This is a genomic window from Aeromonas sp. 2MA4 (genome assembly GCF_029237305.1).
Lineage (GTDB): Bacteria > Pseudomonadota > Gammaproteobacteria > Enterobacterales > Aeromonadaceae > Aeromonas > Aeromonas salmonicida.
Genome location: NZ_JAACFY010000024.1, coordinates 1 through 56088, shown reverse-complemented (window position 1 = coordinate 56088; position 56088 = coordinate 1). Strand labels below are relative to the sequence as shown.

At 57.3% G+C, this 56088-nt stretch carries 58 protein-coding genes and 1 pseudogene (1 of these 59 only partly in view); 17 read left to right on the top strand and 42 right to left on the bottom strand.

Translation table 11 applies throughout. The annotated features are described in order from the left end of the window. A protein-coding gene (locus GWQ31_RS19640) for an amidase (RefSeq protein ID WP_275910068.1) crosses the window boundary here: on the bottom strand, window positions 1-93 show its beginning. Its footprint begins 1611 nt before the window's first position; the window shows 93 of its 1704 coding nt (coding positions 1-93); it begins with the start codon at window positions 91-93; its stop codon lies off the left edge, out of view. 127 nt (window positions 94-220) lie between these two features. Beyond that, on the bottom strand, window positions 221-1318 hold the full coding sequence (gene aguA, locus GWQ31_RS19635) for an agmatine deiminase (RefSeq protein WP_275910067.1): 1098 nt from the start codon (window positions 1316-1318) through the stop codon (window positions 221-223). A gap of 217 nt (window positions 1319-1535) precedes the next feature. Here aguA and GWQ31_RS19630 point away from each other — a divergent pair, with 217 nt between their 5' ends. Next, a complete protein-coding gene (locus tag GWQ31_RS19630; RefSeq protein WP_059112455.1) occupies window positions 1536-2447 on the top strand; it encodes a LysR family transcriptional regulator in 912 nt (303 codons plus the stop codon). Between the two features lie 225 nt (window positions 2448-2672). Here GWQ31_RS19630 and GWQ31_RS19625 read toward each other — a convergent pair whose 3' ends face one another. The 3 genes from GWQ31_RS19625 to GWQ31_RS19615 form a co-directional block, all read right to left on the bottom strand. Then, window positions 2673-3350 carry an SDR family oxidoreductase gene (locus GWQ31_RS19625; RefSeq protein WP_005320501.1) on the bottom strand — a complete coding sequence of 226 codons (678 nt, stop codon included), beginning with the start codon at window positions 3348-3350 and terminating at the stop codon, window positions 2673-2675. A gap of 21 nt (window positions 3351-3371) precedes the next feature. Next, on the bottom strand, window positions 3372-4001 hold the full coding sequence (locus GWQ31_RS19620; RefSeq protein WP_034283590.1) for a TIGR04219 family outer membrane beta-barrel protein: 630 nt from the start codon (window positions 3999-4001) through the stop codon (window positions 3372-3374). A gap of 92 nt (window positions 4002-4093) precedes the next feature. Further along, entirely contained in the window at window positions 4094-4534 is a 441-nt protein-coding gene (locus GWQ31_RS19615; protein ID WP_021140449.1) for a copper chaperone PCu(A)C, read from the bottom strand. An 89-nt stretch (window positions 4535-4623) separates the two neighbouring features. On the opposite strand from GWQ31_RS19615, the gene GWQ31_RS19610 reads away from it, so the two are divergent. After that, window positions 4624-5373, top strand: a complete 750-nt coding sequence (locus GWQ31_RS19610; RefSeq protein WP_275907609.1) for an enoyl-CoA hydratase-related protein — start codon at window positions 4624-4626, stop codon at window positions 5371-5373. A gap of 3 nt (window positions 5374-5376) precedes the next feature. On the opposite strand, the gene GWQ31_RS19605 is transcribed toward GWQ31_RS19610, so the two are convergent. Beyond that, complete coding sequence (locus GWQ31_RS19605; RefSeq protein WP_005320494.1) at window positions 5377-5805, bottom strand: DUF2753 family protein; 429 nt, start codon at window positions 5803-5805, stop codon at window positions 5377-5379. A 305-nt stretch (window positions 5806-6110) separates the two neighbouring features. Here GWQ31_RS19605 and GWQ31_RS19600 point away from each other — a divergent pair, with 305 nt between their 5' ends. Next, window positions 6111-6773, top strand: coding sequence for a CatB-related O-acetyltransferase (locus GWQ31_RS19600; RefSeq protein ID WP_275910066.1), 663 nt, complete (start codon window positions 6111-6113; stop codon window positions 6771-6773). A gap of 55 nt (window positions 6774-6828) precedes the next feature. Here the strand turns inward: GWQ31_RS19600 and GWQ31_RS19595 are convergent, their stop codons facing one another. Continuing rightward, window positions 6829-7536: a ParB-like protein gene (locus GWQ31_RS19595; RefSeq protein WP_265420626.1), complete on the bottom strand. Its 708-nt coding sequence runs from the start codon at window positions 7534-7536 to the stop codon at window positions 6829-6831. Between the two features lie 181 nt (window positions 7537-7717). Here GWQ31_RS19595 and GWQ31_RS19590 point away from each other — a divergent pair, with 181 nt between their 5' ends. Both GWQ31_RS19590 and GWQ31_RS19585 read left to right on the top strand, forming a co-directional pair. After that, on the top strand, window positions 7718-9322 hold the full coding sequence (locus GWQ31_RS19590) for an ABC transporter substrate-binding protein (RefSeq protein WP_058395313.1): 1605 nt from the start codon (window positions 7718-7720) through the stop codon (window positions 9320-9322). 109 nt (window positions 9323-9431) lie between these two features. After that, window positions 9432-9731, top strand: a complete 300-nt coding sequence (locus GWQ31_RS19585) for a hypothetical protein (protein ID WP_011899099.1) — start codon at window positions 9432-9434, stop codon at window positions 9729-9731. Window positions 9732-9799: 68 nt separating this feature from the next. On the opposite strand, the gene GWQ31_RS19580 is transcribed toward GWQ31_RS19585, so the two are convergent. The 5 genes from GWQ31_RS19580 to GWQ31_RS19560 all read right to left on the bottom strand — a co-directional run bounded on the left by GWQ31_RS19580 (window position 9800) and on the right by GWQ31_RS19560 (window position 12733). Further along, entirely contained in the window at window positions 9800-10219 is a 420-nt protein-coding gene (locus tag GWQ31_RS19580; protein ID WP_005320482.1) for a DUF4426 domain-containing protein, read from the bottom strand. Window positions 10220-10237: 18 nt separating this feature from the next. Then, a complete protein-coding gene (gene yggU, locus GWQ31_RS19575; protein WP_005320479.1) occupies window positions 10238-10537 on the bottom strand; it encodes a DUF167 family protein YggU in 300 nt (99 codons plus the stop codon). Continuing rightward, a complete protein-coding gene (locus GWQ31_RS19570; RefSeq protein ID WP_265420628.1) occupies window positions 10537-11088 on the bottom strand; it encodes a YggT family protein in 552 nt (183 codons plus the stop codon). The genes yggU and GWQ31_RS19570 overlap by 1 nt, the downstream gene beginning before the upstream one ends. 28 nt (window positions 11089-11116) lie before the next feature. Next, complete coding sequence (gene proC, locus GWQ31_RS19565; RefSeq protein ID WP_219591317.1) at window positions 11117-11941, bottom strand: pyrroline-5-carboxylate reductase; 825 nt, start codon at window positions 11939-11941, stop codon at window positions 11117-11119. 90 nt (window positions 11942-12031) lie between these two features. Next, complete coding sequence (locus GWQ31_RS19560) at window positions 12032-12733, bottom strand: YggS family pyridoxal phosphate-dependent enzyme (RefSeq protein WP_265463162.1); 702 nt, start codon at window positions 12731-12733, stop codon at window positions 12032-12034. 39 nt (window positions 12734-12772) lie between these two features. On the opposite strand from GWQ31_RS19560, the gene tapT reads away from it, so the two are divergent. The 3 genes from tapT to yaaA are packed head-to-tail and all read left to right on the top strand — an operon-like array spanning window position 12773 to window position 15758. Further along, window positions 12773-13807, top strand: coding sequence for a type IVa pilus ATPase TapT (tapT, locus tag GWQ31_RS19555; RefSeq protein ID WP_005320466.1), 1035 nt, complete (start codon window positions 12773-12775; stop codon window positions 13805-13807). Window positions 13808-13842: 35 nt separating this feature from the next. Then, complete coding sequence (gene tapU, locus GWQ31_RS19550) at window positions 13843-14952, top strand: type IVa pilus ATPase TapU (protein ID WP_021140458.1); 1110 nt, start codon at window positions 13843-13845, stop codon at window positions 14950-14952. A 32-nt stretch (window positions 14953-14984) separates the two neighbouring features. Continuing rightward, complete coding sequence (gene yaaA / locus GWQ31_RS19545; RefSeq protein WP_265463163.1) at window positions 14985-15758, top strand: peroxide stress protein YaaA; 774 nt, start codon at window positions 14985-14987, stop codon at window positions 15756-15758. Window positions 15759-15946: 188 nt separating this feature from the next. Here yaaA and srmB read toward each other — a convergent pair whose 3' ends face one another. Next, window positions 15947-17170: an ATP-dependent RNA helicase SrmB gene (gene srmB, locus GWQ31_RS19540; protein ID WP_005320462.1), complete on the bottom strand. Its 1224-nt coding sequence runs from the start codon at window positions 17168-17170 to the stop codon at window positions 15947-15949. A gap of 128 nt (window positions 17171-17298) precedes the next feature. On the opposite strand from srmB, the gene GWQ31_RS19535 reads away from it, so the two are divergent. Then, window positions 17299-18009, top strand: coding sequence for a methyltransferase (locus GWQ31_RS19535; RefSeq protein WP_275910065.1), 711 nt, complete (start codon window positions 17299-17301; stop codon window positions 18007-18009). A 185-nt stretch (window positions 18010-18194) separates the two neighbouring features. After that, complete coding sequence (gene brnQ / locus GWQ31_RS19530) at window positions 18195-19508, top strand: branched-chain amino acid transport system II carrier protein (RefSeq protein ID WP_275910064.1); 1314 nt, start codon at window positions 18195-18197, stop codon at window positions 19506-19508. Between the two features lie 75 nt (window positions 19509-19583). Here the strand turns inward: brnQ and GWQ31_RS19525 are convergent, their stop codons facing one another. Genes GWQ31_RS19525 through zur form a run of 3 tightly spaced genes read right to left on the bottom strand, consistent with a single transcriptional unit; the run spans window position 19584 to window position 20728 of the window. Continuing rightward, on the bottom strand, window positions 19584-19814 hold the full coding sequence (locus GWQ31_RS19525; RefSeq protein WP_265463166.1) for a hypothetical protein: 231 nt from the start codon (window positions 19812-19814) through the stop codon (window positions 19584-19586). A gap of 4 nt (window positions 19815-19818) precedes the next feature. After that, the gene (locus GWQ31_RS19520; protein ID WP_005320452.1) at window positions 19819-20280 is read right to left on the bottom strand and encodes a chemotaxis protein CheX; all 462 of its coding nucleotides are present in this window, start codon (window positions 20278-20280) and stop codon (window positions 19819-19821) included. After that, complete coding sequence (gene zur / locus GWQ31_RS19515; protein ID WP_021140463.1) at window positions 20270-20728, bottom strand: zinc uptake transcriptional repressor Zur; 459 nt, start codon at window positions 20726-20728, stop codon at window positions 20270-20272. The genes GWQ31_RS19520 and zur overlap by 11 nt, the downstream gene beginning before the upstream one ends. A 138-nt stretch (window positions 20729-20866) precedes the next feature. Between zur and dusA the strand changes: the two genes are divergently transcribed. Together dusA and GWQ31_RS19505 are read left to right on the top strand one after the other, a co-directional pair. Next, window positions 20867-21853 carry a tRNA dihydrouridine(20/20a) synthase DusA gene (gene dusA, locus GWQ31_RS19510; protein WP_275910063.1) on the top strand — a complete coding sequence of 329 codons (987 nt, stop codon included), beginning with the start codon at window positions 20867-20869 and terminating at the stop codon, window positions 21851-21853. Between the two features lie 2 nt (window positions 21854-21855). Further along, a complete protein-coding gene (locus GWQ31_RS19505; protein ID WP_021140465.1) occupies window positions 21856-22005 on the top strand; it encodes a hypothetical protein in 150 nt (49 codons plus the stop codon). 85 nt (window positions 22006-22090) lie between these two features. Here the strand turns inward: GWQ31_RS19505 and GWQ31_RS19500 are convergent, their stop codons facing one another. Further along, entirely contained in the window at window positions 22091-22516 is a 426-nt protein-coding gene (locus tag GWQ31_RS19500) for a hypothetical protein (protein ID WP_005320448.1), read from the bottom strand. Between the two features lie 101 nt (window positions 22517-22617). Continuing rightward, window positions 22618-22890: a nucleoid-associated protein HU-alpha gene (gene hupA, locus GWQ31_RS19495; protein ID WP_005305063.1), complete on the bottom strand. Its 273-nt coding sequence runs from the start codon at window positions 22888-22890 to the stop codon at window positions 22618-22620. A gap of 341 nt (window positions 22891-23231) precedes the next feature. On the opposite strand from hupA, the gene GWQ31_RS19490 reads away from it, so the two are divergent. Together GWQ31_RS19490 and GWQ31_RS19485 are read left to right on the top strand one after the other, a co-directional pair. Then, window positions 23232-23714 carry an Rsd/AlgQ family anti-sigma factor gene (locus GWQ31_RS19490; protein ID WP_005320446.1) on the top strand — a complete coding sequence of 161 codons (483 nt, stop codon included), beginning with the start codon at window positions 23232-23234 and terminating at the stop codon, window positions 23712-23714. A gap of 102 nt (window positions 23715-23816) precedes the next feature. After that, window positions 23817-24197, top strand: a complete 381-nt coding sequence (locus GWQ31_RS19485) for a PilZ domain-containing protein (RefSeq protein WP_005320440.1) — start codon at window positions 23817-23819, stop codon at window positions 24195-24197. 92 nt (window positions 24198-24289) lie between these two features. Here the strand turns inward: GWQ31_RS19485 and radA are convergent, their stop codons facing one another. Next, window positions 24290-25654: a DNA repair protein RadA gene (radA, locus tag GWQ31_RS19480; protein WP_005320438.1), complete on the bottom strand. Its 1365-nt coding sequence runs from the start codon at window positions 25652-25654 to the stop codon at window positions 24290-24292. A gap of 100 nt (window positions 25655-25754) precedes the next feature. On the opposite strand from radA, the gene GWQ31_RS19475 reads away from it, so the two are divergent. Continuing rightward, the gene (locus GWQ31_RS19475) at window positions 25755-28130 is read left to right on the top strand and encodes a PilZ domain-containing protein (protein ID WP_275910062.1); all 2376 of its coding nucleotides are present in this window, start codon (window positions 25755-25757) and stop codon (window positions 28128-28130) included. A gap of 46 nt (window positions 28131-28176) precedes the next feature. On the opposite strand, the gene GWQ31_RS19470 is transcribed toward GWQ31_RS19475, so the two are convergent. Together GWQ31_RS19470 and serB are read right to left on the bottom strand one after the other, a co-directional pair. Then, entirely contained in the window at window positions 28177-29082 is a 906-nt protein-coding gene (locus GWQ31_RS19470) for an alpha/beta fold hydrolase (protein ID WP_265463200.1), read from the bottom strand. A gap of 54 nt (window positions 29083-29136) precedes the next feature. After that, entirely contained in the window at window positions 29137-30147 is a 1011-nt protein-coding gene (gene serB, locus GWQ31_RS19465; RefSeq protein ID WP_275910061.1) for a phosphoserine phosphatase SerB, read from the bottom strand. A 119-nt stretch (window positions 30148-30266) separates the two neighbouring features. Here serB and GWQ31_RS19460 point away from each other — a divergent pair, with 119 nt between their 5' ends. After that, the gene (locus tag GWQ31_RS19460; RefSeq protein WP_021140887.1) at window positions 30267-30884 is read left to right on the top strand and encodes an AhpA/YtjB family protein; all 618 of its coding nucleotides are present in this window, start codon (window positions 30267-30269) and stop codon (window positions 30882-30884) included. Window positions 30885-30957: 73 nt separating this feature from the next. Here the strand turns inward: GWQ31_RS19460 and deoD are convergent, their stop codons facing one another. The 7 genes from deoD to GWQ31_RS19425 form a co-directional block, all read right to left on the bottom strand. Further along, entirely contained in the window at window positions 30958-31674 is a 717-nt protein-coding gene (deoD, locus tag GWQ31_RS19455; protein ID WP_005320418.1) for a purine-nucleoside phosphorylase, read from the bottom strand. A gap of 77 nt (window positions 31675-31751) precedes the next feature. Further along, window positions 31752-32960 (bottom strand): phosphopentomutase, encoded by a 1209-nt coding sequence (locus tag GWQ31_RS19450; RefSeq protein ID WP_021140886.1) that lies wholly within the window; start codon window positions 32958-32960, stop codon window positions 31752-31754. 14 nt (window positions 32961-32974) lie between these two features. Then, window positions 32975-34306, bottom strand: a complete 1332-nt coding sequence (gene deoA, locus GWQ31_RS19445; protein ID WP_059112475.1) for a thymidine phosphorylase — start codon at window positions 34304-34306, stop codon at window positions 32975-32977. 106 nt (window positions 34307-34412) lie between these two features. Beyond that, the gene (deoC, locus tag GWQ31_RS19440) at window positions 34413-35186 is read right to left on the bottom strand and encodes a deoxyribose-phosphate aldolase (RefSeq protein ID WP_275910060.1); all 774 of its coding nucleotides are present in this window, start codon (window positions 35184-35186) and stop codon (window positions 34413-34415) included. A gap of 403 nt (window positions 35187-35589) precedes the next feature. Continuing rightward, window positions 35590-35760: a DUF1427 family protein gene (locus GWQ31_RS19435; protein WP_005320410.1), complete on the bottom strand. Its 171-nt coding sequence runs from the start codon at window positions 35758-35760 to the stop codon at window positions 35590-35592. 123 nt (window positions 35761-35883) lie between these two features. Further along, on the bottom strand, window positions 35884-37158 hold the full coding sequence (locus tag GWQ31_RS19430; protein ID WP_021140884.1) for a NupC/NupG family nucleoside CNT transporter: 1275 nt from the start codon (window positions 37156-37158) through the stop codon (window positions 35884-35886). A gap of 213 nt (window positions 37159-37371) precedes the next feature. Continuing rightward, a complete protein-coding gene (locus GWQ31_RS19425) occupies window positions 37372-38160 on the bottom strand; it encodes a TatD family hydrolase (RefSeq protein WP_275910059.1) in 789 nt (262 codons plus the stop codon). Window positions 38161-38203: 43 nt separating this feature from the next. On the opposite strand from GWQ31_RS19425, the gene tppF reads away from it, so the two are divergent. Further along, window positions 38204-38818 carry a type IVa pilus pseudopilin TppF gene (gene tppF / locus GWQ31_RS19420; protein ID WP_275910080.1) on the top strand — a complete coding sequence of 205 codons (615 nt, stop codon included), beginning with the start codon at window positions 38204-38206 and terminating at the stop codon, window positions 38816-38818. Here tppF and GWQ31_RS19415 read toward each other — a convergent pair. From GWQ31_RS19415 to GWQ31_RS19350, 14 genes and pseudogenes are all read right to left on the bottom strand, one after another. Then, complete coding sequence (locus GWQ31_RS19415) at window positions 38787-38969, bottom strand: DUF5363 family protein (protein WP_275910058.1); 183 nt, start codon at window positions 38967-38969, stop codon at window positions 38787-38789. The genes tppF and GWQ31_RS19415 overlap by 32 nt on opposite strands. 87 nt (window positions 38970-39056) lie before the next feature. Beyond that, the gene (locus GWQ31_RS19410) at window positions 39057-39611 is read right to left on the bottom strand and encodes a GNAT family N-acetyltransferase (RefSeq protein ID WP_275910057.1); all 555 of its coding nucleotides are present in this window, start codon (window positions 39609-39611) and stop codon (window positions 39057-39059) included. A gap of 74 nt (window positions 39612-39685) precedes the next feature. After that, entirely contained in the window at window positions 39686-41038 is a 1353-nt protein-coding gene (gene rlmD, locus GWQ31_RS19405; protein WP_275910056.1) for a 23S rRNA (uracil(1939)-C(5))-methyltransferase RlmD, read from the bottom strand. A gap of 191 nt (window positions 41039-41229) precedes the next feature. Next, entirely contained in the window at window positions 41230-42672 is a 1443-nt protein-coding gene (gene amt, locus GWQ31_RS19400; protein ID WP_275910055.1) for an ammonium transporter, read from the bottom strand. Between the two features lie 1245 nt (window positions 42673-43917). Beyond that, the gene (locus GWQ31_RS19395) at window positions 43918-44523 is read right to left on the bottom strand and encodes a hypothetical protein (RefSeq protein ID WP_275910054.1); all 606 of its coding nucleotides are present in this window, start codon (window positions 44521-44523) and stop codon (window positions 43918-43920) included. 8 nt (window positions 44524-44531) lie between these two features. Further along, entirely contained in the window at window positions 44532-44966 is a 435-nt protein-coding gene (locus GWQ31_RS19390; RefSeq protein WP_275910053.1) for a type II toxin-antitoxin system antitoxin SocA domain-containing protein, read from the bottom strand. 1295 nt (window positions 44967-46261) lie between these two features. Next, window positions 46262-46882, bottom strand: coding sequence for a hypothetical protein (locus GWQ31_RS19385; protein WP_275910052.1), 621 nt, complete (start codon window positions 46880-46882; stop codon window positions 46262-46264). 2 nt (window positions 46883-46884) lie between these two features. Then, window positions 46885-48336, bottom strand: a complete 1452-nt coding sequence (locus tag GWQ31_RS19380; protein ID WP_275910051.1) for an AAA family ATPase — start codon at window positions 48334-48336, stop codon at window positions 46885-46887. A 41-nt stretch (window positions 48337-48377) separates the two neighbouring features. Further along, a complete protein-coding gene (locus GWQ31_RS19375) occupies window positions 48378-49541 on the bottom strand; it encodes a restriction endonuclease subunit S (protein ID WP_275910050.1) in 1164 nt (387 codons plus the stop codon). An 8-nt stretch (window positions 49542-49549) separates the two neighbouring features. Next, window positions 49550-51190: a class I SAM-dependent DNA methyltransferase gene (locus GWQ31_RS19370; RefSeq protein WP_275910049.1), complete on the bottom strand. Its 1641-nt coding sequence runs from the start codon at window positions 51188-51190 to the stop codon at window positions 49550-49552. 131 nt (window positions 51191-51321) lie between these two features. Continuing rightward, window positions 51322-54726: a DEAD/DEAH box helicase family protein gene (locus GWQ31_RS19365; protein ID WP_275910048.1), complete on the bottom strand. Its 3405-nt coding sequence runs from the start codon at window positions 54724-54726 to the stop codon at window positions 51322-51324. A gap of 5 nt (window positions 54727-54731) precedes the next feature. Next, the gene (locus GWQ31_RS19360) at window positions 54732-55265 is read right to left on the bottom strand and encodes a restriction endonuclease (RefSeq protein WP_275910079.1); all 534 of its coding nucleotides are present in this window, start codon (window positions 55263-55265) and stop codon (window positions 54732-54734) included. A gap of 126 nt (window positions 55266-55391) precedes the next feature. After that, a pseudogene (locus GWQ31_RS19355) lies at window positions 55392-55625 on the bottom strand (winged helix-turn-helix domain-containing protein); the annotation flags it as partial. A gap of 224 nt (window positions 55626-55849) precedes the next feature. Then, the coding region (locus GWQ31_RS19350; RefSeq protein ID WP_275910047.1) for an integrase core domain-containing protein at window positions 55850-56088 on the bottom strand (239 nt) is incomplete at its 5' end.

Here is a 56088-nt window from a genome sequence, read left to right as displayed (position 1 = left end):
CAGATAGGCCTTGACCAGTTCGACCGCTGTGGTGCGGCCTGATTCGAGCGCACCGCGCAGCTCGGCAATGGAAACCTCTGTCACTTCGATCATTTGGATCTCCTGTAAAAGGGTGACTGTTTGTAATGATGATCGCCGCATCAGCGTCTTCGACCATCACGCAAGCAAGCGATAAAACCCCACGGCGTGGGGTTTTGAATGTCTACACTCTTCGGCCAGCTTACTGACCAGAAGGGATCTGCTGGGTAATGCAGTGGATATTGCCACCGCCCAGCAGGATCTCCCGAGCCGGTACGCCGACCACTTTATGCTGCGGGAAAATCTCTTCCAGAATGCGCTGGGCTTCGCCATCGGTGGCGGCATCCAGCAGCGGGTAGACGATGCGATCGTTGGTGATAAGGAAGTTCACATAGGAGCCGGCCAGACGACCTTCGGCCTCGCGCGGCACACCGGTACCGCTCTCGACACCGGCGGACTCCTCTTCAGTACAGAACAGCGGGCCCGGCTGGGGCAGCTTCCACACTTTCAGCTTGCGGCCCTTGGCATCGACCGCCGCTTCCAGCACCTTGAGGGCGGCCAGGGAGCGGGCGTACTGGGGATCGTTCTGATCGTCAGTCCAGTGCAGGGCCACTTCCCCCGGGCGCACGAAGCAGCAGACGTTATCGATGTGGCCGTCGGTTTCGTCCATGTAGACGCCTTCGTTCAGCCAGATAAAGCTCTTCACGCCCAGATAGTCACGCAAGTGCGCTTCGATCTGATCCTTGGTCAGGTGCGGGTTGCGGTTTTCGTTGAGCAGGCACTCGGCTGTGGTCATGCAAGTGCCTTCGCCATCGACGTGGATGGAGCCCCCTTCCAGAATGAGCGGCGCGTCGTAGCGATCCATGCCGTGCTGTTCCAGCATCTGGGCCGCCACTTTTTCATCCTGATCCCAGGGATAGTAGAGCCCGCCCTTGTGGCCGCCCCAGGCGTTGAAGCCCCAATCCACACCACGGCACTCGCCAGCGGCGTTGGTGACCACTGTCGGGCCAGTGTCGCGGGCCCAGCAGTCATCGCTGGCCATTTCGACCAGGGTCACGTGAGCGGGCATGATGCCGCGGGCCTGCTCCATAAACTGGGCCGGTACCCCCATAAAGACAGGGGTGGCCTGCCCTATGGCATCCGCCACCTTGGCGAAGGTGGCTTGCGCGAAGCGACCGGCCTCACGCCAGTTGTCCGGGCGAAACGGCCAGATCATCCAGACGGCCTGCTGGTGCGCCCACTCGGCGGGCATGGTGAAACCGTCAGCAGCAGGGGTGGAATCAATAGTCTTGATGCTCATCGCAATATCCTTGCGGGCCTCACAGGGCCGGTAAGAGGGGAAACGGGCGGTCGCTCGCCCCGGCAGCGTGCCGGACGGCCCACCAGTTGGTCATCGGCTGCGCAACCGCCTGGCGCACCCGGGAAAAAATGAGTGTGGCCGCAGTGTAAGAAGTTGCGCTCACATCCATCAAATGAATAGGATTGATTGTCCCATAAACAAGGCAAATAATCCCTCCATGAAACTGCACCAGCTCGACCTCAATCTGCTGCTCGCCTTTGACGCCCTGATGACACAGGGCAGCGTCACCCGCGCCGCCGAAGCGCTGTTTATCAGCCAGCCTGCCATGAGCCACGCCCTCGGCCGGCTGCGCACCTTCTTTGGCGACCCGCTGCTTGTCCGAACCCCGCAAGGCATGCTGCCCACCCCCCGCGCCCAGCGACTGCATCTGGGGGTACAGCAGGCGCTGCGGCTGCTGGAGCAGCAACTGAGCGACGAGGAGGTGTTCGAACCGAGCCAGTCCAAACGGCGCTTCGTGCTCTGCACCACTGACTATGTGGAGTGCGTGCTGATCCCGCCGCTTATGCAGCGCCTCAAGAAGCTGGCACCCGGCGTCACCATAGAGATCCGCATACTGCGCGACACCCTGCCGGAAGCCGAGCTGGCGAGCGGCGAGATCGATCTGGTGCTGGGGTTTGACGAATACATGCAGGTGCCGAGGTATCTGGGCAAGGAGACCTGGCTCACCGAGCCCCTGGCCGGTCTGGTGCGCGCCACCCTGGAGCTGGAGGAGGAGCGGATCACCTTGCAGCAACTTATCGAGATGCCCCATGTGTTCCACTCGCCGCTGGGCACCTCGGAGGCGAGTCTGGATCGCTACCTCAGCACCCTGGGCCACAGCCGCACCATCTCGGTCAACAGCCAGAGCTATATGTCGGCAGCGACCATTGTCAGCCAGAGCGACCACCTGCTGGTGCTGCCCAGCATGGTGGCCGAACTGCTCGCCAACCACTGGCCGCTGAAAAGCCTGCCCCTGCCTGCGGATGTACCGGATTACCACCTCAACTGCGTCTGGCACCCGGTGCATGCGCAGCAACCCGCACTGATATGGCTGAAAGACTTGATGAAGGAACTGGTGAGCCAGCCATAAACAGCAGGCGTGCAAATGATGTTGGGGAGATTGGCGTAGCGGGAAGGAGTTGAACGGGCGCCTGGCAGGCAGTGGGAAGCAAGGCATTCGAGGAGAAGCAGCCCGTGTTTGACGTGAGGCAACTCGATGCGCCATCTGGGCGCTTGTGATAAGGCCCGCTGCCCAGAGGTGGGCAGCGGGCCTTGAAGTGCATCACAGCAGTGGCGTACTGGCTGACGACGGGGCCTAGTTGCGACCGATAAAGAGGTCTGTCACATGACAGCTGCTTCTGGCTTCCAGCGCATCCAGCATGTAGGCGGCCGCATCTTCCGGTGTCATGAAACCGCTCGGGTCGACGTGATCCGTGTTGTCCCAGAATTCGCTGCGGATCCCGCTCGGATAGAGGTTCACCAGTCGCAATGGAGAATCCTTGAGCTCGGCACGCAAGGACTCCAGAAAGCCGCGCATGCCCCACTTGGAAGCACAGTAGAGACTCTCGTTGGCCTTGCCTACCTGAGCAGCGGAGGAGAGCACATTGGCCAGCACGCCGCCCCTCTCGCCGATGAGACGTACCGTCTGCTGGGCCACCAGTATGGTGGAGACCAGATTGCTCTCCATCACCCGGCGGATCTGCTCGGCGGTGTAGACACCAACCGGGCCGAACTCGCCGGTGCCGGCACAGTGCAGCACCAGCTCCGGCAGACCACCCCACTCCACGGCAGCGGCAAACGCCACATCCACGTCTTCGTGGTGCGCCAGATCGGCGACTATGCCGATCACGGCACTCCCGAGCAGTAGTTCCTGCTGCTGCAGTCGCTGATAACGACGCCCCATCATGGAGACTTGATGGCCCCGTTCAACCAGTCCTATGGTCAGGGCTCGGCCCAGACCGGACCCGGCCCCCGTCACTATGATGTGACCCATTATCAGCTCCTGTCAGTCAGATCAGAATGTGAATTCGCCGCCGATGAACCAGCCATCTACACGCTGATCAACGCGATCGAAGTCAATGCTCGCATCACGCCAGCCGGCACGGACCTTGAGAGGTACGGCAGCAAACTTGTAGGAGCCACCCAGACGGTAGTCATAGTTGTCGGCATCCTGCACACGGGCATCGCCAAAGGCCGCAAAGCCGGTACCCGGAATGCGCACTTCGGCACCGGTGTAAGCCATCAGCACATCCTTGTCATAGGAGTAGTGCTGGGTGTTGAAATCGCCATCGTAACGACGACCGGTCAGGCCCAGATCGATCTGGAACAGGTCGTTGTTGAACAGGCGATAGTAGAGGCTCAGGTCGTAGGCCATCAGATCGTTGTTGAGGGCACCACCGCTGGTACCGAAATCGGAGATCTCGAACTTGGCGTTGGGCAGCAGAATGATACCGTGCTCCAGTTGCAGGTAGCCGCTCCAGTTGTAGTTCTCGTCATAGCTGCCGTTGGCCCCGATACCGTCAATCTGGCCGCTGCCCTGAGCGTTCCATACATCGGCACCGGCAGCGATACGCCAGTCATCAGCGGCCATGGCAGCCTGGCTGAACAGGGCCAGCACACAACCGGCAATCAAGGTCTTCTTCATCATTTCACTCTCTTATGGACTGGAAAGGCCATCATTTTACCCAGTGTGGCGGGAATACACAGTGCAAAAAGCTGAACAAGCGTCCATTAATGTCAGTGCTGCATCCCTGCCATGGGTTCAATCGGCTTCACTGGCAGGTTCAATTCCAGCGTCTGGCCATCATCCATGGTCAGGGTCAGCGGGAAAGGAGTGCCTTGTGACAACTCGCGCACCTCGAACAACATCACATGAAAGCTGCCGGGTTTCAGTGCCACTTCCCCCTTGGCCGGGATCGCTATGCTCTCGACCTGGCGCATCCTCATGACGCCATTCTCATGCAGATGGGTGTGCAGCTCGGCGCGCCCCACCTCGGGCGAGGCCGCGGCCACCAGCTTCACCGGCTTGTCGGCGTCATTTTTCAGCACCAGAAAAGCCGCGGTATTGGGGGATCCCGGAGGCAACAGGCGCACATAACCATCGACGGCTTCGACCTTGGCCAGGGCCGGTGCGGCCAGACCGAGCGCCAGCAGGGAGTAAAACGCACGTTTAAACATGGTTGAAATCCTTTTATGATGTTGTTAAACGCCGTGAAGCTTACCGCAGCAGTAATCTTTTGGCAGCCTGTGATAACAAGGATTTAGACATGGACCCCATTATCGTTGCCGAGCAGCAGGATGGCTTGCTCACCCTGACCTTCAATCGCCCCGACAAGCGCAATGCCCTCAATACCGACATGTATCGTGCGCTCACTCAGGCACTGCGGCAAGCGACACAAGATGACGCCGTACACGTGTTGCTGATACAGGGACAAAGCAATTGTTTCACCGCCGGCAACGATCTGGCGGACTTCATGGGCAAATCGAGTCTGGATGCCGATGACCCCATACTGCAGTTCCTGCACACACTGGCGGATTTTCCCAAGCCCGTCATCGCCGCCGTCGGTGGCCCTGCCGTCGGGATCGGCACCACCTTGCTGCTGCACTGCGATCTTGTCTATCTGGGGGATAATGCCCGGCTGCAACTGCCGTTCGTCGAACTGGGGGTGGTGCCGGAGTTTGCCTCCAGCCTGCTGCTGCCCCGCGCCGTGGGTCATCTGAAGGCGGCGGAACTCTTGCTGCTGGCCGAGGCCATCGATGCTGATGAAGCACTGCGCCTGGGTCTGGCCAACCGGGTAGTTGCCGCCGACGAGCTGCTGGCACTGGCTCGGGATCAGGGATTGAAGCTGGCGGCCAAGCCGCCCAAGGCGCTGCAAAAGAGCAAGGCACTGCTCAAACAGGAGCTGAAACAGGCGGTGCACTTCGTCATCGATCTGGAGGCGCGCGCCTTCTCCCTCGCCTTGCAGGGGGAAGAGGCGCAACACAGGATAGCGCAAAGGCTCAAACCCAGGGCCTGATCCTCAGTTGAGACGAAAACGACCTATCAGCTCGCAGCCCTGTACCTTGTCCTGCAGCTGGATCAGTCGGGCGATCTCGGGATTGGGGTGGCGCTTGAGGAAGGAGATGAGCGCCGCCTGGCAGCAACCCAGCTCGCTGACAAGGGACTCGCACTCCCGGTTCGGGCACTGGGGCACCAGCGCCGTCACCAGCTCGGAGGCAAGCTTGAGGTAGCGCAGCTCATAGGCTGGCTCTTCCATGGCGCGCCAGAAATCCGCCAGTCGATGGCAGGTGGCCACCCGCATGCTGGCCAGCTCATCCAGATCATCGCTGGCCAGTTCGTACACTTCGGCAAGGGCTTGCTGATAGAGGCAAATAGCCGCACCCAGCGCCCCCGCGCCCAGTGCGTTTTCCGCCTCCAGCATGTAACGCTGCCAGATATGATGGGTCATGCTGATCTCCCGAGTCTATGGGTGGGATCCTTATCATGCCCAGTTGAGAATGAATATCAACCTGACCTTTTGTGCAGGATTTGACCAGCAAGGCGTTCAACCGGTTGGCATCGCCCTTCTCATGTCTTACCATCCGGTCCCATCATCTGGCCTCCACTGTCAGGATCCCCTTTTCATGTTGCGACCCCGTTTACCCCAGGCGCTCGGCTGCTCGACACTGTGCGTGCCCCGCCTGCTGGTCTGGATCTATTAGCTGCGCTCCTCGCGCCATTTATCCCTTTATCCATTGAACGAGGAACATAGCCATGAAGCACTGCCAACACTGGTCGCAGGTCGAGTACCTGCATCTGACGGTGACCAATCCCAACATCAGCCTCAAGGGGCAGCACAGCTACTACTCGGGGGCCTGGGACGGTCCTTTTGAAGAGGAGGCCGTGCGCTATCTGCACGGTGACAACTGGAGCCGATCACCCGACACCGGCTGGGAGCCGCTCTGGCACATAGACAGGCTCCATATCGGAGACTATGTGCAAATCGCCGCGGGCGTGAAGATCATCATGGGAGGCAACCACACCCACAACCCGGCGTTTATCAGCACCTATCCGTTTGCCGATCTGGATGCCCTCAAGCGCAGCTACCGCCCCGCCGGCGATACCCGTATCGGCAACGATGTCTGGATCGGGATGGACGCCATGATAATGCCGGGGGTCACTATCGGGGATGGCGCCATTATCGCCGCCCGCAGCCTGGTGACACAGGACGTGCCACCTTACTGCATGGTGGCGGGTACGCCCGCCAGGGTGATCCGCCAGCGCTTTGCTGTGCAAGAAACAACACGGCTGCAAACGCTGGCCTGGTGGGACTGGCCGGATGAGCAGGTGCAAGCCCTGCTGCCGCTGATCCAGCAAGGAGAGGTGGCGCTGCTGGAACAGGCCGCCGCTCGCTGGCGCTCAGCCGAACAGGAGTAAAAACACGAGTAAGGGGCGCCCGGGCGCCCCTTACTCGACCTGCTGTTCCCCTGATTCAGCTGCCGCTGCGTGACTGGTTGACCCGACACTGCTTGCCGGGATAACCGGGCAGATCACTGGCCTTGCTGCTGCACGCCAACCGTTTGGCCTGATTGAGACGTTCCATCAAGCTGGCGCCATCGACCGGTAGCCAGTTCAGCTGCTGGCCGAGCCAGCTGGTCCAGGCAAACTCGACAAAATAGACCTGATCCCGCTTCTCGAAATAACCCGCATCCTGCAGCATGCCCGCCACAGTCCGGTAGGGGTAATCGGGCAAGTCGCCAATATGGGCAGGCAACTGCTCCGGTGTCAGAGGGGCGCCCTTCTCATCCTTGAGCCAGGCCCAGTGATTACCCTGCATCTGGCTCCAGAAGCTGGACTTGTCCTGCAGCCGCGCTATCACCTTGACCCTGGCCTGCTTCACCCCCAGTTGCCACAGCGCCTTGGTGAGGTGATGCCTGTCCACCAGCCAGTAGCCGCCATCCGGTGCTATGACGATGGGGATCTCTTTCTTTTTCATCACTTTATCAAGCTGCTTGGCACTTTTCCCCAGCAGCTTTGCTTGCGTGTTGTCGACCTGGATCTGGCCAACACCGCCCTGGGTCGGATGCAACTGATCTATGTTCACCTCGCACCAGCTGCCGACCTGCGTCTCGCGCTCACAAGGCGCCAGCGCCCAGGCGCCCTGACTGATGGCCAAGGCCAGCAGGATCCATGCTCTCATCCTTCACTCCTCTTCCCCTGACCGCAGATCAGCGGGTCAAGTTAGGTTCCATACCGTCCCTGAATTCCAGGGACTCACACTGGCGGTCTGACCAGCAAAGGGGATATCATGATTTCCCGTCTGCCGGCGATCATTTCTCGCCGAGTTTTCTCCCCGCTTCACACTATTTGAAGGATTAACCATGAAAGGATGGAGTCCCTTGCTGGCCCTGCTGGGTTGTGCCTGTGTCCAGGCCGCCGATGTTCCGCCCGGCACCCAACTCGCCGCCGAACAGGCCGTCGTGCGTCACCTGAAAGACGAACCGGCAAGCCTGAGCCCGCTCAAGCTGGTCGGCCTGCCCGAACTGCAGGTATTGCGAGACCTCTACGAGGGGCTGCTGACCCAGGGGCCGGATGGCAAGGTGCTGCCCGGCGTCGCGACGCGGTGGGACAACAAGGACAATCAGCAGTTTACCTTCCATTTGCGACCGGATGCACGCTGGTCCAACGGTGACAAGGTCAAGGCTGCCGACTTCGTCTACGGCTGGCGCAAGCTGGTTGATCCAAAGGAGGCCGCCACCTTCGCCTGGTTTGCCCAGCTGGCTCACTTCACCAAGGTGGACGAGATAGTGGCTGGCAAGCTGCCGCCCGAGGCGCTCGGGGTAAAAGCCCTCGACGAGCACACGCTGCAGGTGACCCTCTCCCAGCCTGTGCCCTATTTTCTGAGCCTGCTGACCCACCCCAGCCTGTCACCCCTGCATCAGGCAAGCATGGAACAGTACGGCAACCAGTGGACCCAGCCGGGCAAGCTGGTCGGCAACGGCGCCTTCGTGCTGAGCCAACGGGTGGTGAACGAGAAGCTGGAGTTGGCCCCCAATCCCCATTACTGGGACAGGGCTCATACAGTGCTGACCAAGGTCACCTTCGTCCCCATCAACCAGGAAACCGCTGCCACCAATCGCTACCTGGCAGGGGATCTGCACATCACGGAATCCTTCCCCAAGGAGCAGTATCACAAGCTGATGCAGCAGATCCCGGGTGAGGTCCATACCCCGGATCAACTCGGCACCTACTACTACGCCTTCAATACCCAGCTGCCACCGCTGAACGATGTGCGGGTGCGCAAGGCGCTCTCCTACACCATCGACCGCGGCCTCATTGCCGCCAAGGTACTGGGCACTGGCGAGAAACCGGCTTATCGCTTCACGCCGGATGTGACGGCCGATTTTGAACCCAAGGCCAACCTGCTCTCCAGCACCAGCCAGCAAGATCTCGATGCCAGGGCCAGAGCATTGCTGCAAGAGGCGGGCTATGGCCCGGCCAAGCCGCTCAAGCTGACCCTGCTTTACAACACCGCCGAAATCCACAAGAAAATGGCGCTGGCCATCGCCAACCTGTGGAAGCAGAAACTGGGGGCGCAAGTCGAGCTCACCAATCAGGAGTGGAAAACCTATCTCGACAGCCGCCAGAGCGGTCAGTTCGAGGTGATCCGTTCCTCCTGGGTGGCCGATTACAACGATCCTTCCGCCTTCCTCGGCCTGTGGGGCTCCCGGCACAGTGGCAACATGGCACGCTTCGCCAACGCACGCTATGACGAGATCCTGACTCAAGCAGCCAAGAGCCGGGATCCCGGTGAGCGAGCCCGCCTGTTCGACGAAGCCGAGTCCATCTTGCAAGATGAGGCGCCGATCGCCCCCATCTATCAGTACACCAATGCACGGCTGATCAAACCCTGGCTCAAGGGGTATCCCATCAACAACCCGGAAGACGTGGCCTATAGCCGCCAGCTCTACCTCATCAAGCACTGATCATGCGGGGGCCAGCCTGACTGGCCCCTATTCAGGGCTGTTCATGCTCACGTTTTAGGCATAAAATGCCGCCCTTTCCATCAACCCTCACTCTCTTATCCGGTTTGTTATGCGTTTCTTATTGATGATCCCCCTGCTGGTCACACTGCCTGCCCACGCTGCAAGCGAGTCACAATGCCGTCAGGCGTTCACGGACTGGATGCTGACCCAGCACCAGCAATTCAGCGATCGCAATGCCAGCAAGATGAAGCGACGCCTGGCCGAGCGGGCCATCGATCAGATGCGCGACGAATTTGCCAAGCAGGAGAGCTTCTGTCAGGCCATGGAGTGGGCGACGCATCACCAGGATCAGGATCCACGCTTCAACCCGAGACCGGGGGAGATCCACGACTTCACGCCCGCCAGCTGAATCAGCCAAATGAAAAAGCCCCGAACCTGAGTTCGGGGCTTTTTCATTTATCGAACGAGACACTTGCCTCAGTCGACGTAGAAGGTCTGCTGGAAGGTGAGCGTCTGTTGCTGCCCCTCCCCCATGATCTTCAAGGTGAACTGGTAGGTATCCTGGTTGCGATAGGGCAGCACAGCCAGATAGTAGATGGCGTCCCCCTCCTTGACCTCCTGGAAGGTCAGGGTGCGCAGGGTGCCGGTGAGGTTCTTGGCCTCGCCCGTGATCCCCACCGCCTGTGCCACCCCTTGCTTGTTCTGCACAGCGATATTGATGATGCCGTTGTAGCGACTGCGCTCCAGACCGTAGGCCTTGGCCACGTCCGGAGTAAGGAAGCTGGAGTTGAAGGCGCTGTAGTGCACCTGCCAGGGCCCTAGCTCCTTCATTTGTTCCGCCCGCAGCGGTAACGTCATCAGCAGTGCCAGCAGGCAGCTTATCCAGGCTGTTTTCATGGTGTCATCCTTCTCGTGTTATCCCTGAGTCTCCAGCAGGGCATGGATCTCGGCGGGGATCTGCCTGGGCGACTCGATGGCAACCGTCTTGTGCCGTCCCAGCTCCCCGCGCACTATGCGAACCTGTCCCTTGGCCACCTTGAACTGCTTGGCCAGGTACTTGATCAAGTGGCTGTTGGCCTGGCCATCCACCGGCGGCGCCGTGATGGCCACTTTCAACTCGTCTCCGTGCAATCCGACGATCTGATCCCGGCTCGCCTTGGGCTGGATCATCAGATGCAATATCAGCTCATCCCCTTCCCGCAGGACGGCTGGCATCAAATCATCCACCACAGCTGGCCGAACAGATCACCCAGCAGATAGTTGATGGCCTGCAGTCCGATAAAGGCGACCAGCACGGAAAGATCCAGCCCGCCCAGTGCCGGCAGGATGCGGCGGATAGGGGCCAGGAAGGGCTCGGTCAGCTGGTGCATCACGTGTTCGATGGGGTTGCGACCCTGGCTGACCCAGCTCAGAATGGCGCGGATCAGCAGTACCCAGAAGATCATGGAACCCGCTTTTTTCAGCACTGTCAGGGCGGCAAACAAGCTGATGGTGAGCCAGTCGGCCAGCAGCACGTTCATGCTCTTGAGCAGTGCCAGTTTGGCGAAGGCAATGATAATCGCCAGCAGCACCGAGGCCATGTCCACCCCACCGAAGCCAGGAATGACCCGGCGTAGCGGTATCACCAGCGGATTGGTCACCTTGACCACCATCTGGCTCATGGGGTTGTAGAAGTCGGCGCGGGCCCACTGCAACCAGACGCGCAGCAGCACCACCATGAGGTAGAGATCAAAAATCGTGTTAATCAGAAAGTAAGCGGTGTTCATCTGAGCTCCAGCAGTAAGAGAAGAGTGTTCAGAAAAGAGTTTCCATCTCGGCAGCCCGTGCAACGGCTGCCTGCATGGCGTGAGCGGTCAGCGGCATCAGCCCCTGTTCCTGGAATGTCTTGATGGCCTCGGCTGTGGTACCCCCCTTGCTGGTCACCTGCTCGCGCAGGGCTTGCAGCGACAAATCGGGATTCTGCTCCACCATGGCGGCGGCGCCAAGGGCTGTCTGCTGCACCAGCAAGCGGGCCTGCTCGGGGCTGAAGCCCATGGCCTCCGCTTCTTCGGCAATCGCCTGCATGAACAGGAAGAAGTAGGCAGGTGCGCTGCCGGCCGCCGCTATCACGCCATTGATGCCGGACTCTTGCGCAGTCCAGAGGGTCTTGCCCACGGCCTGCATCATCTGCTCGGCAAAGTCGCGGTCGGCTTGCTCAACCCCGGGTGGGGCATAGAGACCCGTCATGCCCAACCCCAATAGAGAAGGGGTATTGGGCATGGTGCGGATGATGCGAGCGTGACCGCCCGCCATCTCGCCAAGACGGGCCACCTTGATACCGGCCGCGATGGAGATGAGCAGCTTGCCCTCAAGGGACCCCAGCTCACCGACCAGCGCACTCAGCATGCCCGCCATCAGCTGGGGCTTGACCGCCAGCACTATGACGTCGGCCTCGCGGGCCGCCTCGGCATTATTTTGGGTGATGCGAATGCCATAGTCGCTCGCCAGCGCATCCAGCTTGGGGCGGCTGGGATTGGCGGCGATGATACGCTCGGCCGGATAACCCGCCTGGACAAGGCCGGCAATGATACTGCGGCTCATATTGCCTGCGCCGATAAAGGCGAGGATTCTCTGCTGCATCAAACACTCCTGTGGATGAAATGGCTGCAAACACCTGCACTGCCTGCGCCGATAAAGGCGAGGGTTCCATATTGCATCAGGTGGTCTTGCTTATGAATAGTCACGGGCACCGAAGATGGCGGTACCGACCCGCACCATGGTGCTGCAATGGGCGATGGCCAGTTCGAGATCCTCGGTCATCCCCATCGAGAGGGTATCGACGCTCGGGTATTGTTGCGCAAGCTCGGTGAACAGAGTCTGCATGCGCACCATCTGGGCAGCCAATACCGCTTCGTCACTGGTATGTTCCGGAATGGCCATCAGCCCCCGCAATACCAGCCGTTCACTGTGGGAGACCAGCTCGGCCAGCCGGAAAATCTCTTGCTCCGACGTTCCGGATTTGCTGCTCTCTCCGCTAATATTGATTTGCAGACAGATATTTAGCGGCGCCAACCCGGCTGGACGCTGGTTGTTGAGACGCTCGATCAGCTTGTCACGATCCACGCTCTGTACCCAGTCGAACCGTTCGGCCACCAGCCTGGACTTGTTCGATTGCAAGGGGCCGATAAAGTGCCACTCTATGTCTGTACAGACCGCTTGCTCGCGCAGTGTATCTATCTTGGTCGCCGCTTCCTGGGCATAGGACTCACCGAAGCGTCGCTGACCGGCGGCATAAGCCTCGCGAATGGCCTCAAGCGGCTTGGTTTTGCTGACCGCAAGCAGGTTGATGTGATCGACACAGCGATCCGCCCGGCGAGCGGCCTGTACAATACGTTCCTTTACCTGAAGCAGGTGCTGGGCAATCTGGCTCATATTTCGTTAGTGATCTTGTGATGGGAGAATGACAAGTCTATGGATATCACAGAGTTATTGGCTTTCAGTGTAAAGCATAAAGCCTCGGATCTACACCTCTCGGCCGGGGTTCCCCCGATGATCAGGGTTGATGGTGAGGTTCGCAAGATCAATTTGCCCGCCCTGGAACACAGGGAAGTGCATGCCCTCATTTACGACATCATGAACGACCACCAGCGCAAGGAACTGGAAGAGAACTTCGAGGTCGACTTCTCGTTCGAAGTCCCCAATCTGGCCCGCTTCCGGGTCAATGCCTTCCAGCAATCCCGCGGTTCGGGGGCCGTATTCCGTACCATCCCCAGCACAGTGCTGAGCCTGGAGGATCTCGATGCTCCCGAAATCTTCCGCAAGATCTCCGAATACCCGCGCGGCCTGGTACTGGTGACAGGGCCGACCGGCTCGGGCAAGTCCACCACACTGGCGGCCATGGTCAACTACATCAACGAGAACTTCCATCACCACATACTCACCATCGAAGACCCCATCGAATTCGTGCACGAGAACAAGCGCTGTCTGGTGAACCAGCGGGAAGTTCACAGGGACACCAAGAGCTTCAGCAACGCCCTGCGCTCGGCACTGCGGGAAGACCCGGACATCATACTGGTGGGCGAGATGCGTGACCTCGAGACCATTCGTCTGGCAATGACGGCGGCCGAGACCGGCCACTTGGTATTCGGCACCCTGCACACCTCGTCGGCAGCCAAGACCATAGACCGTATCATCGACGTCTTTCCCGGCGCGGAAAAAGACATGGTGCGATCCATGCTCTCCGAATCCCTGCGGGCGGTTATCTCCCAGACTCTGCTCAAACGGATAGGCGGCGGCCGGGTGGCGGCCCACGAGATCATGATGGGCATACCCGCTGTGCGCAACCTCATACGGGAAGACAAGATCGCCCAGCTCTACTCGGTGATCCAGACCGGGATGACCCACGGCATGCAGACCATGGATCAGAGCCTCAAACAGCTGGTCAGCCGTGGTGTGGTTGCGTCACTCGATGCCAAGGCCAAGGCGGTCGACCCCAATAGCGTGTAACCACAACGGAAAACGAATCTAAGGAAGGAGTCGTTATGAATCTGGATGCCCTGTTGGCCGAACTGGTCGCACGCAAAGGCTCGGATCTGTTCATCACGGTTGGTACGCCCCCCACCCTCAAGATCAACGGGCATCTGTTCTCCCTCGGCAGCGAAGCGCTCGACAAGCAGAGCGCGCTGACCCTGGTCAGGGAGACGCTCAGCCCTGAGCATTTCGAGCGCTACATCCGCACCAGGGAGGGCAACTACGCCATCCACCGCGAGGCACTGGGACGCTTTCGGGTGAGTGCCTTCTGGCAGCAGGAGCTGCCGGGCATGGTAGTGCGCCGTATCGAGACCCGCATTCCAACCTTCGACGAACTGACCCTGCCGCCCATCTTGCAGGAGGTGGCCATGGCCAAACGCGGCCTGGTGCTTTTCGTCGGTGCCACCGGAACGGGCAAATCCACCACTCAGGCAGCCATGATCGGCTATCGAAACCAGAATGCGGATGGCCATATCCTGACGGTGGAAGATCCGGTGGAGTTCGTGCATCAGCACGGCCGCAGCCTGATCACCCAGCGGGAAGTGGGCATAGATACGGAATCATTCGATGTGGCGCTGAAGAGCTCCCTGCGCCAGGCACCTGACGTTATCCTCATCGGCGAGATCCGAAGCCAGGAAACCATGGAGTTCGCACTGCAATTTGCCGAGACCGGCCATCTTTGCCTCGCGACCCTGCACGCCAACAATGCCAACCAGGCGCTGGATCGCATCCTCCATCTGGTGCCGCAGGAGAAACACCGCCAGTTACTGTTCGATCTCTCCTTCAACCTGCGTGCCATCGTCGCCCAGCAACTGGTGCCAAGCCTGGATGGTCGCCGCCGCTTTGCGGCCTTTGAAGTGCTGCTCAACACGCCGCTCATCACGGATATCATCCGCAAAGGCGAGGTTCATCGTCTCAAGGAGGTGATGACCAAATCCACCGAGCTTGGCATGCAGACCTTCGATCAGGCGCTGTTTACCCTGTTTTGTGCCGGCCAAATTGGCTACAGTGAGGCCCTTGCCCATGCCGACTCGGCCAACGACCTGCGACTGCTGATCAAGCTGTCCGGCCGTGAGCAGATGGGTGCAGGCACACTCGACAACGTCACCCTGGATGAATGAGGGGCGTGTGTCACCGCTATTAAAGGATCGTTATGCTGATTGTGGTTTCCCCGGCCAAGACGCTGGATTACGAGTCACCTCTGGTGACCTCCCGTTTCACCCAACCCCAATTGCTGGATCACTCGGCTGAGCTGATCACCCGGGCCCGCCAGCTGACACCGGATCAAATCGCCAGCCTGATGAAGATCAGCGACAAGCTGGCCGGCCTCAACGCCGCCCGTTTTGCCCAGTGGCAACCTGACTTCCATCCGGACAACTCCCGCCAGGCGCTGCTTGCGTTCAAGGGGGATGTCTACACAGGGCTTGAGGTAGAAGATTTCAACGACGGGGATTTCGACTTTGCCCAGGCGCACCTTCGCATGCTCTCCGGCCTCTACGGCGTACTGCGCCCGCTCGATCTCATGATGCCCTATCGGCTGGAGATGGGGACCCGGCTCGATAACAGTCGCGGCAAGGACCTCTACCAGTTCTGGGGGGATGTGATTACCCAGCACATCAATGCAGCGCTGGCAGCGCAGGGGGACGAGGTGCTGATCAACCTGGCCTCTGACGAGTATTTCAAGTCGGTACGACCGAAAGCCCTGAAGGGCAGGATCGTCACCCCTGTGTTCAAGGACGAGAAGAATGGCCAGTTCAAGATCATCAGCTTCTACGCCAAGAAGGCGCGCGGCATGATGGCCCGCCACATCATCAAACACAGGCTGACCGAGGTTGAGCAACTGACTGGTTTCAACGTCGATGGTTACTACTTCGTGCCAGAAGAGTCTGACGTTCATACCCTGATGTTTAAACGTGCCGAAAATTAATTACAGAAAGAGGGAACCAAATTCAGGATCCCCGGGTCTGAATACGTGAATCCTCTGTTGTAAGCACTTTTTATCAGCCGACGTCTATGCGTCGGCTTTTTTCTGCGCGCGATTCCCGCGCTACTTCCCCATCCAGGATCCACTTGGCAAAACGGCCATCCGAGGATGGCCGTTGCTGCAGGTATGGCTTACTTCTTTTTCTTCTTGGCACTCTTCTTCTTGCCATCCTTCGGCTTTTTCTTCTTCACCGGCACTCGTGCTTCTTTGTGCTTGGGACGCAGCTCATCGATCACCCGGCGCTTGAGACGCTCTTCGGTGTAACGCTCAATCTTGGCGACCATGCCCATGTCGTGAGCTTCCACCAGGCTGATGGCGCAGCCACGGTTGCCGGCGCGACCGGTACGGCCGATGCGGTGAACATAGACGTCTGTACCATAGGGCATGTCGTAGTTGATGACATGGCTGACGTTGGGCAGGTCAATGCCACGGGCGGCAACGTCGGTGGCAACGAGGAAGGGGACTTCCCCTGCATGGAACTTGCGGATCGACTCGACGCGTTTGCTCTGTTCCATCTCGCCACGGATCCAGGCACATGGAATACCCGCAGCCTGCAATTGGCCAGAGAGTTCTGCCAGGCGCTCGCGGGTTCTGACGAAGACGATGGCTTTCTGGGTTTCCGGATCCTTGAGGATGTGGATCAACAGGGCCAGCTTGTGGGCGGCGTCATCGGCCAGATGTACCCACTGGGTAATTGGGCGACGTTCGCTGCGGGGCGGCTCGGCATGCAACTCTACCGGCTCGTTGAGGATCTCGTTGGCAAACTTCTCCAGCCCGGCCCCTTCCAGGGTCGCAGAGAACAGCATGGTGTGCTTGCGATACCGCGCCTCCGCCACTATCCGATTCACATCCTTGACAAAACCCATGTCCAGCATGCGGTCAGCTTCATCCAGCACCAGCACTTCGATGTCGTGGCTCTCGAACTCTTCTTTATCTATGTACTCGAGCAGACGGCCCGGAGTAGCGACCACTATGTCGGTGGTCTTGGTCAGGGCAGGCAGCTGCTCTTCGTGGCTGACGCCGCCAATGATGGTCTCGATGCTGAGGTTGGTGTGCACCGCCAGCGCTTTGGCGTGGGCAGTAACTTGCAACGCCAGTTCGCGAGTCGGGGTCAGGATCAGCATGCGGCACGGGCCCGGCTTGCGGCGAGGGAAATCCAGCAGATGTTGCAGAGCAGGCAGCACGAAGGCGGCCGTCTTGCCGGTACCGGTCGGAGCGGATGCCAGAATATCGCGGCCGTCCAGGGCTGGCTCCAACACCATCTGCTGGATGGTGGTCGGGCGGGTGAATCCCATCTCGGCCAAGGCCCGGTTGAGGGCTGGATGCAGGTCGAAATCATCAAAGGACTGGCTCATGGCAATACTCGGTCATTAAGGAAACGGCAGATTATAGGCGATTATGCCGTCGGCTCCTATGGTGACTGTGGCTTAGTCGCTATAATCGCCGACCATTTTGTGTGTAACTGGCATATGACGGGGGTCAGATGGGACGAAACAGCGGCTTTACCTTCAAACAGTTTCACGTCGAGCACGACCGCTGCGCCATGAAAGTCGGCACGGACGGCATACTGCTGGGCGCCTGGGCACCGGTGGCCGAGACCCGCCGGGTGCTGGACATAGGTACCGGTAGCGGCCTGGTTGCACTCATGCTGGCCCAACGCAGCAGATCCGACTGCATCATAGATGCGGTGGAGCTGGATATGAATGCAGCGACTCAGGCCAGAGAGAATGTGGCGGCCTCCCCCTGGGCAACCCGGATCAACATCATGGAGGGCGCCATTCAGGATTATCAGGCGACCCCCTATGACCTCATCGTCTCCAACCCTCCCTACTTTGGGGCAGGCCAGTCTCTGCGCGACCCGGCCAGGGCACTGGCTCGACATACAGGCTCCCTCGACAGCCGGGATCTGCTGGCCGCATGCGATCGCTTGCTGACCCCTGTCGGACAAGTCGCGCTGGTGTTTCCGACCGCCATGGCCGATGAAATTTTATGCATCTCGGCAGATTATGATCTGCATGGGGTTTGTTATACAGCTGTTATCACCAGAGCCGGGAAAGAGGCAAATCGTGTTTTATTGCTACTTGGCAGAGGATTAAACAGGTGTGAGCAGGGTGAGATTGTGATCCATTCTGCTGTGGGAGCCTATTCCGACAGATACATCCAACTGACCCACCCCTTCTATTTGAAGATGTAAATTTCGTCTTGAACTATTTTTTCACGCCATTATGCTGACTCTCAAACGAGCGCCCGCTCCAGACCAGCTCAAACCACTGGTTGTGATGAAAAAACACGCGGGGCTCCTTTTTTTTACCCCTGAACAACGCCGGTCACTGACCAATAAAAAACTATAACAAGCAATAGTTTACAAGACAGACGAGGTTGAACTTGACGAAATCACTCACATTATCCGATGTACTCGGATTGGGCTTCATGACCTTTGCGTTCTATCTGGGCGCCGGTAACATCATTTTCCCGCCATTGGCAGGCTACATGGCAGGTGAGCACCTCTCTCTGGCCATGCTGGGCTTCCTGGTCACAGCCGTGGGCCTGCCCCTCATCACTATCATTGCTGTCGCCAAAGCGGGTAATGGCTGGGCTGGCATGACCAAATTTCTGCCTGCCGGACTGGCAACCGCACTGGCCGTGGCCATCTATATCATCATTGGCCCGGCCTTTGCTGCTCCCCGTACCGGTCTGGTTGCCTATGAAATGGGCCTCAAGCCCTTTATCGGTGATATGGGTCAAGCCGGTCTTGCCGCCTATACAGTGATCTTCTTCGGCATTGCCTTACTGGTCTCCCTCAATCAGGGCAAGCTGATGGATAACATCGGCAAGTACCTGATGCCACTGCTGATGGTGCTGCTGCTGACCCTGGCCGTCGGCGTCTTCGTCGCGCCGCAAGGCACAATGCCAAGCGCCACCGGTGACTATCTCGAGAGCCCGTTCGTGAAGGGGATCCTGGAAGGCTACAACACCATGGATACCCTGGCTTCCCTGATGTTTGGCGCCCTCATCATCGATCTGTTGCGCCAGAAGGGGATCAACGACTACAAGAGCCAGTTCAAGTATCTGGCCATTGCGGGTGTTATCTCTGCCATCGGTCTGTCCGTGGTCTATGTTTCCCTGTTTCAGCTGGGTAATACCGCAGCCGGGGTTGCCACCGACGTCAGCAATGGCGGCGCCATCGTGAACGCCTATGTGCTGAGCCTGTTCGGTCAACCGGGTCAGTTCATTCTGGCCGGCATCATCACCCTGGCTTGCTTCACTACCGCAGTGGGCCTCATCTCCGCCTGCTCCGACTTCTTCCACAATCTCACTGGCATGAGCTACAAGAAGCTGGTTGTCCTGCTGGGTACCATCTGTGCCATCGTCGCCAACGTGGGTCTGAGCCAACTTATCAGCCTCTCCATCCCTGTGCTGGTCGCCATCTATCCGGTCGCAGTGGCTCTGGTGCTGGTCACCTTCCTGAAGGGATACTTCGGGCGCCCTCGCCTGGTGTTCCGTGGCGTACTGCTGGTGGCATTCCTGTTCGGTTGCCTGGATGGTCTGGGTGCTGCCGGCATGAAGATGGATGCCTTTGCCTTCCTGCCACTGTTTGACAAGGGCCTGGCCTGGTTGCTGCCGACCCTGCTGGCCTGTGGCCTGGGCATGGCGGTGCGCTCCAGCGAGAAGCTGGCTGCCGAAGCCGCCTGACAACAATTTGTTCCGATATAAAAAGAGGCCAGCATATGCTGGCCTCTCTCTTTTCTCTGATCCGTCACCACAACATCAAAGCAGCGGGACTACCGGTTTGGGTTTGCCTTCCAGGCCATACCAGCGCGTCTCGATCCGACCGGCATGCCACTGAAACGTGCCCCAGGGCCTGTCTGCCTGCCAGCGCGGAAAACTCACCACCACCTTGTTGTCGTCGTACTTGTAGAGCGAGGTGTTGATCTGGACATCAGACAATATGAGTAGCAAGACCCCGCCGATGACAAGCCATTTCAGCACTTTCCACATAGGATTACTCGAAACAGATTTCGATGGTGGCCCGACCGTAGTCTGACTCGAACGGCATCATGATTTTGGTGCCGTCGGCCCTGTGGGTAATAGTGTGGTTGGGGCCCGAAACTATGATGGGGGTCGCCATATCAAACTCGTAGCCCTTCTCTCCCAGCATGCGCTTGGCGCCGCCGGTCACCATGTTGGTGATCTCGCCCACCATGTCGGTCACTTCTTCGTTGATGGTCGCCGGAGCTTCACCCAGCATGCGGCGCATGATCTCCAGTGCCAGTCCCTTCTCGAAACTGATGGAGAGGGAACCCCTGGTCTGCGGACCGACCATGCCGATAAGACCAGAGACATCGCCGCGCGCCAGTTCGTCCATCTTGCGCTTGGGTTTCCCTGGTCTGAGCTCCAGCTGTGCCATGGTAGAAAGCACATTGAGCAGGGAAAGCAGGAATGGGTTTACAAAATCAGCCTTCATGTTGACTTCCTACGGTGGGCGTACAGCGAGCACATTGGCCATGTGCCTCGATTGTCTTATTGGTAATAGTAAAACCATGCAAGTGGGCCTGCTCGGAAAACGCGCTATCGATCGCCGTATCGTGAAGCTCGACTACATCCCCGCACTCGTCACAGATCAGCAACTGCATCGGATGGGCATGGTCAAAATGACAGCAGAATATGAAAGCGTTGAGCGACTCCACCTTGTGGGCAAAACCCTGCTCGAGCAAAAAGTCGAGCGCTCGATAGACAGTCGGCGGCTTGGCATGAGCCTCGGTTTGCTGCAGTTGAGCCAGCAGATCATAGGCGCTAATGGCGTTGCCGTGGGCGGCCAGCAGAGTGAATACCTGGCGCCGGGTAGGGGTGAAGCGGATCCCGCGTTGTTCGCAGAGTCGTTCGGCTCGTTGTAAAAGTTGGTCTTGATTCATGATCACGCAAATACCCTTTCTATTAGCCGGATACTACCACAGGGCCTCGCATGGCGCGGCGACAAAATTCATTTTCTGGGGCTGCCTCACGTTGTGATAAAATCCCGCCCCTTTGTTTAGCCAACCCGGATGATTTTTATGCAGGCGCAGCGTTTTTCCATCGCCCCCATGCTGGACTGGACCGATCGGCATTGCCGTTATTTCCACCGTCTGATGACCCGCCAGACCTTGCTTTATACCGAAATGGTGACCACGGGTGCCATCATCCATGGCAAAGGAGATTATCTGGGTTACAGCGAGCAGGAGCACCCCGTCTCTCTGCAACTGGGTGGCAGCAATCCGGCGGATCTGGCCCACTGCGCCAAGCTGGCCCGGGAGCGCGGCTATGACGAGATCAACCTCAACGTCGGCTGCCCGTCAGATCGGGTTCAAAATGGCCGCTTCGGTGCCTGCCTGATGGGTGAACCGGCGCTGGTGGCCGACTGCGTCAAGGCGATGCGCGATGCGGTCGATATCCCGGTGACGGTCAAGACCCGGATCGGTATCGACGATCAGGACTCCTACGAATTTTTGCAGGCCTTTATCGAGCAGGTGCGCGATGCCGGTTGCGATACCTTTATCGTCCATGCCCGCAAGGCATGGCTCAGCGGTCTGAGCCCACGTGAAAACCGCGAGATACCGCCACTCGACTATCCCCGCGTCTATCGGGTCAAACAGGATTATCCCGAGCTGACCATAGCCCTCAACGGCGGTGTCACCAGCCTCGAGCAAACGCTGGAACATCTGCAGCAGGTGGATGGGGTCATGATGGGGCGCGAAGCCTACCAGAACCCCTACATGCTGGCGCAGGTAGACAGCCAGCTGTTCGGTCTGACGAGCGAGATCCCGAGCCGCCATGAAGTGGTGCGAATGATGCTTCCCTACATGGAGCAGGAGCTGGCCAAAGGCAACTATCTCTCCCACATGACCCGCCACATGCTGGGCCTGTTCCAGAACATGCAGGGAGCCCGTGCCTGGCGTCGTCACCTTAGCGAGAACGCCTGCAAGCCGGGTGCCGGCATTCAAGTCGTGCTGGATGCCATGGCCAAGGTGCCGGAATTTGCCAGCGCCGAATCGGTAGAGTGATCATGTACCGCTTCACGGGTTCATGGCTGCACAAGGCAGTTGTCCGGCTCTGCGCCGGACTGTTGGCCATCCTCGGCATCAAGCTCAGCGCCTTCTACTTTCTCGGTCTGCTGATTGTGCTGGGCCTGCACAAGGATCATTTGCTGAGCTGATCCATGTCACCTCCCTGCCAACCAATGAAAAAGCGGGTAACACCAGATGTTACCCGCTTTTCTCTATGGGGCCATCGCTCCTGAGTTACTCCCCCTTGTCCACAAACTGCAGTTCGGGCGCAAATGATGTCAGTACGTCGGCACAGTAGTCCCAGGTCGAGATGCGATAGTGCTGCAGATCCTCATCCAGATGCAGGCCCTCCGACTCCTGATGGAACCAACTGGCGAAACGGGACGGGGTGATGAGCTGGATCTGCTCCTCGATGGCATGGCTCTCCTTGCCTTCCGACAGATCACAGTCCTCCATGACCCGAACGGCGAAGATATGACGAAAATAGACTCGACACAGGATCTGTGGCGGCAGATCGATACTGCGCGCCCGACCCAGCATGACGGTCAGGGAGTCACTCCAGATATCCTGATGAAGCTCGGCCACAACCAGGCCTGGGGGGAGTTGGCGGGACGGAGCCCAAGGTACCGCAACCTGCCGAATGGCATTTTTCTGTTCCATCATCCACCTCACTACGGCGCACGCCATATCTTGAGTGTATCTGAAACAAATTCCGCTGACGATGGCAATAAAAAACCCGGCTGGCGCCGGGTTTTACACGATTACTTGACGGCGTCTTTCAGCGCCTTGCCTGCCACAAAGGACGGCACATTCGCGGCTGCAATCTGGATTTCTTTACCAGTCTGCGGGTTACGGCCAGTACGGCCAGCGCGATGGTTCACCTTGAAGGTACCAAAACCCACCAACTGCACGGCATCGCCTTCTTTCAGGCTCTGGGTAATACCATTGATGATCTCTTCCAGAGCCACTTTGGCCTGAGCTTTGCTCAGATCTGCTTTGGCTGCAATTGCATCGACAAGTTGAGCTTTGTTCATAACATTTCCTTTATGATCGGGCATTTAGCACCGGGCCACTCTATTCAAAAAAAAACACTCAGGCAAAGGCTTTATCAGCCAGATTGGCTTGAATGCTGGGGTTTTCATCAAGATCTGCGGAAATAGTCACATATCTCGCCACTTCGTTATCGTGAGCGACAGGAAGGGGAGAACAAATGATGACGTCTTGTAGCCAAAACACCACCTGACGTAACAATATCCCCATACACCTATTGACGGTCAACCGGATTTTCCCTAGTTATAGGGAGTGTCGTCAGTCAATAAGAAAGGCCGGAGGCCTGTAGCGATAGCACTCCATGCCTATGCCCCACGGAGGGATTATGTTAACTGAACTGGAAAAAACAAAGCGCGCATTGGCAGGAAAACACCGTGCTATCGATGACTGGCTGGATGCCAGGCAGGCACTGCTGGTCGAATACATGCGGCTCGCCGGGCTGACCCCCGCCCGCAACAAACAACGCTCACTGCCCAGTCCATCCGAGCTGCAACGCTTTTGCGATCAGCTGGTCGACTACGTCAGCGCCGGTCACTTCGAGATCTACAACCATGTGGTCGCCGCCTTTGAACAGGCCAGCGGTGACAAGCTGGAACTGGCCAAGCGCATCTATCCCCACATTCGGGAATGCACTGAATTCGCACTGGAATTCAACGACAAGTACAGCAACGCAGACGAAGCTCAAATGTTGCTGCTTGATGAGGATTTGAATCAGTTGGGACCTGTACTGGAGGATCGCTTCAAACAGGAAGATCGGCTGGTCAAGGCACTGCAAGTGGTAGAGTCACTCAGCGCCCAACGGGTTTGATATCCAATTTCGGAGCCAGTTCAAGATCCTGATGCGCAAGGTGCATTACACTCTATGTCATGACCTTATAGCGCTAATCCCTATTGCTGACAGGAGATGATAATGTCCGAGCGTCGACGTTTCTCACGGATCCTCTACTTGACCATGGCCGACCTCGTCCAGGGAGATAAAACATGGCGGACCCAACTGGTCGATGTCTCTCTGCAAGGGGCGCTTCTGATCCGGCCCGATGACTGGGAGAGCCGTGATAACAAAGAGTACGAACTCGGCTTTGTCCTGAGCGGCAGCGACATCGAGATCAAGATGCAGGTGGAGCTGACCCATGAAGCTAGCAAGAAACTGGGGTTCTACTGCCACCATATCGATATCGACAGTGCGACCCACCTCAAGCGGATGATAGAGCTCAATGTCGGCGACGAGGACTTGCTCCACCGTGAACTGGAGCAGCTGCTGGACGAGCACCTGGAACATCCTCATCCCTGAGCCCCAGTCCAGAATCAATAAAAAGGAGCGCCAGTTTGCGCTCCTTTTTATTGCTGAATCTTCACGCTGTGCAAACTGCGCTGGATGGGGGGTTACAACGCCTCAAGCGCATCTGCCAGTTTCTTCACCGGTACCACTTCCATCCCCTCAATGGGGTGCTTGGGTGCGTTGGCATAGGGCACTATGGCACGGCGAAAACCGTGTTTGGCCGCTTCCTGCAACCGCTCCTGACCGGACGGCACGGGTCGGATCTCGCCGGACAGACCCACTTCGCCAAAGACTACCAGATCCTTGGGCAGGGCCTGGTCACGAAAACTGGAGACCATGGCCAGCAAGAGAGCCAGATCCGCACTGGTCTCTTCAACCTTGACGCCCCCCACTACGTTGATGAAGACATCCTGATCCGCCATCTGCAGCCCGCCGTGACGGTGCAGCACGGCCAGCAGCATGGCGAGCCGGTTGTGATCCATTCCCACCGCCACCCGACGCGGATTGGAGAGCTGGGAGTAATCCACCAGCGCCTGCAGCTCGACCAACAGTGGCCGGGTGCCCTCCCAGATCACCATGACGATGGAGCCAGGCGCTTGCTCTTCACCCCGGCTGAGGAAGATGGCTGAGGGATTGCTCACCTCGCGCATGCCCTGCCCCGTCATGGCGAACACGCCGAGCTCGTTGACGGCACCGAAGCGGTTCTTGTGGGAGCGCAGGGTGCGAAAACGCGAGTCATTGGCCCCATCCAGCAGCACTGAGCAGTCGACACAGTGCTCCAGCACCTTGGGGCCTGCCAGGGTGCCGTCCTTGGTGACGTGGCCCACCATGAAGATGGCGACGTGATTCTGCTTGGCATAACGGGTCAACAGGGCCGCGGCCTCCCGCACCTGGGAGACGGAGCCGGGAGATGACTGCACATCCGCCACATGCATTACCTGGATGGAGTCGATGACCATGATCTGCGGCTGCTCCTGCTGAGCTATGATGCAGATCTGCTCGACGCTGGTCTCCGACAGCATCCGCAGCTTGTCAGTGGGCAAGCCCAGCCGGCCGGCGCGCATCGCCACCTGCTGCAACGACTCTTCACCCGTGACATAAAGGGTCTTCATCCGCTCGGCCAGACCACACATGGTCTGCAGCAGCAGAGTGGACTTGCCCGCCCCCGGATTACCGCCGATAAGAATGGCAGAACCCGGCACCACACCACCGCCGAGCACCCGATCCAGCTCCTTGAAACCCGAGGAGAAGCGGGGGATCTCTGTGGTGGCGATCTCCGCCAGCGTCTGTACCTGACTGCCGATGGCGCCAGCATAGCCGGTATAGCGGGCGTTCTTGCCTGGCGTCACCGACCCCAGACGAACCTCGGTAATGGTGTTCCACTCCTTGCACTCACCACACTGGCCTTGCCAGCGTGTGAAGTCGGCACCACATTCGGTACAAACATAGGCAGTTTTATTTTTGGCCATGGATAACTCGGGGACAGGATGAATTCCTGCTTGATATACTTGTTTGCGACCGACAGATCAAACCCAGAATCGGAAAAATGACTTTCCGTGGCAGGAACACATGGATTCAGAACAACAACACCTGATCGAACAGCTCATTCCTCTGCTCAGAGAAAAGGATTTCGATGACATCTTCAACCGCCTGACTCAAGGTGAAAACAGCAACAGCCGTTTTCTGATCAAGATGGAGATCAAGCGCAGATGTACTCTCTGCCGGCGGGTCATCGACATGCGTGACGAGCTGGGAGACGCCTGCCTGGTGCATGAGTTTGAAGGGGTCACCCACTTCATGCCTGCCGAAGCTATCGGCCTGTTCCAGTCCCAATGCTATCTCTATCGCGATCTGTACACTCTTGGCGTGTACGAGACGCTGCAATATTGGCAGAAACACCACCAGCACAAGAGCGACCATCAGTTGCAACCGCCCACCAGCCCATTTCGGCAGTTCGACGTCAATGCCATTCCCTTCGCCAGCTACTATGGTCGACGTCAGGAGCGAATGCACTTCAGCTCTCCCGTGGTGATCAAGTTTGCCGATGGAGAAAAGCTGTTTGCCAAGAGCTCGGATCTCTCCATCGGCGGCATTCGCGTCTCGGTCTCCTATCTGCCCAATTACCAGACCGGTGCCCAGGTCGAAGTCTTCTTTACCGGCCTGGAACGGGACCATCCCAACCCAGTGCTGCACCAACCGGTCAGCTACCAGATTTTGGGAGAGGAGAGCAAGGAAGGAAAATATTGGCTGAGGCTGGTCAAGACAGGTGAACACCCGGGCTTTGATGCCTTCCTCACGGAATTTATCGAGAGCAACAAGAGCCGCTATCGAGTCAGTGTCGACTACCTGCTGTCGGCCGCCATCATCAAGGGCTACGAGCAGTTCTACCTGCCTCGCATGACCGGTATGCCGCTGTTCTTCGGCTCGGGAGACAGCCCCAGCCTCGAGATTGCCCTTCGCACCGAGAATAACCAGCATATCCTCGAATACTGGCGCGATGCCAAGAACCGCGACATGCTCGCCAGCCTCTTTTCGGCAGCCCGTATGCAATCCCTGCTACCCGCAGCAGGTACCTTACGTGAGACCCTGATCTACTGCTTCACCCACTCGGTTCGCAGCCACCTCTATTTTTTCTCCGCCACCCGGGAAGAGTTGCAGCAGAGCGGCCTGACCTCACTGTTTTTCCAGGTTGGTGCTCGTCGGCCCAGCTGGCGCGTCTATAAATTCAGCCTCGAACGCTGCGCGCTGCACGAGGCCGATCTCGCCAGCCAGCAAAACCAGGAGAACCTGCAGTTGCAGGACATGCTGCTACAAGAACGGCTCAAGCAGATAAGCCATGTCGGCTTGCTGCAGGAGATTGGCCTTGAAAATCAGCGGGAAGAGTTTCAATACGATGCCACCTTGCAGCACAACGCCAACGAGTTGCAGCGCTTCGGCCACGATACCGGGGCGGCCCCCTTTGAAATCGAGACGCTGCACTATGTTCAACTGCGCAAAGAAGCACGCTACATCCACAAGACGGCCGTTGCCATCAAGCATAATGGCAAGGCTTGGCTGGGCTGGACCCGCGACATCTCGGCCCACGGCATGCAGATAGAGCTGGAAGAGGCGATCGATGGCGCGAAAGACGACATAGTCACCATCGCCTTGCCCCGTTTGCAGGAGCTCTCCAAGAGCATGGACTTGCAACACCTCTCCTACCGGCTGGTCAGCATCAACCAGACACGGACTGTACTGCATCTCTGCATCGAGGGGGACCCGGAGCGCCATACCGGCCGCCAGTTCTTCAGCCTGCTGATTGAAAGCAACCAGAACAAACTCAAGGCTGCGCAGGAACAGCGCCGTTATCGCGGCATGGCCAGGGCGCTGCGCAACATCTACACCCACCATGTCTTCAGTACCCCTGTGTACATCAACAAGCTGAGGGGCGCTCCAAAACCGGCCTCCATCGGCCATGCCCCTCATACTCGCAGCCTGTCACGTCTGCTGCGGGCCTATGCCGAGCGCAGCGATCAAGACAACCTCTATCCCCTGTTCCAGGGAGACCTGCTCAAACAGCTGGTCATGAACCCGCTGCGCGCCATCGAGCGGGAGGACAAGCCCCAGGAGGAAGAGGTCTATATCGCCAGCCTGCATACGCCAGCCGGCCTGCCCGTGTTTACCAGCCGACTGGCCAGCAGCTTTCAGAGCCTGGCGGAAAAACGCAGCTTCATTGAACAGGCCTTGCGCCAGGGGGAGTTCTACTCTGTGCTGGTCGGCATCTCCCGCACCGGGCGACCCGACACCAACTTCATCGCCAACGAGCTGGACTACATCGCCAAGTTCGCCATTCACAAGGCCAAAAAGCTGGAAGAGGAGCTGTGGAGCGTGGTGGGGGTAGGCGAGCTGACAGATACCAGTCAGGCCACCCTGTTCAGGCTCGGCATCACTTCGCCGCAACACTGAACCCGCCTGAACGAAACAGGGCGCAACATGCGCCCTGTTTTTATTGTCATGCCGCCTGCGGGTTGAGCAGCCACGCGAGGATCTGCGGGAAGTGATCCTCCTGCGCCTGCGGCGCAGTCAGCATATTGATGTGATCGTAATCGAGCCGGTTGCCGTTATCCTTGCCAAGCCGGGTGTGGCGTGCGGCTGACCCCATCTCGGCAGTGAAGCGGCGCACATCGGTCGGGTGACCCAGCACCTTGTCAGCCTTGGCCGAGATCATCCAGAGCGGCGGCCAGTTGACCCGCGCCGCGGCTTCATCATAGGCAAAGCCGTCGTACGGGTCCTGCCAGGGACCACATTTGACCCAGGGAATCGTCTCCTGCAAGTAGCGCAGCGGCTCGTCATCCGCCCCCATCTTCAGACGGCGGGCCGCCAGAAAACCGGTGCGACGGGCCAGCCAGGGCGCCAGTCGATTCCAGATGAGATCCACCTTCAACCAGCGCTCGGGGTTTTGTACCGATACCCCGCGCTTGGTGCCAAAAAACACCAGGCTGGCGATCTGCTCGATCAGCTCAGGAAAACGCACCAGGGTCGAGGCCATGATGACGCCACCCCATGAGTGGGCCATCCAGTGCAGCTTGAAACCGCTGTGACGCGCCGCAATCCAGCGGTGCAAAGCGGGCAGATCCTCGGTGATCAGCTCATGCTGGCCATGCTCCGACTGCTCGGCGATGGCCGGTGTGCTCAAGCCCCGCCCCCGCAGATCGGCCACATATACCTGATAACCGTGGCGTGCCAGAAAGCAGGCCAGCCCCTTGCCCGATTCAGTGTAGAAGATGCGGCCATTCTCGATGGCGCCGTGCACCATCAGGATTGGCTCGCCATGTACCGCCACCCGCGGCTGTATATGGCGCACATGCAGTTGATGTGCGCCACAGGGGATAAACAGGGATTGCTGTAACAGTTCCATCTCGATGTAACGTCCTCCGTGACGTGGGGTCAGTTGTGCGCGGCTAATCAGGGGTCAGCTGCGATCCCAGCGACGATCGCGACAGGCAAGAGCCCCCAGCAGGCAGATCACCCCTTCCAGGTCATGATGGTTTAGAGTGGCCGCAGCCTGGGCCCGCACCCGCGGTTTGGCGTGAATGGCGATGCCGAGTCCGGCCACACCCATCATTTTCAGATCATTGGCGCCATCGCCAATGGCCACTGTCTGGGCAGGACGAATACCGAACGCTGTCGCCAGCTGTTGCAGCACGTCTGCCTTGACGCTGGCATCGACGATGCGCCCGCTCACCTGGCCGGTCAGCTGTGCCCCCTCGACTGCCAGCTCGTTGGCGAAGATGGCATCCAGCCCCAGCGCCTGCTGCAACTCACCGGCGAAACGGGTGAAACCGCCCGAGGCGATCGCCACCCTCCAACCGGCCTGCTTGAGGGTATCGACCATCAGCTGCAACCCTGGCATCCAGGGCATCTGGGCCGCCACCTCATCGAGAATGGTCACTGGTGCACCCGCCAACAGGGCGACCCGATTACGCAAACTGTCGGAAAACTCCAGCTTGCCCTGCATGGCGGCGGCCGTCACGGCGGCAACCTGGTCTCCCACGCCAGCCAGACGGGCAATCTCGTCGATGCACTCGATCTGGATGGCGGTGGAGTCCATGTCCATCACCAGCAAACCGGGCTCGCTCAGGGTCGGCAGCGCGGACAGATGGCAAATGTCGATGTCCCACGCTTCGGCCTTGAGCAACTGCACCAGCTCGGGGGAGAACCTGTCCGTGCCCAACAACAGCAAGGGCACCCCGGCCGGTGTGCTCGGCGGATAGAGCTGCGCCTGAATATCCTGCGCCGCCAGCAGCTCGGCCAGACGCGCCAGATGCCGGGCGGCAAGAGGCTTGCCAAACAGCACCAGCCAGGCGCCGTCCAGCGGCTGGGCAACGGGCAGCAAGGCTTGTGGCGTCAGCTGCCACCAGGGGGCGCTGTGCAGGCACTCTGGCCACTCGGACAAGGCAGCGGGTAATTGGGACAACAGCATAGAGATAGAGCCTTCCTTGGTGATCATGGGGTTACAAAACTGGCCCAGAGTAGCGTATTGCTTTTTGTACAGGCAAGCGCCAAGATCCCGCCACCGCTTGTCATCAGGAGGCTCAACGCTTGCGTCATCTTCCCATCAAACGTGTTCTCAGCCTGGGCGCCGGTATACTGCTCGGCCTCTGGGTGCTCGGTGTGCTCATCCACATGCAGAGCGAGAGCCAGGCATCGCTGCACAGCGAGGCGCGCAACCGGGCGCAGGCACTGGTCGCCTATGCTGCCCGCGACATGAAACGCTGGATCAAGGAGGACAAGAACAGCGAGCTGGAACGGCTGGCCCAGGATCTGGCCGCCGAGCCCGAGATCCTCGATGCCACCCTCTATGATGCCCGTGGCATTCCCCTCGCCCAATCGGATCAGGCCGTGCCACTGGACAGCCTGCTCCCCATCGGCGGTGACAACAAGTCGCTGCCTGAGCAGGGCAAGGGACGCATCCAGTTTGTGCAGGAGATACTGGATGAGGAACAGACGCTGGGTTACCTGCGCATCACGCTGGAAGAGCATCAATTACTGGCGGAGAAGGACACCCGGCTCAAAGTGATTCAGGAAAAACAGCGGCTGATGCTGCTGGTGGCGCTGCTGGCCGGTCTGCTTATCTCCTATGGTGTACGCCGCAACTACATGCGGGTGCGCAAACACAAGAAGAAGAGTCCGCCCTCATCGGATACGCCGGCAAGCTGAACCGGCAACAGGCAGTCGGCTCATAAAAAAACGGCGACCCTAGGGTCGCCGTTTTGCATGATGTAAATGGGGATTACTTGTCGCCCAGCAGGACGGAGTCCAGCGCGATTTCGATCATGTCGTTGAAGGTCAGCTGACGCTCTTCGGAGGTGGTCTGCTCGCCGGTACGGATATGGTCGGAGACGGTGCAGATGGTCAGTGCCTTGGCACCGTACTCTGCGGCCACGCCGTAGATACCGGCCGCTTCCATCTCGACACCCAGGATGCCGTATTTTTCCATGACGTCGAACATGGAGGGATCCGGGGTATAGAACAGGTCGGCGGAGAAGATGTTACCCACGCGCACCGGCACGCCCTTGTTCTTGGCGGCTTGCACTGCATTGGCGACCAGGTCGAAGTCGGCGATGGCAGCGAAGTCGTGATCCTTGAAGCGCAGACGGTTGACCTTGGAATCGGTGCAGGCACCCATGCCGATCACTACATCGCGCAGTTTCACGTCTTCACGCACGGCACCACAGGAACCCACGCGGATCAGGGTCTTCACACCGTAGTCGGTGATCAGCTCTTTGGCGTAGATGGAACAGGACGGAATGCCCATGCCGTGGCCCATGACGGAGATGCGACGACCCTTGTAGGTGCCGGTAAAGCCGAGCATGCTGCGCACGTCACACACCTGCTCGACGTTCTCCAGGAAGGTTTCGGCGATGTACTTGGCGCGCAGGGGATCACCCGGCATCAGTACGGTATCAGCAAAGGCGCCATCTTTCGCATTGATATGAGGAGTTGCCATTCTCTTGATTCCTTCACACTAGGTTGAGTTTTATTGTCTTTATTGGTTGCCCGCCACCTGAGTGACGGGCGGGTAAATTACAGGAAGCTGGTACCGTATTCCAATTTCGGCAAACCGTGGTAGGCCGCTATGCTCTGGCCGATGTCGGCAAAGGTCTCGCGACGACCGACGGAACCCGCCTTGACCGGCTTGCCGAAGAACAGCACGGGGATGTATTCACGGGTGTGATCCGTGCCACCCCAGGTCGGATCGCAGCCGTGGTCGGCGGTCAGCACCACCACATCGCCGTCCTGCAGTATCTCGAACAGCTCCGGCAGACGGGAGTCGAAGTACTCCAGTGCATCGGCGTAGCCTTTCACGTCACGACGGTGACCGTAGGAGGAGTCGAAGTCGACGAAGTTGGTGAAGACGATGGTGTTGTCACCGGCCGCTTTCACCTCTTCCAGGGTTCTGTCCCACAGCTCGGTCAGACCCGTGCCCTTCACCTGCTTGGTGATGCCCTGGTTGGCATAGATGTCGGCGATCTTGCCGATGGAGACCACCTGGCCACCCGCTTCTTTCATGTAATCCAGCACTGTCGGCGCCGGCGGCAGCACAGAGTAGTCGTGACGGTTGCCGGTACGCTTGAAGTTGCCCTTGCCGCTGCCCACGAACGGACGCGCGATGACGCGGCCTATGTTGTAGGGCTCCAGCAGCTCGCGCACTATGTGGCACAGCTCATAGAGCTTCTCGAGGCCATAGGTCTCTTCGTGACAGGCAATCTGGAACACGGAGTCGGCAGAGGTGTAGAGGATCGGCTTGCCGGTGCGCATGTGCTCTTCGCCAAGGTCATCCAGCACCTGGGTACCGGAGGCATGGCAGTTGCCGAGGTAACCCGACAGCCCAGCCTTCTCGACGATGGCGTCCAGCAGCTCCTGCGGGAAGCTGTTGTGGTGATCCTTGAAGTAGCCCCACTCGAACAGCACGGGCACACCTGCAATTTCCCAGTGGCCGGACGGTGTGTCCTTGCCGGAAGAGAGCTCCTGAGCGAAACCGTAGGCACCGACAACCTCGATATCCTTCTTCAACCCTTCCGGGAAGTAGCCGGAAGCGAGTTCGCCCGCATGGCCCAGACCCAGCTTGTTCAGGTTCGGCAGATTGAGGGCGCCACGGCCTTCAATGTCACCCGCAGCGCAGGCCTTGGCGATATGGCCAAGGGTATTGGCGCCCACATCTCCGAACTTGTCGGCATCGGCAGCAGCGCCAATACCGAAAGAGTCCATCATCAGAATAAAGGTACGTTTCATGGGTTTTCCCCTTGTTACAAATCAGCCAGACCGATGCGACGGTAAACCTCAGGCAACGCCTGGGGCTGGGTATCACCGATCTTGACAGCTGCCTGCACCATGCTGGCAGCCTGAGCAAATTGATCTTCAGTTTGAGCGTGGATCAGCGCGAGCGGCTTGTCAGCATCGACGCTTTGACCCAGTCGGATAAAGTCGGTCAGACCGACGGCGTAATCGAGCTTGTCACCCGCCGCGCGGCGACCGCCACCCATGGCAACCACGGCCAGACCCAGCTCGCGGGTATCCATGGCGGTCACGAAGCCGGCATTGGCAGCATACACTGGGCGCACAATAGCAGCCTTGGGCAAGTGACTGTCATAACGTTCCATGAAATCGGACGGACCACCAAGACCAGTGACCATGCGCCCGAAGATCTCGGCCGCCTTGCCGTTGTCCAGCACCGCCTGCAGTTTGCGGCGAGCATCGGCGTCGTCGCTGGCCAGATGGGCAGAGATCAGCATCTCGGCACACAGGCTCATGGTGACTTCGTGAATGCGCGGGTTGCGATATTCACCGGTCAGATAACGCACCGCTTCACGCACTTCCACCCCGTTACCGGCGCTGGAGGCCAGCACCTGGTTCATGTCGGTCAGCAGGGCAGAGGTGCGGCAACCGGCACCGTTGGCCACGGCCACTATGCTCTTGGCCAGCTCTTCGGACGCTTCAAAGGTCGGCATGAAGGCACCTGACCCCACCTTGACGTCCATCACCAGCGCTTCCAGCCCGGAGGCGAGCTTCTTGGAGAGGATGGAGCCGGTGATCATGGCGATGGATTCAACGGTCGCCGTGATGTCGCGTACCGCATAGATGCGCTTGTCGGCGGGCGCCAGATCGCCGGTCTGGCCTATGATGGCCACACCCGCCTCTTTCACCACTTTCAGGAAACGATCGTTGTCGACCGAGGTCTGGTAGCCGGGAATGGCATCCAGCTTGTCCAGAGTACCACCGGTATGACCCAGACCGCGGCCGGAGATCATGGGCACGAAACCACCGCAGGCGGCGACCATGGGGCCCAGCATCAGGGAGACCACATCACCCACGCCACCGGTGGAGTGTTTGTCGACAATGGGGCCCCCCAGATTGAGGTGCTCCCAGTTCAATACCATGCCGGAGTCACGCATGGCACAGGTCAGGGCGACCCGTTCATCCATGGTCATGTCTTTGAAGTAAACCGCCATCGCCAGCGCCGCAATCTGGCCCTCGCCTATGGTGTTGTTGGTAATGCCCTGAACGAAGAATTGAATCTCTTGGGTACTGAGCGCTTCACCGTTGCGCTTCTTGCGAATAATTTCTTGAGGCAAAAACATCTTTCATTCCCTCCGCCATTGCTGGCGTTACCTAAGCCGTTATCCCTGCCCGCACGCCATCTGGCGGGGGCATAACAGGGCGAGCCGCGCTCGCCCTCTCATCAACTTAGTAACCGCTGGTGTTGGCAGGCTTGTCGCCATGCCCCAGCGTGGCCAGCAGGCTGGCCAACAGGCTGGATGCACCAAAGCGGAAGGTGCGGGGGGAGACCCAGTCTTTGCCCAGGATCTCTTCAGCCATGGCGAGGTACTGACCCGCGACAGCGGCATCTTTTACGCCACCGGCTGGCTTGAAGCCGACTTTCGGGTTCTTGGCCTTGATCACTTCCATCATGATGCGGGCAGCGATCGGGGTCGCATTGACCGGCACTTTACCGGTGGAGGTCTTGATGAAATCGGCACCGGCATCGATACAGATCTCGGAAGCGCGACGGATCAGCGCCTCTTCTTTCAGCTCGCCGGTCTCGATGATCACTTTCAGCAGTGCCTTGTCGCCACAGGCTTCCTTACAAGCTTTGACCAGATCGAAGCCAACCTGTTCATTGCCAGCCATGAAGGCGCGGTACGGGAACACCACGTCCACTTCGTCGGCACCGTAGGCGACGGCGGCGCGGGTCTCGGCCACGGCGATCTCGATATCGTCGTTGCCATGGGGGAAGTTGGTCACGGTCGCAATGCGTACGTCGGCGGCACCGATTTCACGCAGGGTTTTGCGAGCAATGGGGATGAAACGGGGGTAAATGCAGACAGCGGCGGTCAGGCCGGCCGGTGACTTGGCCTTGCGGCACAGGTCGACAACCTTCTTATCGGTGTCATCATCGTTCAGGGTGGTCAGGTCCATCAGGTTCAGGGCGCGTTGGGCGGCCAGTTTCAGATCAGTCATTCTATTCTCCAAAGTCTCGATTTAATCCAGATCTCAAGGGCGAGCGTCTGCTTGTCGCAACGCAACCAGCAAGACACGACTCCCCAAGATACGGGAATGGAATTACAGCGCGAATGCACAGGCACCATGCAGGCACTACGACTGTAAATAAGGCAAGAGCCCTGTCACTTTCTTACAAAAGTGCGGACTTGGTTCCATGAAGACTTGAGAAAGGCCGACGACTTCTGACCCGACTTCCCAATCAATTCCATTTGACCGCCAACACCCGACTTGATCGGGCATTAGTCAATGCCAGCACCCTGCTGGCAATGCCTATTTCAGCCGAGATACCCCGTGTTTGCAAGCCGGATTTGCCAATTTCAGAGGTACCTCACATCTGGCAAATCCGGTACTGGAAAGTGCGTCAAGAGAAGAAACGTGTGAGTACCCAGGAGTAAGCAATGCCCCCGAGATAGACTCCTACGATCCCCATCACCCCGGACAGGACGGGTGGTGCAGGGATCGGCAATTTGAGGAAAGAAAACAACAAGCCAACGATAAAGCCGGCCGCCATCGCCAGTAGCACTTCATTCATATAACCTCCGATTTGACTCATTTTATTATTAGTTTAGAAAGGAAAACGGTTGTCACCGCCCCAAACGCGAACGCCACAGCATTTCGCTGTGGCGTTCGTCTTTACCTGTGTGTCAGGCAAATATTACATGGCAGTCAGTGCCAGGAAGAAGCCTGCGATAGTGGCAGACATCAGGTTGGACAGAGAGCCAGCCAGTACGGCTTTCAGACCAAACTTGGCAATGGTGCTGCGACGGTTCGGTGCCATTGATCCCAGACCACCCAGCAAGATGGCAACGGAGGAGAGGTTGGCAAAGCCGCACAGGGAGAAGGAGATGATGGCCTTGGTGTGTTCTGACATGGCCACACCGTTGATCAGTACTTCATCCTTCAGATACGGGGCAAAGTTCAGGTAAGCCACGAATTCGTTCACCACCAGTTTCTGGCCGATGAAGGAACCGGCAACCACGGCTTCGCTCCAGGGTACACCGATCAGGAAGGCCAGCGGGGAGAACAACCAGCCCAGCAGCAGTTCCAGAGAAAGCTCCGGCATGCCGAACCAACCACCCACACCAGAGAAGATACCGTTGATCATGGCGATGAGGCCGATGAAGGCCAGCAGCATGGCACCTACGTTCAGAGCCAGTTGCAGACCGGCGGATGCACCGGCAGCGGCGGCATCGATCACGTTGGCAGGCTTGTCTTCCAGATCGCCTTCAGCAGAGTTTTCGTCATAGCTGGGGGATTCGGTCTCCGGCACCAGCAGCTTGGCGAACAGGAGACCACCCGGCGCGGCCATGAAGGAGGCGGCAATCAGGTATTCCATCTTGACGCCCATGGAGGCGTAACCTGCCAGCACGGAACCGGCAACGGAGGCCAGACCACCACACATGACGGCGAACAGCTCGGAGTCAGTCATCTTGGAGATGAAAGGACGCACAACCAGCGGCGCTTCAGTCTGACCAACGAAGATGTTGGCAGTCGCAGAGAGAGATTCTGTACGGGAAGTGCCCAGTACTTTTTGCAGGCCACCACCCAGCAGCTTGATCACCCACTGCATGATGCCCAGATAATAAAGAACTGCGATCAGGGAAGAGAAGAAGATGATGACGGGCAGAACGCGGAAGGCAAAGATAAAGCCGCCGCCACCGAACACTTCAAACATCTTGTTGCTGACCAGGCCACCGAACAGGAAGTCGATACCATTCTGGCCATAACCGATGACGCTGGAAACGGCATCAGATACACCCACCAGAATATCGCGACCCACAGGGACATACAGTACAAATGCACCCAGACCAGCCTGGATTGCGAAGGCACCGGCCACGGTGCGAATTCTTATTGCCTTGCGGTTGCTGGAGAACAGCACCGCGATAAGGATGAGCGTTGCCATCCCCACCAGACCCATTATCAAATTCATTATTAACACTTCCTCTTTAGTAGCACCTTCCAGCTTGTTAACAACTTGTGTGTTTCTGCTGTCAATCAAGGGTGCGCATTATACTAATTACAGGAAGACAAAGTAGAATGCTGGTCACATTTTATAAGCATGAAATACGCTGGAGGTCGCCAAATTAGACCGCAAACGATTTTTACTCCCTGCAACTTTCAGCACAACGCAACCTGACGTTAATCAAATGTTGCCAAACCCTCTTTCGATCTGGAAAGCACGCAAAGTGGATTCATGTAACACCGAAGCAACATGAGACAATGGCTGTTGCCGCAACTCGGCCAATAGTTGCGCAATTTTTGGCAAGTTGGCGGGGGTGTTTGGTCGCCCCTGCTGCCCTTGCAACGGCATGTCCGGCGCGTCCGTCTCCAGCAGCAAGGCTTCCAGCGGCAGATCGCGGATCGCCTCTCGTGTCTTGTTGGCCCGATCAAAGCTGATCACGCCTCCGACCCCCAATCGAAACCCCAATTGCCAGAATGCCTGTCCTTGTTGCAGCGAACCGCTAAAGGCATGAATGACGCCGCCTCTGGCCGGTTTGAAGCGGCGCAATATTTTCGCGACCGTATCATTGGCCCGCACCGAGTGGATAATCAGTGGCAACTCATGATCCATGGCCAGCCTGATCTGCGCCTCGAACAGTTCAAGCTGCCCCTCCTGCGGCACATGGGAGCGCAGATCCAGCCCGCATTCCCCAACCGCCACCAGACCGCGAGGCCGGGCAGCCAGCAATCCTTGCAACCGGGTCAATACCCCTGGCGTCTGGGCGCCTACGTACCAGGGATGAATACCCAGTCCATAGGCAATGCCCGCATGCTGTTCGCTCAGCGCCATCACCCGGGCCCAGTTTTCCTCCCCCACGGCGGGAATGATATACTCGCCGACCCCCAGCTGCCGGCACTCGGCCAGCAGCGCCGCCCGGTCGGGATCGAAGACCGGGAAGTCGAGATGGCAATGGGTGTCGATCAGTTGCATGTCACTTTCACCTGTTTGTCGTATTTGATGGGTCTACTCAATAATAATGAAACGCTCGAACCTTGGCTTTACCCTGATTGAACTGGTGCTGGTCATCATAGTGCTGGGGATCCTGGCCGTCACCGCCCTGCCCCGCTTCATCAATATCAAGGATGATGCGCTCAAGAGCACTGTCTCCACCACCTCAGCCAGCTTTGCCGGTGCGGTGCAACTGGCCCACGCTGGCTGGGCGGTCAAGACGAAAGGGGAGCCGCTGGCACTCTATAACTTTAGCGGCATGGGTAAGCAGGATCTCGACATCAACCGGTATGGCTGGCCGGTGGGCACCAAGGAAGACCAGGGAGGCCAAAGCCCCGATACCATTTTCCCGGGTGGCGACAGTGATCAGATCTCCGTCAGCAGTCCGGATGATTGCGAGTCCCTTTTCACCGCCATACTGGACACCGATCAAACCGTGGCTGACCAGGGCAAGAAGAGCGCTGACACCCATTACATCTCGCAAGAGCTCAATGTGCCGGATCAGGCCGATAACGGACTCAGTCACAACAACTGCCGCTATATCCTGCGCGCCTCCATCGACCGCTTCCCGGCCTATCCGGATGGCCTCTCCTTCGACTACAACAGCGTTACCGGGGCCGTGACTCGCAATTTTGATTGAGAGACTCTGCATCGCACTCTGGCTCAGCCTTCTTTGTCTCATCTTCATCATAACGAACAGGCATGCAGCAGCGTCGGTTCTCCTGTGTGAGTCCCCACTCCTCGCACCACGCATCGTAGCGGGCCAGCCAGCGTAACAAGACACCTTTCATCGTCTCTGCTCCTTGGGGTTGCTATAAAGCGGTTCTATACCCTGCTCCCCTGCCTCATACCGGCCAAGCACAATCGGGCCAACGGCATCATGACGCTTCGGACGGCAACAGCAGCCCCATGCTGATTTCGTCGACATAGCCCTCGTCCAGCTGATACGCCTGCCGCCGCAACCCCTCATCCCTGAAACCACACTTGCGGTAGAGTGAATGAGCCACCTCGTTATGGGCCATGACACCCAGCTCCAGCCGGTTGATACCCAGATCGCTGGCAGCCTCAATAAGCGTGCGCAGTAACCGCTCTCCCCAGCCCTGACCGCGCGCACTCGGCCGCAGCCCCATCACCACCAGTGCACAATGGCGATTGCGATGCATGTTCCCTCCCAACAGGACGGCAAAACCCTGCACCTCACCACCCAGGCTCAGCAGCCACATCCGCTGATTGGGGCTGGCCCGCATAGCCGCCAGACGCTGGCGCTGACCCTCGACATCGGAGGGGCGCTCCCCTGCCTCATACAGCATGAAGCAGGTCTCCCGATCCAGTTGCTGAAAGAAGTGGTCCAGCGCCGCCGCATCCTCCACGTTTGCCAGACGAATCGTCATGCTCACCCTCCCTGTTTGACTGCAGTGCCGGATCACGGTCATAAAAAACGACTCCATTTGGAGTCGTTTTTTATCAGAGCCATCGGGCCAGTTCAATCAATGGCGATACCGGCAGATCAGTTGCCGGCTGGCAGACTGAGTCTGGCAACCGCTTCAACGTGCATTGAGTGAGGGAACATGTCCACCGGCTGCACCTCGTCCAGCACAAAGCCCTGCTTGACCAGCCAGGCGAGGTCGCGGGCCAGGGTCTGCGGGTTGCAGGAGACATAGACCAGACGACGCGGTGCCATGGCGACCAGCGTCTGCAGTACCGCCTTGTCACAACCCTTGCGGGGCGGATCCATCACCACCACGTCAGCGGTCACGCCCTGGGCGTGCAGCTCGGGCATCAGCTGCTCGGCCTTGCCGACATGGAATTCTGTGTGCTCGATGCCGTTGAGGGCTGCGTTGCGACGGGCATCGCTGATGGCGCTCTCCACCGACTCGATCCCAACTACCTTGGCGGCCTTGCCTGCCAGGAACAGGGAGATGGTGCCGATACCGCAATAGATGTCGAACACCGTCTCGTTGCCGGTCAGCTCGGCATACTCGAGGGCGCTGGAGTAGAGCACATCGGTCTGGGTCGGGTTGTTCTGGAAGAAGGAGAGCGGCGAGATCTCGAACTCGAGTTCGTGGATCTTGTCGCGGATCACCCCTTCGCCCAGCAGCACCCGGTTGGTGGCGCCCAGAATGCGGTTGGTGCGCTCATCGTTGATGTTCTGCACCAGGGTAGTGACCGGCAGATCGCTTAAGCTCGCCAGCAGCTCGGCTTCGAACGGCAGCGTTTCACCCAGGGTGACCAGCACCACCATCAGCTCGCCGCTCTTGAAGCCCTTGCGGGTCATCAGGTTGCGCACACAGCCGGTGTGGTTCACCTCGTCATAGGCCGCGATGTCATGCTCGCGCATCCAGTTGCGCACCCGGGCATTGAGCTCCACGTGCAACGAGTCCTGCACAGCGCAATCGTCGGCGGTGATGAGATCGTGAGAGTGCTTGCGATAAAAGCCAATCTCGGCACCGGCGTCGCAGCCACGCACCGCATATTGCGCCTTGTTGCGATAGGCGAACGGGCTCTCCATGCCAAGGATCGCCTTGACCGGGGTATCACCCAGCCCGGCCTGCTCCAGTGCGCTCTGCACCAGAGCCTGCTTGAGCTTGAGCTGGGCCGGATAGGCCAGCGGGCGTACCTGACAACCACCGCACTCTGTGTTGGGGCAAAAGTCGGCGACCCGATCGGCAGAGGGCTGGAGCAGCTCGGTGACCTTGCCGTGCAGATAGTTCGGCTTGACCTCGGTCAGCTCCACCAGCGCCTGCTCACCGGGCAGCAGACCCTCGACGAACAGGGGGCGGTCGAACAAGCGTCCTTTGCCATCTCCCTTGTCAGTCAGTTCCAGGATCTCGATCTGGTGTTGATGTCCCACTAACGGCATGAGCGGCTCCAAAGGCATAGAAAATGATGGGGAAAATGGGGCAAGCCCATTAAGGGTGGCAGAGTTTAGCGGAGATCTGCCCAAATTGCAGGCATAAAAGGTTGGGTAAAGCGCACTCTACTTTTGCAGGCATAAAAACGCCGCCGGCATAACCGGCGGCGCACTCTTGTTGGCACATGGCCACGACTGGGTTACAGGCTATAGGCTTTCTCACCGTGGGTGGTGACATCCAGCCCTTCACGCTCCGCATCTTCTTTGACTCGCAGACCGACCATCAGATCCACCAGCTTGAAAGCCACCACAGAGATAACACCGGACCAGAGGATGGTGATCCCGACCCCGATGGCCTGGATCTTCACCTGAGCCAGGATGGAGTAACCCTCCGCAACCTGGTTGGTGACATAGTCCCACACACCGGTACCGCCCAGATCCGGGCTGGCGAAGACGCCGGTCAGCAGGGCACCGAGAATGCCGCACACACCATGCACACCAAACACGTCAAGACTGTCATCGGCGCCAAGCAAGCGCTTGAGACCGTGAACTCCCCACAACCCCGCCACGCCACCAATCAGGCCCATCACAAGGCCACCACCCACACCGACAAAACCGGCCGCCGGGGTGATCACCACCAGACCGGAGACGGCACCTGAGGCTGCGCCCAGCAAGGAGGGACGCCCCTTCATCACCCACTCGGCCAAGGTCCAGGAGAGCGCAGCGGCGGCCGGGGCCACCCAGGTGTTGATAAAGGCCAGCGCTGCGGTGCCATTGGCTTCCAGTGCGGAGCCTGCGTTGAACCCGAACCAGCCGAACCAGAGCAGGGAGGCCCCTATCATGGTCATGGTGAGGCTGTGCGGTGTCATGGGATCACGACCGTAACCCAGACGCTTGCCCACCAGATAAGCCCCCACCAGACCGGCTACGGCGGCGTTGATGTGCACCACAGTGCCACCGGCAAAATCCAGTGCGCCATGCTGGAACAGATAACCGGCCGTCGCCGTTGCTGCGGCTGCAGCATCAACCGTGGTATAAGCATCCGGGCCCGCCCAGTACCACACCATGTGGGCCAGCGGTATGTAGGCGAAGGTGAACCAGATCACCGAGAACAGCAAGACGGCGGCGAACTTGATGCGCTCGGCGAAGGCCCCCACGATGAGGCCGCAGGTAATGGCCGCGAAAGCCCCTTGAAACACCACATAGATAAACTCGCTGATACCGACGCCTTTGCTGAAAGTGGCCGCGATGGAATCAGGGGTTACCCCCTTGAGCAGCACCTTGCTGAAAGAACCGTAAAGGCTGTTGCCCTCGGTAAAGGTCAGTGAATAACCGTAGATCACCCACAGCACGCAGATGAGCGAGAACAGGGTGAACACCTGCATCAGTACGCTCAACATGTTCTTGCTACGTACCAGACCGCCATAAAACAACGCCAACCCGGGGATCGACATCAGGATCACCAAGGCTGCAGAGAGCAGCATCCAGGTATTGTCACCCTTGTTGATGGTCACGGCAGCCACCACTGGCGCCGCTGCCTGTACAACATCGACCGATGCGGCCACCAGCTCTTCAGCCCAACTGGGGCTGGCCAGCAAGGCGGCAAGCGCCAACCAGCCTGTCATCACGAGTCTCTTGAGCATACTGCCTTCTCCTTCCCTGTCGTCCCGGCACCAGTCCGGGTCCATTTCCTGATATGAATATCGAATCCATGAGTCGCGTCACACACTGAATTCACTTTGTTGCACCACTGTTACTCGGCAGTGCATCGACTTGTCCAGCATCATGGCAATCTCAAAGCATAAAACAGGCCAACTCACTAAATCATTTAAGATCAATATCTTGTGGTCATACAGGCTGAGCAATGCACCAGAGTTGATCACAAGGTACGTCAGCATGGGAGCAAGGGCGCACTTATGCTGTGCAGGGTAACCCGCTCGCACCGAAATAGAGCAGAGCATAAACCAGGTCAGATGACAGACCGGTGACGACAAAACCGCAGGTGACAACGGGATATACCTGGCTAGCGCCAGTGATGAATGCAGACACAGAGAGAAAGCAGTGAAGAGAGGCAAGCAGTGACACAATATCCAAGGCCATCAGCAAGGGTGGTCTTTGCTATTGGCTTGGATCTGACAGGGCACAATCATGAGCATGCCGCCACTTTGACGCCATAACACAATGTTCAGACACTGAAAAAACGTAAGGCCACCCGCTTGGGTGGCCTTACGTCATTGAATTCTAATGGTGCCGGGGTCTCTATCGAAACGTGGAATTATGCATATGATTTTAAAGGAAAATGTCACATGTGATTTTTACTTATACCCCCATAAGTACCCCCACCACAGTTATGGTGGCGTCTGTATCTCTGGATCATTACGGGATATCTCAAGGCTAAGCCCCTTCCCTGTCTCGGAGAAATGCTCCCTGTTTAGGGTACGGTGAGGGCCCGTCCAGATAAGCGCCCCTACATTTGATTACCGGCGCACCGGTCCGCGGGTCACCATCCCCAGCTAAGTCCATGGCCGGAGCCACCAGTGTATCGGTCGGCGTACCGGTCGGCCCCGCCGAAATGTCGGGTCAGGTCATCAGCTACACCAAGAGCAACTGGGTAGAGGTCAGTTCCCTATTGCCCTCCCCCTGCTTCATACTCACCGAGTTGTTCTTCGCGCCGATGTATTTCGTTTTGCGCAGTTCTGCGCAATTGCGCAATCTTCAAGCCTCCCATCTGCTCCCCAGGCCCTGCCACACTAGGCTCCTCCAATATGGGCTCACCATTGTGTTTCGTTTTTGCGCAGATAAAGTGCGCAGATAAAGTGCGCAAACTGCGCAATTCCGTGGGGGGTAGAAAAGGGGTATGTGGAGCACTCTATCGTATTGATTGGGGGTCAGCTCTGCTCTGTCGGATAGATGCTGTGCTTCCTATCCCACCACACAATGTGAAAGTGCGCATGGGAAATGTATCCCCAGACACGCTCAGTGTTACCTAAACGAAATCGGAACACTGTCTCATATTGCTCTAAGTCTAGATCGCACCATCGCTGTTGGGCATCTGGAATCAGATCTCCCACCTCGTGACTATGGTGCAACTTGTGGCTGCGCTTTCCACCTGACGAGAAGCCATCAATCTCTTGCCACGTTAATTTGGCAAATTCTTTAAATGGGGGGTGGATTGTATTGTCCCACTCATGTTGCTCCCATGCTCGAGCCTCACCCCAGGACCATTGGCCTACAAGGTCAGCCTTGGTACAACACCAGGTGACAAGTGAGCCAAAACGGCTGCCATCCTTGATTGCTTTAGGAGCTTTCTCTGCGGCAGCCGCCGCGCGCTCAAGATGAGGGGCTAGGCGGGGACCTTCATTTAGTGGGGGGGTAACGGCCTGCCGAGGCTGTTGATCAGTTTTGACCTTCGCAATTAAGGCTGCCTTGCTAGCTTCAAACTTTTCCTGTGAAAGTGCCTTTTTAGCCGCACGCGCCTCAGCCTTCTTGCTCATAAGGAAGGCTAGAGGGAGGAGTAATATTCATGAATGGCGTCTATCGGGATTACCGCATCAGATGAGGCTCCAACTGGAAGATCAGCGCGGGCATTGAGCCACGGATTTTCTTGATGAGTTAGATTGCTCAGCCATTGAGCTGTGTGGTCACCATAGAATCCGAGAACCTTATCAATGTTGGCACGTTGTTCAGCTGTCAACGCGTTGCTGTCACCGTCCGCAAACAAATTTGCATCCACCTTAAACTGACCACGGTGGAGCGCATACAGGGATGGCAGTACAGGCCCGTTCGCCCATGCTTGAAAGTCGTTCGTGAAAAGCGGCTCTTCTTCCCACACTAAATTCCATGCCTGCGAGTAGTACATCAGCTTCTGGAGTTTCATGGCTGATATCTCACCCATGCTCTCGGTGATGTACTTCGCGACGTCGAAAATGGTCGCCATAATTTACGGTCCTCTATCTAGGCCAGTCCTGACCATTTCATCTGGCATCACTATAGCCTTTATCAAGAACCGGGTCACTCGTTCCGAGACATCCCACGACATCCCTTAGCGTCCTGCCAATCGATCGTAAAAAGTGATGACGCTAGACCTGACATGCTCGGAGTTTGCGGCCAGTGATGGCAAGGGATCTGGCAGGATGCCGTCGAGTTAGGTGCGGAGTTACCGCTATCGGAGCAATGAAGTATCGGCCGTGTCAGAGAAACCACGACACTGTCTATGCAGAGGGCCACCTGGTGAGCGCAGCTAATGGCCAGGGAATGACGCCGCATGAACAGAGCCCACCAAGTGGCGGCAGGAAGCATAGCCGACTTCGGTTGAGAATATGAGGCCTTTATCCAGTAAAGCATGTCTATTAATAGGCACAAGACGATAACCATCAGGTGTCTTGATGGGGAGTTCTGCAACCCCCTGTTGCCAATCGGCCATAGAGCCACGTTCAGTGAGGTCGCTGGCGGCGTAGCCGGCGGTCTGCAGAATAACTCCCTCCGCATCCGGCTCGATGGTGCCCTAGGCAGTACATAGGCATGACCATGCCATATGTGGAGCACCCCATTATTGACCATCAATTGAGTTCCGCTTGTGCGCAGATTCGAGGATTCTGAGAACCAGAGCGAGTCGATTTGCTCCTGCGGCTATCAGCAGGCGTCGGAGTTATCACCCGAGAGGTTCTGTTACAGGGCCACCTGTATGCGCGCGCCAACTCGTCCCGTTACGGTTGGTGAGCGACTCTGCATCCACTGCGCTGCGCCCATGTATCGACTGGCCGGCTACTGGTGGTGTGAAGGGGGTGGCCAAAGCCTTGCTATTGAGCTTGGTGATCACTAGATCGGTATAAGCAGGGGGAGTGAGGTAACGCGCCCGGTTATTTGGGCGCGTCAATATGGGTCACCGTGGGGCTTCACCAAACAGAACACTCAAGCTGAAATGTCAAAGTGAGTGGGTTAAATTTGTGGTGCGCCTTGAATGACAATTGGGTTGCCTATTCTGTTCGCTGCGGTCGAGAACTTTGTAAATTCAGCTTTTCTCGCTCTTTCCGCCAGTCTATTGATGTTTACATGTATAGCGCCTTGGTAGACTGCCTCATCAAGTCCATGTCCAAATGCGTATCCCACATTTTTGGTAAGAACAAATCGGTCATGAAGTTGGTTTGATGGCCAAATCCATGTCTCAATAACGAAGTTTTCCGGCAATCGTGGTTTTATATGGTCCTCCATGCCACGAAGTATATCTTGTCTCTATTTAGGGGCGTGTTGATTAACTTGCTCGGTCGTATGTAGATATATTTTATTACATTGACCTCTATTGCCGTTGAGCTTAGATATGAACTCTATAAGAGGTGATCGATAGCGCTCATCAGTAGGGTGGAAATAAGGGTCAACAAAGAGCGCGATTGATGCAATTGATAACGACTTTTCAATTGAAGTTGCAATGGACGTCGCGGTCCTTTCTACAGAAATTGTTTGAGCAATGCGCCAGCTATCTGGTTCATTTTCAAGAAAATTTTCGTAGTTAAACTCTCCTGCGGCTACATTCGAAGCTGTGCTTATTATTGCATTTAAAGCCAGAAGCTGTTTGGCATATCTGGCTTGTTTAATCCACTCATCTAGTTCAGAAGGGATGTTTAATCCGGTGAAAACAGATGATTCAGAAATTATAGATATATCATCGAAACATTTTCGTCTTGCTATGGGGCTTAACCCCATACGGCGAATGAAGTCTTGTTGAGCCCTTTCCCATGTTCTAGGTATCCCAGCTACCACTCGTCCATTATCAGCTCTAAAGTCGCTTAAAAAGCGCTGAAGACTATCCAGGTTTCTATAAATGGCTGCGGGATCGACAGCATATTCTCTGATCATAGTTAGACCTCCCCATAACGCTCTTCAAAGAAGCCTAGCGGCCAGTCCAATTCAAAATCACCATTTTCAGTTATATTCTGCCTTTGATAAAAAAGATTGCCGTCATGCTTGTAGACGTTAATAACTGAAATCATCTCTGGCGACACAGTTTGATAGTCAATATCTGGTGATGAAACGCGCTTAAGCAGCCTTAACATCAGGTGCTCGCTATGGGTTTCTACCAAGAACATCCGCTCTGGATCCTTGCGGCAGGCGGTCAGCATCATATCGGCTAGGCTGAGCTGCCATCTGGGGTGGATATGCAGTTCGGGTTGTTCGAAAGAGACGATCACACCTGCTTGTTCCAGACTGGTGGCGGCAATAAAGGGAAACACTTGCAATACACCTACACCGACATCACAAGGGCGCAGCGGCGTATTTGTATTGGCCTCGATTAATTGCACCTGGCGCTGTTGCAGCGGTGCCTCGCCGTGAATACTGGTTGTGAAGCGATAACTAGAATGGAGACGATCCGCATGATTGAAGCAGTAGTTTACCTGTTCTTGGTACGCATCAGAGCCGAAAGCAAAGTGATCCCAGCCTGCAGTGCCATCGTACCAGCGGCTAGTCTTAGTCTTGGCTTCAAGAAACGTTTCTCTCCCAGGAACGATCCTAAGTGGACCGACATGTAAAAGATTTTGTAACTTTCGGCTAAGAATCTTCAGCGGGGCTAAAGATGCCTGAGACAGTGCTGCTGCTGCGAATAAACTAGCTTCCAGAGGAAGCTCTGGATATTCAGACTCCCAATCAATATTATTGTCGGATATATCAATGCGTGATTCAATGGGTGGCAAAGCATCTTGATAAGGCAAATAAAGGCCTTCCCATAAAGCAGGGCTAAATATATCCAGGTTTTCAAATGGTTCAGGAATATACCAGTGCGATAATGGTGAAAAATGAGTGATCGATGCAGAACGTTTCCCTTCCTGCGCTTCAAATTTTATATAGCTGTGTGCTTTGCTTGAACATTCAAATCTACTAACAAAAACTCGTTGATTGAATTGGTCCCACGCTAAGTCTAATTCAAAGGACATTACGTCTGCAATTGCCTCTGGCCAAAATCCAAGGCTATTAATAAGTAAAAATGACTCTGCACCTGTCAGGTAGTCATCCCAAACATCTTCATTGCCATCCAGAAAATCCAACGTAGCACCGAGTGTGATGGTATTGGCTAGGTTTTTACCATGCACCATATTATGAAAGCCGCCTAACCAGAGTTGCTCACCGGTGATGGAGCTGTATTGCGGATCAAAATTTCGTTCGACTATTATTTCATAGAGATAGAGCAGCGCATGCAGCACGGTACTCTTGCCTGTACTATTGGCTCCAAATAGCAAGGTAATTGGGGCCAAAGGGATGGAGGCCTTTTTCTCTATCCCCTTAAAGCCTGCGATAGTCAGCGCGGCAATCTTCATTTTCTTCTCCCTAAGTGGGAGGTTACTCACCTCCCCTTTGTTTATAGTTGGCCAGAGAAAACTTTGTGAGATATCGAGTTAAACAGCGTGTCTATTAAAGACTGTCCATTGGATACTCTTTTTCGCCCACGAGTGATCTCATTTACAACAGCTTCGAAAGAATTTTGCGATTCAACATTTGGAAGCAGTATTTCAAACGATTTTACATCTTGTTGATTTATGCTTGATTGATTCACAGCATCTTTGGAACAATTTTTTATTTGTTGTTTTATGTTTGGCATTTTTAGCTGTTGTGTAAGAAAGACTGGATTTAGTAATTCCTCATCAACAGTAAAAAACATCATGTTGGATTCAAATACGGTTGACTCATGAAGCTTGTCAATAAATGCACACTTCCCAAGGTATTCTGGACTATTAACTCGATTAATGACTATCCCTCTTTCAATCAAAGAAAATCGAGACACTTCCTCTTTCGATATTTCAACTCGTTTGAAATATTCCTGTTCGGATAAAACGCCATCATAAAATCCATCAATCCGAAGGATCCTCGTGCCAGAGCCGTACGCAGATGATGGCTTATATAGCCCATTTGTAGGTCCTGAGCTAATCAAATCACCAAGCTTTATTCTCTCCCACCCCTTAGGATTGTTTATTGGATCGCCAAACATGTCGAGGAAGACGCTGCGCAGAAAGTCATCGGCGAGGGCGATGGCTTGTTGGCGCTTCTGACGGATGGCGTCGGCCTTATCCAGAATCGCGACCATACGCTTTTGCTCCTCGGGTGTGGGAAGAGGTATTTCGTGTTCCCAGAAAATTTTCATAGAGACACGTGGCATCTTAGCCCCCGCGACCTGCTCATTTACCCAGCGCACAAACTGCTCAGAGCGTAAATAATAAGCTAGGTATTTTCTATCCAACCGCTCGGGGTCGGGCAACATTGGTACCAGCTCCGTCGTTGCCAAACCAAGTCCATCCGGAACCACAACTTTGTTAAGATATGGTCGCAATTTGGAATAGAGGACATAGTTTTCATCAAACCAATGCGTTGATGTACCTGCCTCATCTGGTGAGCATAAGAGTTTCTCTATGACTCTACCTGTATGTGATTCAACCATATCCAAGTTAAGCAACCAGACGGAGTTTGAGTCAGCTATTTTGGGTTTTTTTATTGGTTTCGCTGGTGCGACAACACCCAGCTTTTCCATCGGCCACTTCATAGCATTTTCCCCAGCGCTTTGAGATCGCACATGATCTCGACTTCCAGTGTTCTTAATTTGCGCAGGATATCTTTGGGATCCTCATAACTCTCTTCCTTATAGACCACCTCTTTATAGCGGTTGATGGAGAGATCGTATTGCTGGGCGGCGATATCGGTCTTGGGCACGATAAAGGCTTTTTGGGTGCGATCGCGATAGTCGCGCTCATTACCCTGCTGGTCTTTAAGGTGCTCATTGTTGGGGAACTGCTCGGCCAGCTGGCGGCTGAGCTGGTGGCCAATAAAGTTGCCGACCGGCATCCGCTGCTGGCGGCGGTAGTGCTGCCAAGTCGAGACCAGATGGGGCAGATCGTTTTGGGCGATGGGGTTACGTTTATCATCCAGGCTATAGCCGTCATTGGCCAGATCGTAGAACCAGACGTTATCGGTGGCACCGCCCTTGGTGAAGATGAGGAGGGCGGTGGCGACCCCGGCATAGGGCTTGAAGACGCCGGAGGGGAGGTTGATCACTGCTTCCAGCTGGTTGTGCTCCACCAGCAGCTCGCGCAGCTGGACATGGGCTTTGGATGAGCCGAACAGTACCCCCTGTGGCACGATAGTGGCGCTGCGGCCACCGATTTTGAGCATCTGCAGGATACGGGCGATAAAGAGCAGCTCGGTCTTCTTGGTCTTGACCTTGGCGGTGAGCTTCGGGTCGATGTCCCCTTCATCCAGGGTGCCGGTGAAGGGGGGATTGGCCAGGATCAGGTGAAAGCCTTCGTGACTGGCGTTGGGGTAGCGGTCACTAAAGCCTTGGCTCAGTGTGTCCTGATAATGGATATCGGGCTGCTCGACCCCGTGCATGATGAGGTTCATGGCGGCGATGCGCAGCATGGTGGCGTCGAAGTCATAGCCGTGGAACATGTCGGTATCGACATGGTGGCGATAGCCGCCGAGCAGATCGCCGGCAAAGACCAGCTGCTCTTCGAGCTCGCCGCGCTCGTTGGCCACCCGCTCACGGTGGACGTTGTCGGCCGAGGTGTAGCGCTCGACGATATATTCGTAGCTGTTGGAGAGGAAACCGGCGGTACCGCAGGCGGGGTCGCAGAGGCGCTCGTGGCGGGCGGGGTTCGGCTCCATCATCTCGACCATGGCGCGGATGATATGGCGCGGGGTGCGGAACTGACCGTTGATGCCGGCGGTGGTGAGTTTGGAGAGCAGGTATTCGTAAAGATCGCCCTTGGTGTCGCCGCGCTCGATGGGGAGTTTTGCGATCATCTCGACGGCGTTGACCAAGAGGCTTGGTTTGACGATCTCGAGCCGGGCATTTTTCATAAAGTGGCTCAGGATAGAGCCTTCGTGGTTGAGGCTGCGAAAGTGGTCAAATACCCCATCGCGCACCACTTCCAGCATCTCGTCGGCGCCGAGGTGGCAGTAGCGGGAGAAGCGCAGATCCTGCTCGAATTCGGCAAAACGGCGCTTGAAGGGGACGTCGGCCAGCATCTCTTTTTGCTCGTCGCGGCTCTCTTGTAGGTCGAGCATGCGCGAGTACATCAGGAAGGTGATCTGCTCGATCACGGTTAGCGGGTTGGTGATGCCGCCAACCCAAAATTCTTCCCATAGTTTGTCGATATTGCTTTTCAGTTCACCGGTGATCATGGTTGTTCCACACTAGGGGGCCCTCTGGCGACTCAGTACACCGCCAAGAGGCTGACAAGAAGGGGCTCGCCTGGTGCGGGCCTTGATGTGGCGGGGATTGTAGCGCGATTTTCCCCGCCAGGGGCAGGTGCTTAGCGCGATGGGTTGCCGGTATCGACGCTAAAGCCATCGACGATGGCCTTGAGGGCCACCACCTGCGCCATATCCGGGAAGACACCGGTTACCCCCTGGCTGTTGACCGAGGTGAAGGGTTGCTCGAAGAGCTGCTTCATCTCGATGGCGCCAAAGTCGCGGATATGGTTCTTCAGCAGATCGAGAAACCGCATCTGGGTGGCATTGAGGCGCTGGGCGGCGGCGAAGGCAGTAAAGCGTTCGGCTACCGCTTCGCTCTCCATCCCCACAAGGGTGCGCAATATCTTGTCGATCCCAGCACTGGCCTCGGGGTAGAAGTCGCTCAGCACCTTGATATCGACGTTGGGGTTTTGGATCAGCACCAACTTACGCAGCTCGTCGAGTTCTCGCTCATCAACCGGTTGACCACGGCGGATCTTCTGCAGCACAGGGTTACTGCTAAAGAGCGGCTCCAGCGCCCCTTGCACCTGCTTGCGATAGAGCTTGAAGTCTACCGACTTGAGGTTGGTCTTGCGCTGGGCGCTCTGGTAGTCGCCCTCATCTTCGGCAATGTTGGTGATAAGTGGCGACAGCAGGGCCACGACGCTTTTCTCCATCAGATGCATGATGTCGCGCAAGGTGAAGCGAGCATGCTCGAGCTGGTCGAAATTGGTCTGCTGCCACCAGCCCTGATCGCGCAGTTGGTTGATGAGATCGCCGTGCTGCTGAACCTGTGCCAGATGCGGAGGCAGACGGTCCATCTTCTCGGTCACAATGTGGTAGCTCTTCATCAACTGCTCGGGATTATCGTAGAGAGCCCGCTGGGCGGCGATCATGTCCATATCGAAGCGCAGGGCATCGCCCTGGCCGCGCACATCGAGCCATTGCATCAGGGGGGCAATCTCGGTGAGCAGCGCCTGCTGGGTAGCCGGTGAGAACTGCCGAAGCACCTTGGGATCGCTCAAGCGGGCCTTCTCTTTCCAGCGCTCCTGTACCGAGATGGATCTGTCATCCAGCGCATCGAGTTGGGAGCGCAGCAGCAGAGTCACCTTGTCGAGAGCATCCCGGTCAAATTTCTTCAAGGCGCTACGCCCCAGCTGCAACCAGGCTTCGAAGCGCTGCTGAGCAAGCGACTTGCTGAGAGAGGGCTCGACCTCTTCGGGCTCTTGCTCGAAGTAGTCAAATACCCCCCAGTGATCGAAGATGCGGAATTTTTCTTTGTGCTTGCCAGGCCCGAACAGGTCTTTTCGAAGGCGGGTACCACGCCCGATCATCTGCCAGAACTTCACCTTGGATCGCAGGGGTTTGGCAAAGACCAAGTTGACCACCTCTGGCACATCGATGCCGGTGTCGAGCATATCGACCGAGATGGCGATGGTGAGAACTTGGTTTTTCCCTTCCCCCTTGAAATCGTCGATGAGCTGCTCGGCGCGTGGATCGTAGTTGTCGATCACCTGGCAGAACTTGCCGGCGAACTGCGGATATTGGTCATCGAACACCTCTTGCAGCAAGAGGGCGTGCCTGTGATTGCGGGCAAACACGATGGACTTGCCGGGCAGTTGCCCGTCTTTGTCCTTGATGCCGTTTTCCATCAGGTTGCGCATGATAGCGGCGTTGGTCGGCTTGTTGTAGATGGCTTTGTCGATGCTTTCGGCGTCAAAGTCGAGCAGGTTGGGGTCGATGCCGTCATCCTCCAACTGGGCGATTTGCGCGTCGGTCAGGTTGTCGCGTTTGATCCCTTCGCGCAGGAACTTGGTGGTGTGGGTCACCACCTCGTAGGGCACCAGATGATCGTCCTCGATGGCTTTTTCCAACGAGTACTCGGCGGTAGGCATCTTGTAGTCGCAGCCAAACAGCTGACAGGTGGAACGGCTGACCATTTCGACCGGTGTGGCGGTCAGCCCCACCTTCAAGCAGTCGAAGTATTTGAACAGCTCCCCGTAGACGTTGTAGATGGAGCGATGGGACTCGTCGGCAATGATGAGGTCGAAATGACCCACATCGAACTGCTCCATGATGTTGAGCATGCCCGGGTAGGTGGCGATAAAGATGCGGGCCGTCTGTCTGGTGGCCTTGTCACTGGAGCCGACGACACAGATGGGATCGCTGATAAATTCGTTGAAGGCGTTGCGGGCCTGTTTGCGCAGCTCTTTGCGATCGCACAAAAAGAGTACTCGCTTTACCCAGCGGGTATCGAGCAGCAACTTGGTCAGGGCGATGGATACGCGCGTTTTGCCTGTGCCAGTGGCCAGCACGATCAGGGCGCTGCGCTTCTTGTGGCTAAAAGATTCGGCCACCCGGCGAATCGACTCGAGTTGGTAGAGTCGGGTGCCACCACCGGCGATGTTGGTATCGATATCGGTTTGCAGCAGATCTTTTTTACTGGAGCGCTGCAAAATCAGGTGCTGCAGGCTCGCCTTGCTGTAAAAGCCAAATAGGCGGCGCGGCGGGTAGGCATGGGCAGGGTGATCATCCCAGATATTGATGTCGTATCCGTTGGTGTAGAAGATGACCGGGCGCTGCCCATACTTCTCTTCCAGCCAGTCGGCATAGAGTTTGGCCTGGTGGCGGCCCGCTTCGGCATCGACCTGGGTGCTTTTGGCCTCGATGACTGCCAGAGGCTTGTGATTATCATCCCACAGCACATAATCTGCGCGCCCTTGACCGGTCTTGGTCGGTTGGTTTTGGGTGCCCTCTTCCTGGGTGACCTGGTCGGTGTCTCTGCCGTCGTCCGAGATATCCCAGTTGGCATCGAGCAGGCGCGAATCAATCAGGCGCCGGCGCGTCTCGGCCTCGTTCATGTCGAGCAGGTTGACGGCCTGTTGGTTCTTCTGGCGGGACTGCTCAAGACGGGCCTTGAGATCGTCAGCTTGCTCTTTGGCCTGCTGCAGATCGCGCAGGATGGCGATTTCGCGCTCTTCGGCGGCCTTGAGGGCGGCGCAGGCTTTTTCCAGCTCCCGGGCCTTCTTCTTCAGGGCGTCTGTGGTGAGTTCAACCGCTTGCTGAGGGGGAAGGGTGAAGCTGCCGCACTCCTGCTGGTTACCACTGTCGTAGCGAATATAGAGCCAGGCCGAAACCAGCCAGCTCTCTTTGAGCAGCCAGAGAGAGTGCTTCTGATCGCATTTTTCACCGTGAGCCGCCTTGTTACCGTATTGGCGCAGAATATCGAGCTTCTCGACGATAGGCTTTGGCATCACCTGAACAAAGGAGTCGCCTTTGATGAGGTCGAACAGATTGGGTCGATAGCCTTGGGGCAGGCGCTCTTCCCGGTAGAGCCAGCGCACGATCAGCTCGACCATGTTGCGAAGCTTGACCAAAGCGGTCTCGGGGTCAGTGTAGACGTATCCCTCAGCCATGCCCCCCAGGTCGGCCATTTCGGGCCACTTGCGGCGCAGCATTTCGAAGTTCAAAGACTTGTTTGGCATAACGGTCAATCTTCCAGAAAGTAATCCGAATCCAGGGTCTTGATGGTGAGGACCTGGCGGGTGGTGACGCCGACGCCATATTCAATCATCAGGGCGGTTAGACGAGCACCATCGATAAGCACAATGCGCTTCTCGATCAACTCCACGTAATCGCGGGCGTCTTTGCTGAATGTGGAAGAGGTAATGAATACCCCCTTCCGGGCCCTATGCAAATCAAGGGCGCCGGCAAAGGCCTGGAGCTCAGGGCGGCCCACTGTCTTGTCGGTGTAGCGCTTGGCCTGCAGATAGATGGAGTCGAGCCCCAGCTTGTCTTCTTTGATGATGCCGTCGATCCCACCATCGCTGCTGTAACGGGTGGTCTGCCCGGCGGCAAGATCACTACCGCCATAGCCCATGGCTACCATGAGGTCCACGACCAACTGCTCGAAGAAACGGGGGGATAGGGCTAGCACTTCACCCAGCAATTCGTCAGCCAAGGAGCTATTCAGGACGGCCAGCGCCTGCTCTATCTGCTCCTGGGGAGTTTGCTGTGACGACATCACGGGCGGTTGAACAGCAGCCTCTGAGGTTGTACTGCTTTCACTGGAGGCCAGTGTGAATGCAATAAACTCCCCGAACTGGGCCAGATAGCGATTATCGATAGGCCGACCAGATGCCAACGCAGCTTGGCCGCGGGCAGTGATTAAGCAGATACCTCGCCTGGGTTGAGCAATGAGCCCAGCCTTCACCAAATATGTTTTGGCCCAGCCGACCCGCGATCTCACGGTGGTTTGACGGCCACTGGGCAGGGCTTGGGTGAGTTGTTCCGGTGTAAAAGCGTAATGTGCGCAGACAGCTTCATACACCTGGCGTAATGGGTGTGGGGCATCATCTTGAAGCGCTGCGAGCACAATGGGCATCATGCTTTCATAACTGGGTATCGGGTCGGTCATGGGCAAAGGTGGTGTGCGAAACGGTATGGTCCAGATCATCTCATAAAATCGGTCATATGTGGTTGATCCAGGACTCATAAAGGCTACGAATAAAGACGCCTTGATACGATATGGCGCTATGGAAGTGTCGCCGGGATTAACTGACGAGGTTCTCCAGGATCTGCTCCGCTTCTGGCATGTCTTGGCGATCGCTAGTTGTGTAAACCCACCAGGTTGTTCACAGATTGAAGACGGCTGATGGGGGGCTTATAGCCCAGACTTGCATGAGGACGATGCCAGTTGTACTCATGCAGCCACGGTTGCAGGTGTTCTGCCCGTTGCGCTGACGAGTCATAGCTCCGTGCATACGCCCATTCACGCAGCGCTGTCTGAATGAAGCGCTCTGCTTTGCCATTGGTTTGGGGTGTGTAAGGTTTGGTGCGCAGGTGCT

What these genes read in the sequence shown, in the direction of transcription:
- aguA (WP_275910067.1), bottom strand. Translation starts at nt 1,318, where the DNA reads ATGAGCATCAAGACTATTGATTCCACCCCTGCTGCTGACGGTTTCACC.
- GWQ31_RS19630 (WP_059112455.1), top strand. Translation starts at nt 1,536, where the DNA reads ATGAAACTGCACCAGCTCGACCTCAATCTGCTGCTCGCCTTTGACGCC.
- GWQ31_RS19625 (WP_005320501.1), bottom strand. Translation starts at nt 3,350, where the DNA reads ATGGGTCACATCATAGTGACGGGGGCCGGGTCCGGTCTGGGCCGAGCC.
- GWQ31_RS19620 (WP_034283590.1), bottom strand. Translation starts at nt 4,001, where the DNA reads ATGAAGAAGACCTTGATTGCCGGTTGTGTGCTGGCCCTGTTCAGCCAG.
- GWQ31_RS19615 (WP_021140449.1), bottom strand. Translation starts at nt 4,534, where the DNA reads ATGTTTAAACGTGCGTTTTACTCCCTGCTGGCGCTCGGTCTGGCCGCA.
- GWQ31_RS19610 (WP_275907609.1), top strand. Translation starts at nt 4,624, where the DNA reads ATGGACCCCATTATCGTTGCCGAGCAGCAGGATGGCTTGCTCACCCTG.
- GWQ31_RS19605 (WP_005320494.1), bottom strand. Translation starts at nt 5,805, where the DNA reads ATGACCCATCATATCTGGCAGCGTTACATGCTGGAGGCGGAAAACGCA.
- GWQ31_RS19600 (WP_275910066.1), top strand. Translation starts at nt 6,111, where the DNA reads ATGAAGCACTGCCAACACTGGTCGCAGGTCGAGTACCTGCATCTGACG.
- GWQ31_RS19595 (WP_265420626.1), bottom strand. Translation starts at nt 7,536, where the DNA reads ATGAGAGCATGGATCCTGCTGGCCTTGGCCATCAGTCAGGGCGCCTGG.
- GWQ31_RS19590 (WP_058395313.1), top strand. Translation starts at nt 7,718, where the DNA reads ATGAAAGGATGGAGTCCCTTGCTGGCCCTGCTGGGTTGTGCCTGTGTC.
- GWQ31_RS19585 (WP_011899099.1), top strand. Translation starts at nt 9,432, where the DNA reads ATGCGTTTCTTATTGATGATCCCCCTGCTGGTCACACTGCCTGCCCAC.
- GWQ31_RS19580 (WP_005320482.1), bottom strand. Translation starts at nt 10,219, where the DNA reads ATGAAAACAGCCTGGATAAGCTGCCTGCTGGCACTGCTGATGACGTTA.
- yggU (WP_005320479.1), bottom strand. Translation starts at nt 10,537, where the DNA reads ATGCCAGCCGTCCTGCGGGAAGGGGATGAGCTGATATTGCATCTGATG.
- GWQ31_RS19570 (WP_265420628.1), bottom strand. Translation starts at nt 11,088, where the DNA reads ATGAACACCGCTTACTTTCTGATTAACACGATTTTTGATCTCTACCTC.
- proC (WP_219591317.1), bottom strand. Translation starts at nt 11,941, where the DNA reads ATGCAGCAGAGAATCCTCGCCTTTATCGGCGCAGGCAATATGAGCCGC.
- GWQ31_RS19560 (WP_265463162.1), bottom strand. Translation starts at nt 12,733, where the DNA reads ATGAGCCAGATTGCCCAGCACCTGCTTCAGGTAAAGGAACGTATTGTA.
- tapT (WP_005320466.1), top strand. Translation starts at nt 12,773, where the DNA reads ATGGATATCACAGAGTTATTGGCTTTCAGTGTAAAGCATAAAGCCTCG.
- tapU (WP_021140458.1), top strand. Translation starts at nt 13,843, where the DNA reads ATGAATCTGGATGCCCTGTTGGCCGAACTGGTCGCACGCAAAGGCTCG.
- yaaA (WP_265463163.1), top strand. Translation starts at nt 14,985, where the DNA reads ATGCTGATTGTGGTTTCCCCGGCCAAGACGCTGGATTACGAGTCACCT.
- srmB (WP_005320462.1), bottom strand. Translation starts at nt 17,170, where the DNA reads ATGAGCCAGTCCTTTGATGATTTCGACCTGCATCCAGCCCTCAACCGG.
- GWQ31_RS19535 (WP_275910065.1), top strand. Translation starts at nt 17,299, where the DNA reads ATGGGACGAAACAGCGGCTTTACCTTCAAACAGTTTCACGTCGAGCAC.
- GWQ31_RS19525 (WP_265463166.1), bottom strand. Translation starts at nt 19,814, where the DNA reads ATGTGGAAAGTGCTGAAATGGCTTGTCATCGGCGGGGTCTTGCTACTC.
- GWQ31_RS19520 (WP_005320452.1), bottom strand. Translation starts at nt 20,280, where the DNA reads ATGAAGGCTGATTTTGTAAACCCATTCCTGCTTTCCCTGCTCAATGTG.
- zur (WP_021140463.1), bottom strand. Translation starts at nt 20,728, where the DNA reads ATGAATCAAGACCAACTTTTACAACGAGCCGAACGACTCTGCGAACAA.
- dusA (WP_275910063.1), top strand. Translation starts at nt 20,867, where the DNA reads ATGCAGGCGCAGCGTTTTTCCATCGCCCCCATGCTGGACTGGACCGAT.
- GWQ31_RS19505 (WP_021140465.1), top strand. Translation starts at nt 21,856, where the DNA reads ATGTACCGCTTCACGGGTTCATGGCTGCACAAGGCAGTTGTCCGGCTC.
- GWQ31_RS19500 (WP_005320448.1), bottom strand. Translation starts at nt 22,516, where the DNA reads ATGGAACAGAAAAATGCCATTCGGCAGGTTGCGGTACCTTGGGCTCCG.
- hupA (WP_005305063.1), bottom strand. Translation starts at nt 22,890, where the DNA reads ATGAACAAAGCTCAACTTGTCGATGCAATTGCAGCCAAAGCAGATCTG.
- GWQ31_RS19490 (WP_005320446.1), top strand. Translation starts at nt 23,232, where the DNA reads ATGTTAACTGAACTGGAAAAAACAAAGCGCGCATTGGCAGGAAAACAC.
- GWQ31_RS19485 (WP_005320440.1), top strand. Translation starts at nt 23,817, where the DNA reads ATGTCCGAGCGTCGACGTTTCTCACGGATCCTCTACTTGACCATGGCC.
- radA (WP_005320438.1), bottom strand. Translation starts at nt 25,654, where the DNA reads ATGGCCAAAAATAAAACTGCCTATGTTTGTACCGAATGTGGTGCCGAC.
- GWQ31_RS19475 (WP_275910062.1), top strand. Translation starts at nt 25,755, where the DNA reads ATGGATTCAGAACAACAACACCTGATCGAACAGCTCATTCCTCTGCTC.
- GWQ31_RS19470 (WP_265463200.1), bottom strand. Translation starts at nt 29,082, where the DNA reads ATGGAACTGTTACAGCAATCCCTGTTTATCCCCTGTGGCGCACATCAA.
- serB (WP_275910061.1), bottom strand. Translation starts at nt 30,147, where the DNA reads ATGCTGTTGTCCCAATTACCCGCTGCCTTGTCCGAGTGGCCAGAGTGC.
- deoD (WP_005320418.1), bottom strand. Translation starts at nt 31,674, where the DNA reads ATGGCAACTCCTCATATCAATGCGAAAGATGGCGCCTTTGCTGATACC.
- GWQ31_RS19450 (WP_021140886.1), bottom strand. Translation starts at nt 32,960, where the DNA reads ATGAAACGTACCTTTATTCTGATGATGGACTCTTTCGGTATTGGCGCT.
- deoA (WP_059112475.1), bottom strand. Translation starts at nt 34,306, where the DNA reads ATGTTTTTGCCTCAAGAAATTATTCGCAAGAAGCGCAACGGTGAAGCG.
- deoC (WP_275910060.1), bottom strand. Translation starts at nt 35,186, where the DNA reads ATGACTGATCTGAAACTGGCCGCCCAACGCGCCCTGAACCTGATGGAC.
- GWQ31_RS19435 (WP_005320410.1), bottom strand. Translation starts at nt 35,760, where the DNA reads ATGAATGAAGTGCTACTGGCGATGGCGGCCGGCTTTATCGTTGGCTTG.
- GWQ31_RS19430 (WP_021140884.1), bottom strand. Translation starts at nt 37,158, where the DNA reads ATGAATTTGATAATGGGTCTGGTGGGGATGGCAACGCTCATCCTTATC.
- GWQ31_RS19425 (WP_275910059.1), bottom strand. Translation starts at nt 38,160, where the DNA reads ATGCAACTGATCGACACCCATTGCCATCTCGACTTCCCGGTCTTCGAT.
- GWQ31_RS19415 (WP_275910058.1), bottom strand. Translation starts at nt 38,969, where the DNA reads ATGAAAGGTGTCTTGTTACGCTGGCTGGCCCGCTACGATGCGTGGTGC.
- GWQ31_RS19410 (WP_275910057.1), bottom strand. Translation starts at nt 39,611, where the DNA reads ATGACCGTGATCCGGCACTGCAGTCAAACAGGGAGGGTGAGCATGACG.
- rlmD (WP_275910056.1), bottom strand. Translation starts at nt 41,038, where the DNA reads ATGCCGTTAGTGGGACATCAACACCAGATCGAGATCCTGGAACTGACT.
- amt (WP_275910055.1), bottom strand. Translation starts at nt 42,672, where the DNA reads ATGCTCAAGAGACTCGTGATGACAGGCTGGTTGGCGCTTGCCGCCTTG.
- GWQ31_RS19395 (WP_275910054.1), bottom strand. Translation starts at nt 44,523, where the DNA reads ATGAGCAAGAAGGCTGAGGCGCGTGCGGCTAAAAAGGCACTTTCACAG.
- GWQ31_RS19390 (WP_275910053.1), bottom strand. Translation starts at nt 44,966, where the DNA reads ATGGCGACCATTTTCGACGTCGCGAAGTACATCACCGAGAGCATGGGT.
- GWQ31_RS19385 (WP_275910052.1), bottom strand. Translation starts at nt 46,882, where the DNA reads ATGATCAGAGAATATGCTGTCGATCCCGCAGCCATTTATAGAAACCTG.
- GWQ31_RS19380 (WP_275910051.1), bottom strand. Translation starts at nt 48,336, where the DNA reads ATGAAGATTGCCGCGCTGACTATCGCAGGCTTTAAGGGGATAGAGAAA.
- GWQ31_RS19375 (WP_275910050.1), bottom strand. Translation starts at nt 49,541, where the DNA reads ATGGAAAAGCTGGGTGTTGTCGCACCAGCGAAACCAATAAAAAAACCC.
- GWQ31_RS19370 (WP_275910049.1), bottom strand. Translation starts at nt 51,190, where the DNA reads ATGATCACCGGTGAACTGAAAAGCAATATCGACAAACTATGGGAAGAA.
- GWQ31_RS19365 (WP_275910048.1), bottom strand. Translation starts at nt 54,726, where the DNA reads ATGCCAAACAAGTCTTTGAACTTCGAAATGCTGCGCCGCAAGTGGCCC.
- GWQ31_RS19360 (WP_275910079.1), bottom strand. Translation starts at nt 55,265, where the DNA reads ATGTCGTCACAGCAAACTCCCCAGGAGCAGATAGAGCAGGCGCTGGCC.